Genomic DNA, 57,408 nt, shown 5'->3' with positions numbered 1-57,408 from the left:
CTGCCGTTGAAAAATTAAATCACAAACACGATGACCAAGTCGGTCGCCGCGTTGTTCAAAACGAGTGAATGGACGTGATGCGGGACGTGGCGCAAATTGACCTGCGCCAGCAGTGTTTAAGAATTGCGCAGACTTTTCGAGAATTTCTAGCATTTCAATCGCGTAAGATTCCCAATCCGTTGCGGCATGAAATACTCCGCCGGAATGAATGACTTGTGCCAGCATTTCAATTAACGCTGCATTCAAAATGCGACGTTTATGATGACGGCGTTTCGGCCAAGGATCAGGAAAGAATAGTTGCACGGCGGCGAGACTGGCTGGCGGAATGCCTTGGGTGAGTATTTCAATCGCGTCGTGTCGAATAATCCGCACATTATTTAATTGACGGCGTTCAATTTCCAAGAGCAAATGGCCGACGCCGGGGCGATGCACTTCAATTCCTAGCCAATTGCGTTCCGGTTCGCGCTCGGCCATGGTTGCTAATGAATCACCATTGCCAAAACCAATTTCCAAGGTAACTGGATTGGTATTGCCAAATAATGCCGTGAAATTAAGCGCAGCAGCGGGTGTCCATTCCACGCCAAAACGCGACCACAATTCCGCAAATGCCCGCTGCTGCGCCAGCGTTAAGCGTCCTTGGCGCAATACGAAACTGCGCACCGGACGCAGCGGGCGTCGCGTTAATTCAATTAAATAATCCGATGAATTCACGAAAGAAATTGCTCAGAAAAATAGCCCTTCAATCGGCGAAGAAGCAGAAGCAAAACGTTTAGCAGGCATTCGTCCAGCCAGAAACGCATCGCGTCCGGCTTCAATTGCTTTACGCATTGCCCGCGCCATCAATACCGGATTTTTTGCTGCGGCAATTGCGGTATTCATTAATACACCGTCGCAGCCCAATTCCATTGCTATTGCTGCATCTGATGCAGTGCCCACGCCAGCATCAACTAATACTGGAACCTTTGCATTTTCAACAATGGTGCGGATATTAAGCGGATTGCGAATACCTAAACCAGAACCAATTGGCGCAGCCAGCGGCATAATTACCACGCAACCAATTGCTTCTAATTCTCGCGCCACAATTGGATCGTCATTGGTATAAACCATCACATCAAAGCCGTCATTGACCAGCACTTCGGCAGCTTTTAATGTCGCAATCACGTCTGGAAACAACGTTTTTTCATCGCCGAGCACTTCCAATTTGACCAGTTTGTGCCCGTCGAGCAGTTCCCGCGCCAGCCGACAGGTGCGGATCGCAGTTTCGGCGTCATAACAGCCAGCGGTGTTGGGCAAAATGGTGTAACGCGACGGCGGCAGCACGTCGAGAATGTTCGGCTCGCCGGGGTTTTGACCGATATTGGCGCGGCGCACGGCGATGGTGACGATTTCCGCGCCGCTTTCGGCAATTGCCGCTGCGGTTTCGTCCATATCCTTATATTTGCCAGTTCCGACCAACAGCCGCGAGTGATATTCACGTCCGGCGATGATGAGAGAATCAATTGCAGGTGTTTCAATAGCCATGAGGGTTTAGTTCTAAATGTCTGAATGGTAAACTGAAAATCAGCGGAGCATTAACCGCCACCGACGGCGTGGATGATTTCAACCCGATCATCTGGCGCGAGCAGATGATCGGTGAAGGTGCTGCGCGGAACCAATTCCGCGTTGACTTCAATCGCCAGCCGCTGCCCGGTAAGCGCCAGCTGCGCTACGAGATCAGCGAGGGTGCTGTGATCGGAAATTTCAGTGGAGGTTCCGTTGAGGACGATGTGCATCGGTGTAAACGATCTAACTGGTTGAATGAAAATGGAGAACTTTTAGCGAACGTGATTGGCGTCTTGCCCCAGCATTTCCGGCGTGACCAGCGTGATGCCGCCTTCACTGACATGAAAACCCGCCTTGCGATCGTCATCAGGATCAAGCCCAATTTTGGTGCCTTCGGCGATGCGGCAATAGCGATCAATCACGGCGTTGCGAATGATGCAATAGCGCCCGACGACAACATCAGGAAGAATCACTGAATCGGAGACGCAGGCGTAAGAATTCACGCGGACGTTAGAAAATAGCAGCGAATGGCGCACCGTTGCGCCGGAAATCACGCAGCCACCAGACACCATCGAATCGACCGCCATGCCGCGTCGATCTGCGTCATCAAACACGAATTTAGCGGGCGGTAATTGCTCTTGATAGGTCCAAATCGGCCATTTTTTATCGTATAAATTGAGCGGCGGCGTGACGCCAATTAGCTCTAAATTGGCTTCCCAAAACGCATCGACCGTGCCGACATCGCGCCAATACGCTTGTTCGCCGCTGCGCAGATCGCGGAAGGTATAGGCCATGATGCGATGCTCGGCGAGCACACGAGGAATGATGTCTTTACCAAAATCGTGACTGGATTCAGACATTTCAGCATCTTTAAGTAATTGATCAAACAGAAAATCACGATTGAAAACGTAAATGCCCATTGATGCGAGACAACGATCCGGTTGATCAGCCAGCGTTTCGGGATCTGCCGGTTTTTCAGCAAAACGCAGGACGCGCTGCTGCTCATCTACAGCCATCACGCCAAATTCGCTAGCGCGTTCCACTGGCACTTGTAAACAACCAACCGTCATTTCCGCTTTACGATCAACGTGATAAGCAATCATCGCGCCGTAATCCATTTTATAAACGTGATCACCAGCCAGAATTAAAATGTATTCAGGATTGTGGTCGCGGATGATGTCGAGATTTTGATACACCGCATCCGCAGTTCCGGCATACCACGCAGTTTCAGTAACGCGCTGTTGTGCCGGCCATAATTCGACAAATTCGCCAAATTCTCCGCGCAAAAAGCCCCAACCTTTTTGAATGTGTAAAATCAATGAATGCGCTTTGTATTGCGTTAACACACCAATACGCCGAATACCAGAATTGATACAGTTTGAAAGTGGGAAATCAACGATCCGAAACTTGCCACCAAAAGGCACGGCCGGTTTAGAACGCCACGCGGTGAGATGTTTCAGTCGCGACCCGCGTCCTCCTGCCAAGATGAGTGCCAAGGTGTCACGGGTGAGACGACTGATGAATCGAGGATGGGATTGCGGCATAACGTCAACTCCTATCATTTAAGGGCGGACTTACCGCTACTAAAAACCGATGAAAATCTCAAAGGTCTGTAATACGCCGTCGCTGCCATTGCCTTGAAAGGATTTCAAGGTCTGATATGACTCTTGCGTATGGATTAACGTCTAGCCGTAGCGGGTCTGGACGGAGCAAAAAGCACGGAAGATAGCGTATCGACACGCTTAAAGCCGTGTCAAGTTACCATAAAAAGATAGGTTTTCTGAGAAAAGGACAGATTTTAGTCAACAGTGACGAGCCCAGAGGATCGGCTTGTCTGACTTCCCTATGTTAACATCAAGACCACTTGCAACCCTTCGATCTTCAAATCAGGGTTCGCGTCTAAATCGCACAGGAGCTACCAATTATGGCATCCGCACAGGGCTTTACCTCGAAACTTCCCGAACCTTTATTACGTATTATTGAAGCGCGTCATTATGATCCATTTGAAGTATTGGGTCGTCATCTTGACGGAACCAAAGCCATTGTGCGGGCATTTTTACCGATGGCGGAAACAGCAACTTTGGTTGAAGCAAAAGAGCCATTTAATCGCATTGAAGGCACTGACTTTTTTATTTGGGAAGGTAACGCAGCCAAAGTCCCTGAACGTTATCAAATTGAATGGCAAGATGGCGCTGGCGTCACCCACTGCGCCCACGATCCCTATTGTTTTCCATTGCAATTAGAAGACTTCGATTTACATTTATTTGGTGAAGGTCGTCATTGGCACGCGTATCGTTTTCTGGGTTCGCATTTACGCACCGTTGAAGGTGTTATTGGTGTGCAATTCGGGGTCTGGGCACCAAATGCAGAACGTGTCAGTGTGGTTGGCGATTTCAATGGCTGGGATGGACGTGCACATCCTATGCGCGTGCGCAGCGGCAGTGGCGTATGGGAATTATTTATTCCCGGTTTAGAACCCGGTGGTTTTTATAAATACGAATTACGCGACCGCGCCACCAATATCCACATTAAAATTGATCCTTATGCGCAGGCATTTCAAGAACGCCCGCAAACTGCTGGGTTAATTTGTCCGCCGAGTCATTTTGAATGGACAGATGCTGATTGGATAAAAGCGCGAGCAGAATCGAATTGGCAACATCAAGCATTTTCGGTTTATGAAGTCCATCTTGGTTCATGGATGCGCGATGACGATGGCAACTTTTTGAATTATCGAATACTGGCAAAACAGCTCGGCGATTATGTCACTGAATTGGGTTTTACCCATATTGAATTGCTGCCAATTACAGAGCATCCACTGGACGCATCTTGGGGCTACCAATGCACTGGTTATTTCGCACCGAGCGCCCGTTTCGGAACACCAGATGATTTCCGATTTTTCGTTGATTATCTGCATCAGCAAGGAATTGGCATATTATTGGATTGGGTTCCGGCACATTTCCCTAAAGACGCCTACGCGCTGGCGCGATTTGATGGTACTGCATTGTATGAACATGCTGATCCGCGCATGGGTGAACATAAAGATTGGGGCACACTCATTTTTAACTTTGGACGCAATGAAGTTAAGAACTTTTTATTATCCAGTGCGCTCTATTGGTTAGATGAATTTCATTTGGATGGTTTGCGCGTTGACGCAGTGGCATCAATGCTCTATCTCGATTATTCGCGTAATGCTGGCGAATGGATTCCGAATAAATACGGCGGCAATGAGAATTTGGAAGCAGTTGATTTTGTGCGCCAATTAAATATGGTCACGCACGAACAGCATCCCGGAACTTTGATGATTGCTGAAGAATCCACCGCATGGCCAGCGGTATCACGTCCAACTTATTTGGGCGGGCTTGGTTTCAGTATGAAATGGAATATGGGTTGGATGCACGATACGCTGTCTTATATGCAGAAAGACCCGATTTATCGCCATTTTCATCACGATTTATTGACCTTCGGTTTGCTCTACGCTTTTACCGAAAACTTTGTGCTGCCGTTTTCACACGATGAAGTGGTTCATGGCAAAAAATCAATGCTGGATAAAATGCCCGGCGATGGTTGGCAGAAGTTCGCCAGTTTGCGCTTGCTTTACACCTTTATGTTCAGTTATCCCGGTAAAAAGCTATTGTTTCAAGGCTGCGAATTTGGGCAGGGTGAAGAATGGAATTTTGCAGGATCACTCGATTGGGAATTATTAGAACGTCCGCAGCATTTGGGATTAAAAACCCTAGTGTCTGATTTGAATCATCTGCATCGTCAATTGCCAGCATTGCATGAAGTTGATTTTGAACCGGCTGGCTTTGAGTGGATTGATTGCCATGACAGTTCGCAATCCGTATTAAGTTATGTGCGCAAAAGCAAATCCGGTGATGAAATTGTCGCCTGTGCATTCAATTTTACGCCAGTGCCGCGCAATAACTATCGTATTGGCGTCCCGGAAGCAGGATTTTACCGCGAGGCAATGAATTCTGATTCAGAAGTATATGGCGGTAGCAATGTTGGTAATCAGGGCGGAGTAGCGTCAGAGCCAGTGAGTTGGATGGGACGCCCGTATTCAATTCCAATTGCACTGCCACCGCTCGGTGGATTGATTATGGTGTATACGCCAAAAAAACCGGCGTCCGCACAATTATCAATTAAAGCTGCGGCAAATGATGAAGATGCAGCGCAAAGTGAGGAAGTCGCAACGGATGCGTTGTCCGATGACACTGCCTGACGAATTGCCAACGGACGCTTTGTCCGTTGATTTTGATGAAGAAACCGAGTTGCGCCAGACGCTAAATCAGCAAACGGCGCAATTGGCGTGGCGGGAATTGCAACGCTTTTTTGCGCAGGGGCGCGTGATTTGGGTACGCAGTGGACTTGATTTAATTGAGATTGCCCTACTGATTGCCCGCGATGACGCTGACCGTATTGCTTCAGTAATGACCGCGCAGCAGGTGCTGCCCGTTCCCGATGAACAGGCGCAACACTGGTTTACAAGCGATGCTCAATTGTGGGCAGTGGTGGTGAAACCTTGGGTATTGGTGCAAGACGTTGATGATTAGATTTTAGGAATTGATCCATGACACTATTAATTCTTGGTTTACTGCTTTTTCTTGGTACTCATGCAATGCCGATGATTGCGCCAAATGTGCGCCCAGCAGTCGTGGCAAACATTGGCATCATGGGATGGCAAGCGATATACAGCCTACTGGCACTAATAGGATTTGTATTGATCGTATTTGGTTACAGCGCCGCGCATCCAACTGCGCTGGTGCTTTATAATTCGCCATTATGGTTCAAACACCTTGATTTGCTGTTAATGCTGCCGGTATTTCCACTGCTATTTGCCGCTTATTTGCCGGGACGTATTCAACAAATCACGAAACATCCCATGTTATTGGCGGTCAAAATTTGGGCATTTGCGCACTTGCTGGTGAATGGCGCATTGACTGATTTGTTATTATTTGGCGGCTTTCTCATTTGGGCCGTCGCAGCGCGGATTTCATTGAAACACCGCAGCGGTGTACCGGTTCAAGGAGCGCCAGCACATTCAGCAAATGACGCTATCGCAGTGATTAGCGGATTAGTGGTTTATCTGTTGTTTTTATTCTGGCTGCATCGCGCACTCATTGGCGTTTCACCATTCGGTTAAAGCAATGCGCCGAGTACAGATTCAAGCTGAACCCATTGCGCTCATTGCCGAACAGGAAGCGTTGTGGCGTGGCGATGCTGGTGCTGGCGCAGTCGTCACTTTTATTGGACTGATGCGCGATTTTAATGCCGGAGTCGCAGTGTCGCAGATGACGCTAGAACACTATGCGGGCATGACTGAACGGGTATTGACTGAATTAGCGAATACTGCTGTTAACCGCTGGGCGCTGCGGCGGCTCACGTTAATTCACCGCGTGGGCGTTATTATCATTCAAGAGCCAATCGTTTTTATTGGCGTGACCGCTGCGCATCGGCGCGAGGCTTTTGATGCCTGTGAATTTCTCATTGATGAATTAAAAACTCGCGCACCCTTGTGGAAAAAAGAGCAAACCACTCAGGGTGCTCGCTGGGTGACGACGCATACTTGATTGGAGTTAAGAACATGTTTCAATACGATGTCGCCGACTCGGATGATTTTGAGCAAATTATCGTTCAAGCGGTGCAACGCATTCTCGAAGTGCCTGATCCTAATGACTTTCTAAATTGGGCACGCGAGACTATTCCGCCGCTTTTGACTTTGCCCAATTATATGGATGCGCTTGAACGCGGGCGTTTTGCCACGTTGCTGGGCGTGACTATTTGGAATGCGACGCCATTGCCACAACACGGATTTACCATTCGTCCTATTCCCACGCCAATGCCAAATGCCCGCTGTTACTGCGGCTCTGGATTACGTTACCGCGATTGCTGTAGCAAATTGGAAGATGCGCCCGAATTGTCGAGTGAAGTCATTTGGATGGTGCTCATCAACGCACTCTCAGATGCAGAATTAAAACGGGCGCTTCAACTTAACGCAGTGCCGAAGCATTTGCTGGCAATCATTGCGGATCAATGGCTGGATGAAAATCGTCCGCGTCGGGTGCTGGCGCTGTTGGAACCACTATTTGCGGAATCGCTCGCCGAATTGAGCGGGGATTTCGAGCCAGCATTCGATATTCTCTGCAATGCTTATGATCTGCTTGATTATTCACGCAAAAAAGCTGCTTTTTTGGATCGGGTGTGCGCCGAAGGCAATGGTCAACTGCAAGCCGCCGCATGGCAACGCCGCAGCACCATGCACCTTGATGCCGGTGAGTTTACGCAGGCTGAAGAAGCCTTTACCGCCGCTTTACGCAGTCATCCCAATAATCCCAGCACGGCATTGTTGGAAATTACCTTGTTGGTGACGCAGAAAAAGCTCGCGCTGGCGCGGCAACGGGCGCAGTTCTGGTTGCATCAATTTCAGCGACTGGAGAATTTTGACGACGATCTATTTCTCAGTTTCTTAGAACGCGCTGTGACCGATCCGCAAGGCGCATTGATGGATGCAGATGAAAACGGCATTCATCCTGTATTGATCGAATTGCGAGAGTGGATTACGCAGCATTGTCAACGACCGCTTCCGGTTTACACCATTGCGCCGTTTCAGCCGACGCCCGGGCGCAAACAGCGTGTCAGCAGATTGCTGCCGAACACCATCAAAACTCGCTCCACTAAAGCGTTGGAAAAACAGGAAAAATTTGAATTTTTGCCACCGCCGTCTATCAGAAAAACTGAGCGGGTTTGGCAATCGCTGTTTCCGATTGGCAAACCGTTGTCTACGCAGCTCACGTTGTCGGATGACGAGGACGAGGAAATCTGGGGCAATCCTGAATGGATACAGGGTTTGCTGGAATATCCTGAGCTGGCGGACAGTTTGGATGTGCTGGACGATATTGCGACTGCGCTCGGCGCGTATCCAGAAACTGAACTGCCGTGGATTTCGCAACTGCTGTTATGGCCGCTGTTAGAACGGGCGTGGTCAATCATCATTGCGGCAACGCCAACAGACGATATTCACTATTTGCCGTGGGAAGTGCCGAGCAATCAACCGGCGCTGCGTCTGTTATTTCGCCGTTATTACTATCAGCTTGATGACGCGAAAGATTTGCAGGGCGCAATCGCCACACTGGAAACCATGTTGCGCATCAATCCACATGACAATCATGGCGTGCGGGCGGAGTTGATGAATCTTTATCTGCGCGATGGCGACAATGAACGCGCCGTGGCGCTGGCGCAGCAGTTTCCCAATGACATGCTGACGGAATTGGTTTATGGCGAAGTGCTGGCGCTGTATCGACTCGGGCAGAAAGAACAGGCGCGAATTGTGTTGACGAAAGCGGCGCAGCGAATGCCGCATGTTTCTAACTACCTGACGCGTAAGCGGATTAAACAACCGGGGTTTAATCCGCGAGGGATCACGGTCGGCGGTGAAGATCAAGCATGGTTTTACCGCGAAGAAATGCGCGATGTTTGGGCAGCAGAACCGGGCATCCTTGATTGGTTGAAACGCCAAACCGCTTGATTGATTTCTTGTTTTCTGCCAAAAACCCCGGTCTATACCGGGGTTTTGGCGTCGAGCCCGGCGGCACAACGTGCCGTCCACTCTGCCAGCCACAGCGGTAAATCTGCCGCTGGCATCGCTTTGGCGACAAAATAACCCTGCGCCAAATCGCAATCCTGCTGGCGCAGAAACTCCCAATCAGCGCGGTCTTCCACTCCTTCGGCTACGGTTTTCATTGCGAACTGCCGGGCAATCCCAAGGCTGGCGGTGAAAATGGCGTATTTGGTTTTATCTTGGCTGGCGTTATGGACGAAACCCCGGTCGATTTTGAGTTCATTGAAGGCAATGTCGCGCAGTTGCGACAGCGACGAATGGCCAGTCCCAAAATCGTCGATGGACAGACTGATGTGTTTGAGTCGCAAGCGGGTGAGGATGTCCAGCGGCGTTCGTAAATCGGTCATCAAGCGCGATTCCGTCACTTCCAAAATTAAATCTTGCGCCGCCACTCCAGACTGAAGCAGTTGATCTAAAACAAAATCTGCAAAATCTAGCTGAATAAGATTGCTCATCGACACATTGACCGCCACCCGCAGCGCCAGTCCGCTATCGTGCCAGCGTCGCGCTTGCGCCAGCGCCTCGACCAGCACGACGCGGGTTAAATCGTCGATCAGTCCGTGGTTTTCGGCCACGCCAATAAATTGATCTGGAAACACCAAGCCATCATTGGGATGACGCCAGCGCACCAAAGTTTCCACGCCGTGCCACGCGCCAGTCACCACATCCACCTTAGGTTGGTAATAATTCACTAACTCGCCATTGGCAATGGCGCGACACACTGCCACGGGGCTGTAAGTTCGCGGCGTCTCGTGCACGGCTCTAAAATCTGGCTCGACCACCGCGTCAGCAACACCTGCAACACTTCGGGCTGAATCGGTTTGTTGAGATGTCCCAGCACCGTCAAGTGGTGCGCTCGTCCCAGCCGCACCGCCATTTCTAAAATGCGTTCATCTTCACCGCTGACCAGCACCAGTGCGCCGCAATACGCCCGCGCCACCAGTTGGCGGATCAATTCCACTCCGTCCATCTCTGGCATATTAAGATCGAGAAAAATCAACCAATTGCTGGCAGGATGCGTATCCAGCACACTGAGTGCTTCTCGACCAGACGTGCAGGTAGCGACGGAATGTTGCCCGAGGTTGACGAGTTGTCGGGCGAGCAGCTTGAGCTGAAAGGGTTCATCGTCAATGAGCAAAATGCGTGGGTAAGTAACAGCTTGCAATAATCTATACATATCTATTAAAATCTATACTATGGAAAAAATTAGGTGAAAGTGTGTTACGCTTTAACCAAGAAGGTGAAGTGATCAAACCGTCGAGCGAAAACCAAGCTCAAGATTGTAAAACTTCATTTTCGTATCGAAAGACATGGTCTGGACACGCTTACAGCCAGACCTTAAATGCACACCAGAGCAAAGTTAGACCATAGTTTCATCATGGCTTTTGCGTTGACGGTGTGAATATATCAAAGCTAGATTTGTACGCTTTTGTATAGATTTTGTTAGATATTTAGTAGCGGATCACAGCGGCAAGTTCCTAATTCTGAATTAAGGGCGGCTAACACTGCCGCGAGATCACGATCAAATTCCACGACGAAAGATCGAATAGTAATGATATCAAGTGTCTTGCTCGCCTGTTCGAGCTGGGCGCAAATTTCACCCAATGCCAGTGCGCCCACCGAACGCGACGATGATTTCAGTTTATGAGCAGCATCACCGACCCCTTTCCAATTGCACTGCGCAGCCGCAGCGTGGATGTCCGCTGCCGCCTGCTGCGCCGAAAATCGGTAATCGTGCAAAAACTCTTCAATCAATGCTGGGTCAGCGCCCACTAGCGTTGGCAGAACCGTTCGATCCAATACAGCGAGCGGATGTGTTGCTGATATGACTGGCGTCGGTAGCCACTTCTCCAGCATCGCTTGCAGCCGGTCAAGCAGCACGGGTTTAGACAGATAATCGTCCATCCCAGCTTCCTTGCAGCGCATTTCCTCGCTTTTCAAAGCGTTAGCCGTCAGAGCGATAATCGGCAGCCGCCGCCCCGCCCCTTCAGCGTGGCGAATCGCAGCAGTGAGTTCATAACCGTCCATTTCTGGCATGTTGAGATCAGTCAACAGCAGTGCGTGTTGCCCTGCTTGCCACCGCGCCAGCGCTGCTCGTCCATTATCAGCTAAATCAGCGACATAACCGAGCAAAGCTAACTGATGCAGGATCACCTTCTGGTTAATGTCGTTGTCTTCAGCGACCAAAATCAGGCTACCGCGCTGCGGCGTCGTTTCGCAGGACAACGGCGTCACCGCTGCATAAATCTCGTTCTCGTTAAGTAGCTGTTCTGGGTCTGGCGCTTTGGCGCGACCGGCAGCAATGGCCACTGCGTTGAGCAGCGCCCGGCGCGTCAACACGTTGCCGTTGAGCAGCACCAGATTGACATCTTCAATGCAAGGCTCGCGCCCGATCACGACAAAATGGGTGTCACTGTCAGGATAAGCACGAGCAGCAGCGCGAAGATCATCCAGTGGAAAATTGGCGTTGCGGGCGTCGATGACCACGATGGAACGTCCGGCAGCACGATTGGCGATCCACTGCCGCGCCGTCGTGAGATCGGCAGCGCGGTCAACCATCGCTTGATCGTAGGTTAAGTAGGTGATGAGATCATCGGCAGTGCCATCCGCGCCGTCCATCACCAGACACGGCAGTCCGGCGACCAAATGCGGATCGGGAGTTGCGGCAGTCGGTATGGATTGCGCCGGATCACTGCTGGCGCTCGGTGACATGGGCAAGTCAAACGGGATGCGCACGCTAAACAGCGAGCCTTGATTGGGTTTGCTGTGTACCGCAATTTCACCATCCATCAAGCTGGCGAGCTGGCGCGAAATCGCCAATCCCAAGCCAGTGCCGCCGAAATGCCGCGTGGTGGATGTATCTGCTTGAATAAACGGCGTAAACAGCCGCGCCAGCGTGAGGTCATCAATCCGATGCCGTTGTCGGCAATGTGAAATTCCAGTATCACCCGTTCGGGTTGACGTTCAACCAAAACGACGCGCACCGACACCCGCCCTGGCCGCTCTTTACCGCTGGAGAATTTGATCGCGTTGTTGGCGAGATTAATCAAGATTTGCCGCAATCGCCCCGGATCACCAATCACCGTGGCGGGAATCGCTGGATCGGTGAACAGCGTTAATTCCACGCCTTTTTTCAGCGCCATCCGATCCATGACTTCGCAGATTTGCTCCACCACATCCGCGACGCACATCGTCACACAGTCGAGTTGCAGTTTGCCGGCTTCAATTTTAGAAAAATCAAGAATGTCGTTAATCACCGCCAGCAGCGCAAATGCGGAATCGCGGATGATATTTGCCATTGCCATTTGTGATTTATTGAGGCTGCTTTGCTGCAACACATCGATCATGCCAATCACGCCATTCATCGGCGTGCGGATTTCATGGCTCATCGCGGCTAGAAATTCGGATTTAGCAAGATTCGCTTTTTCCGCCGCGATCTTGGCGCTTTCCAATTCGACGTTCTTTTGTTTCAACGCTTGATCGAGCATTTCCCGCTCAATTTCGACCTGACGGCGAGCGGTGTTGTCAGTGCCAATCAGCAGATAACCAATGATCGCGTTTTGCGCATCGCGCAGCGCCGTCACCGAAACCACTGCCGGAAACCGGCTGCCGTCTTTGCGGATATAAGTCAGTTCGTAAATGTCTTCGATGCCGCGAGATGCCTTGAAAATCAACGCTTCAAACCCCGGCGTGATCGGCGTTGACAGTTCGGCGCTCAATTCTTTGGCGCGAGCGATGACTTCCTGCGGATCGGAAATGTCAGCGGGCGTGATTTTGTTAATCACATCAGCGGAGGTGTAGCCGAGCATCCGTTCTGCGCCGACGTTGAAAATCTGAATCACGCCCTTGGCGTCAGTAGCGATGCTGGAAAAGTTGGCGCTATTGAAAATCGCATTTTGTAGGGCTTTCGAGGTGTTACGCGCACTAATGTCGCGGATAGTGGCTTGAATCCACCACGCTCCGCGTACCTCAATGCGCGTTAACAGCACATCAGCCGGAAAGGTCTCGCCGTTGACGCGCCGATATTCCCACTCAAAAAACAGGAAGCCGTCCGCCAGCACGGTTTGAATGATGTCTTGCAGCTTTTCAGTGGAGAAGCGCCCGTCAGGCTGGCGTTCTGGTGAAATGTCCGCGAGTTTGAATGTGGCAAAATCTGCACTACTGGCAGCGCCAAATAATTGCGCAGCGGCTTGATTAGTATCGCCAAACTCCCACAACGGCGGAATGAGAACGATCATGGCGTCATGTGAACTTTTGAACATTTGCCGAAAACCGTCCTCTGCTTCAGGCAGCGCCCGCGTCACCTGCGTGATTGGCGAGCGCGTGGTTAATTTGTGCATCGTCCTCGCATTAGTCGCCTAATAACAATCGTTTCAGAATCTCGTTCACTTGCGCCGGATTCGCTTTACCGCCGCTTTGTTTCATCGCCTGCCCGACAAAAAAGCCGAACACCTTGTCTTTCCCAGCGCGATATTGCGCCACTTGCTCAGGATTCGCTGCGACAATGTTCGCCAGCAGCGTTTCAATCGCACCAGAATCAGTGATTTGCGTCAGTCCTTTCGCCGCGATGATCTGATCGGCATCGCCTTCGCCATTCCACATCGCTTCAAATACCTGCTTGGCCAATTTGCCCGACAGCGTGTTGTCCTGAATGCGCCGAATTAACCCAGCGAGCAACGGCGCAGAAACCGGACTGTGTGTGATGTCGCCCTCGGTTTTATTGAGTGCCGCCATCAGCTCGCCACCAATCCAATTTGCTGCCAATTTAGCGTCGCCAGTCGCGCCAGCGACGGTTTCAAAATAATCCGCCAGCTCGCGGGTTGCCGTCAGCAAATTGGCGTCATCCGCTGCCAGCCCGTAATCAGCATGAAACCGCGCCCGTTTCGCATCGGGTAATTCCGGCAAATCGGCAGTTGCAGTCGCCAAAAACGCAGCGTCGATTTCCAACGGCAGCAAATCGGGATCAGGGAAATAACGGTAATCGTTGGCTTCTTCCTTGCTCCGCATTGAGCGCGTTTCATCTTTCGCCGCGTCATACAACCGCGTTTCCTGAATCACGCGCCCACCGCTTTCGAGCAATTCAATCTGCCGTTCGACTTCAAACCGAATTGCCTTTTCCAGAAAGCGGAACGAGTTGACGTTTTTGATCTCGGCGCGAGTGCCCAATTCCGCTTGTCCGACCGGACGCACCGAGACATTGGCATCTACGCGGAATGAACCTTCCTGCATGTTGCCGTCGCTGATGCCGATGTAGCGGACTAACTGATGGATTTTCTTGGCATAAGCGACTGCTTCCTGCGCCGAGCGCAAATCCGGTTCCGAGACAATTTCGAGCAGCGGCGTTCCGGCGCGATTCAGGTCGATGCCGGTGTAGCCGTGAAAATCCTCGTGCAACGACTTCCCCGCGTCTTCTTCTAAATGGGCGCGAGTGACGCCGATAGTTTTCACCGTGCCGTCGTCGAGAATGACTTCAACCGCGCCTTTGCCGACGACCGGCAGCTCGAACTGACTGATTTGATAGCCTTTTGGCAAATCGGGATAAAAATAGTTTTTCCGCGCAAACACTGAACGCGGCGCGATTTCGGCGTTGATCGCCGTGCCAAAACGCACCGCCAGCCGCACTGCTTCGGCGTTGAGCACCGGCAACACGCCCGGCAAACCCAAATCAATCGCGCAGGCTTGCGTATTGGGCGCTGCGCCGAATGCGGTCGGCGCACCGGAAAAGATTTTCGATTGCGTTGCCAATTGGGTGTGGATTTCAAGACCGATGACGGTTTCCCATGCCATGATGTTATTGACCTAAATTGAGAAATTGACGTTTCAGAATACGCGAATTTTGGAAAAACAAATGCCCGCCCGCAATGCTTTTGCTGTGATTCAACATCCATGACAAATTCAGACACTTCCATTCATCGCCGTTTCCCGCAGCAACCCATCGGAGTTTTTGATTCAGGTGTCGGTGGATTGTCGGTATTGCGCGATATTCGCCGCGAATTGCCGCATGAACATCTGCTGTATGTCGCCGATTCCGGTCATGCGCCCTACGGCGACAAATCCCCGGCGTTCATTGCTGCGCGGTCGATTGCCATTACCGAATTTCTCTTAACTCAAGGCGTTAAAGCGATGGTGATCGCCTGCAACACGGCGACCGGCGCAGCCGCACGATTGCTGCGGCAGCGTTATGCCGTGCCGATTATTGGTTTAGAACCGGCGATTAAACCGGCGCTCACTTGCACCCGTTCCGGCGTGGTTGGCGTGATGGCCACGCGGCAAACGCTCGCCAGTGCCAAGTTCGCGGCGTTGCTGACCGAATGTGCGCAGCAACCGGTGCGAATCGTGCCGCAACCCTGTCCGGGGCTGGTGGAACAGATCGAAGCGGGCAATCTCAACGGCGCAGTGACGCGCAGTTTGGTTGCCGAATTGGTCGCGCCATTGCTGGATGCGGGCGCAGATACGCTCGTGCTCGGCTGCACGCATTACCCGCATTTGCGCCCGCTGATTGCGGAATTGGTCGGACCAACGGTGACGATTTTGGATTCCGGCGCAGCAGTAGCGCGGCAAGTGCGGCGACGCTTAAATGAAGCAGCCTTGCTCGCGCCGTCATCGCAATACGGTCAAGAATGGTTTTGGACGACTGGCGAATTGGTGCAAACGCAAATGTTATTGACTCAACTGTGGAATACCGAAGCGCAATTATTGCCATTAACTGCGCAAGGTTAATCAATACTTTAAGGAATTTTTAGCAATGATTGAAATCCAAAACTATTGGCGCGAATTGAATAATTTGCGGGCGATTGCTGGCGCAGAAAATGAAGGCGCATTGCGCTCGGCATTTCAAAATTTGCTGCGTGATTTGGGTGAACAACAGCAATTGATTCTCTACGCTGAATATCCATTCAAAGCGCCCAATGGTGCAAATTTACGCGCCGATGGCGTGTTAATGGATCGCTTGCGTTTGGTGCATGGCTGGTGGGAAGCGAAAGATGAAAAAGATGATTTAGATAAAGAAATTACGGTCAAACTTGCCAAAGGTTATCCAAACGATAACATCATTTTTGAAGATACGCGGACTGCCGTTTTATTGCAGCAAGGCGCAGAAGTGATGCGCTGTCCGGTGAGCGACGGAAAAGCCTTAACGCGCTTATTGGATGGATTTTTTAATTATGAATTGCCTGAAGTGCAGGATTTTCGCGCAGCGCGTGACAAATTCGTGATTGAATTGCCGGGCGTCGCCCGCGCTTTGAAAGAATTATTGGTTGCTGCGCATCGCAATCATGCAGCATTTCAATTACAAGCGCATGATTTTTTGGCATTGTGCCAACGGGCAATTGGCGACCGCGTGACGACCGATCATGTAGATGAAATGCTGATTCAGCATATTCTCACCGATCAAATTTTTCGGGCGATTTTTTCGGATGTCAATTTTCATCAGGAAAATCATTTAGCGCGGGCAATTGGTGAATTAGAAAGTACGTTTTTGCACGGCAGCACGCGCAAAGAATTATTGAAGCGTTTAGAACCCTATTTTGCTGCAATTCGGCGCACGGCAGCGAATGCGATTACTTCCGCAGAAAAACAGGATTTTTTGAAACAAGTTTATGAAGATTTTTACAGCGCCTATAATCCCAAAGATGCAGATCGTTTAGGCATTGTTTATACGCCCAGTGAAGCAGTGCGTTTTATTATTGCGGGTTGCGATTGGCTGGCGCAGCAACATTTTAATAAACGGCTGGCTGATGCAGGTTTAGATATTCTTGATCCGTGTACAGGAACCGGTACCTTTATCGTCGATTTCATTGATTATTTGCGCGGTGATAAACAGGCGCTGATTCGTAAATTCGCTGGCGAAATTCACGCGAATGAGATTTCGATTTTACCCTATTACATTTCCTGCCTGAACATTGAACAAGCCTATTATGAAGCAACGCAGGAATGGTGCGAATTTAACGGCGCATGTTTTGTGAATACGCTGGAAAATTGGGGTTTTGGTTTAGCCCATGAAGGTTCAAGTGGTAATTTATTTGGCAGTCTGACTGATGAGAATCAAACGCGCATTCACAATCAAAATCAGTGCGCAATTCCAGTGATTTTGGGCAATCCGCCATATAACGCGAATCAGAAAAACGAGAATGATAATAATAAGAATGATCCCGCGCTGTTAGCCGATAAACGGATTAAAGAAACCTATTTGGCAGCGAGCACTGCGCAAAAGACCAAGTTATATGATCCCTATGTACGGTTTTTACGTTGGGCATCAGATCGTATTGGTGAACGCGGAATTGTCGCATTTATCAGTAATTCTTCTTTTATTGAAGCAAAAGGATTTGATGGGTTTCGTAAAGTTGTCGCGCAGGAGTTTCAGGAAATTTGGATTATCAATATAAAAGGCAATTCGCGCACCAGTGGCGACCGTCGTCGCCGCGAAGGTGGTAATGTTTTTGACGATAAAATTCGGGTTGGTGTGGCGCTGTATTTTCTTGTCCGTAATCCGGCATTAACTGATGGTTGCAACATTCGTTATTTTGAATTGGCAGATTTTCTCGTCGCAAAAGAAAAACGCGCATGGTTGGCGCATCATCAATTGCGTGTTTTGGCAAAAGCGGGTGATTTTAATCGCATTCAGCCAAATGCGGATGGCAATTGGTTGAATCAACCACAGGAAGATTGGAGCGAATGGTTGGCAGTAGCTAGTAAAGAAGGCAAGGCGGGAAAATCAGAAGATGTTATTTTTAAGCTGTATTCGTTAGGCGTGGTAACTGCTCGTGATGAATGGGTTTATGGATTCACACATGAAGATGTTGCTAAAAAGGTTCAGTATTTTATTGAACACTATGAAACGTTACGCCGTCTTAAAGCCAGCTTTGATGAAAAAATTAAGTGGTCTCGCGCAGTTAAAAACGATTTTATAAATAATCGTCCTTATGTTTATAACAGCAAAATTTTAATCAATTCGATTTATCGACCATTTGTTGTTTTAACGCTTTATTTTTGTGGCAGCCTGAACGAAATGCAATACAGGCAGCGAGAAATTTTTGGATTAAAGTATAAAAATTTGGCGATTGGAATTTCAGGAATACCAATCACGAAGTCTTTCCAGACTTTGGCAGTAGCAATTCTGCCAGACCTTCATTTACTTGAACAACCCAATTTTTTACCGCTGTGGGTTTATGCTGCTGATGGTTCTCGCCATGACAACATCACCAATTGGGCATTAACGCAATTTCAACAGCATTATGCCAATACAGACATCACCAAACGCGATCTTTTCAATTACGTTTACGCGGTGCTGCATGATCCGCGTTATCGAGAGAAATTCGCGTTGAATCTCAAAGCAGAATTTCCGCGCATTCCGTTTCATCCTGATTTCACGCAGTGGGCGAAAATTGGGGCAACGTTGATTCAATCTCATGCGTATTTTGAGCAAGTCAAACCCTTTGGATTGCAGCGCATTGATCGACCGGAAATCACGCCAAAATGTCGCTTAAAAGCCGATCAAACAGCGGGAACCATTGAGATTGATAATGTGACCACGTTGGCAAATATCCCGCCGCAAGCATGGCAATATCAACTCGGCAATCGCTCCGCGTTGGAATGGGTCTTGGATCAATACAAAGAGAAAACGCCGAAGGATTTAACGATTCGTGAGCATTTTAATACGTATCGTTTCGCCGAGCATAAAGAAGCAGTGATTGAATTATTAGATCGCGTATGTCAAGTGAGCGTGGACACCATGACGGCAATTGAACAAATTGAGCAACTGCCGTGGGAATAGAATTTAAAACAGCACGGCATGAACGTTAGGCTGGCGTTGAACGGTCATAAAGTGTCTCTGGCGCAATATCCAAATCGTTAGGCCAACACACCGTATCTAATGATATAAATGCTTGTTTGAACAAAGCCACATTTTTTAACTGGGTAAATACGCCACATTCTAAATAAGGTCGGGCATCAAATAAACGATGTTCTCCAGTGTTAAACCATAATTCTAAAAAATAATCTTCTCGTGGAATAACACAAGTGACAGTTTCCATAATCAACCTCTAGCGTAATGGTTCAATCTTAAATGGTGTTTGCCCGCTAATTGCAAGCTCCCAATTCGCTAACAAAGATTCGCGGTGAATTTCAATCCACGCTTGAACTAAACGGGTTTTATTTATTGGCAATTCACCACTTAATACTGCCGTCAATAATTGAAAATGCAGATTCTTGTCCTTGGTACTTCGCATGAATATATGGGAATTGATGCCGTTCGTTATCATAGAAATATAAACAAATGATAATCCCATAAAACATGCTAATTGCTGGCATTGCTTATTCGTCCGTTTATTACAATAAATTTGATTTCAAATAACCCAAACACCAACCTTATTTGCCAGTGAAAAACCCTTTTAGCAAATAAGGTTTTGGATTTAATGCTGTTCTAATCAGCAGCACTTGAGTCCAGTCGCCAATGTTGTCGGCAAACGACGCGGGCGCAGTGAGATTGCATCGACGCAGGCAACATTAGTCACGCCTCGGCAACACAGTATTCCATCTGCATCGCGGCGAACGTCTTGTGTAAACGTCAGACTTGCGCCGCCTAAATGCGTTAAATGAGTCCGCACCATCAATAAATCATTGAAACGCGCTGGAGAGAGATAATCTAAATTGATACGCCGCGCTGTAAATAACATTCCTTCAACTTGACGCAGAGCATCTTGTTCATAACCGAGCGCACGCAACCATTCAGTGCGCCCACGCTCCATAAAACGCAGATAATTGGCATAAAAAACCACCCCCGCTGCATCAGTATCTTCATAATAAATACGCACTGGCCAATCAAGTGTAGAATTGAAATCAGAATTTGACATTGCAGATCGTCATCTCGGTTTGCGGAAAAGGTGAAGAGTTTAACTGAAATTCACAAATAAACCATTGGTGCTCCAAAATGGTGAGACAAACGGGATTGACGCAGTGACCGCACAAATTACGCAAGTCATAATGGCAATTTGGTATTTATACACCATTATAATGCGTCGCCATTAACCAGCAAAAATAGGTAAAGTTTGCAACTTTATCTTACTGATTATGGCACTACCTATACTTAATTTAGTCATATCGTATTTCTTCCTCACAATTTGGATAAAAATCATCATCCAACAGTTGCGTTAAATTGTATAGGCAGTTTTGCGGAAATGTGGTGATGGGCAAGCGCGTTTCTTTCTGCGCTAAATCAATTGCATCAGGATAAACCTCAGCGATGACTTCGTTGACAACTGCTTTCAAGCCGGGGGATTTACGCAACCGCAGCGCCAAACGTTTGCGTTGTTCAATAATGGTGCGTTGCCAACTGCGCCCATCAAAATCACGCCAGCGTTCAGCTAACGTTTGATATTGATATTCCCATTTTAGCAAATGAGCAATCAGAATGAGTAAGCGGCTTGCCAATTCGTCACGTTCGCTTTTGCTCATATCGCTGAGTTCGGTTAATAAATGTTCAATATCAAGTTCCGTAAAACGACCGGCACGAATTAACTCTGCGGTTTGCAATGTCCACGCGCTGTAATCTGTTTCGTATAACGTGCTTAATTCAGTCATGTTGTGTGCCTTTCAAATAAAAGTTTCTTTTTGATATTAACAAACCGTTTATGGACTGCATTATCTGCTGGAAAATATGTGGAAATGACTCGGCGCAGAAAGCGGCAATTCTCAGTTAAACAATGCGGCGCTGCCTAGAATTTTTCTCGCATATTGAAAAAACTCAAAAGGCTGATCTCTTTGAAAAAGATTGGAAGATTTAATCAAGATACGGCGCAGCATCTATCAACGCCAATGCCTGTTCTCGACATGCGCCAGCAGTATCTTTATCCAATGCCGTCAGCCAGCGTTTGGGAATGGCATCTAAACCATAAAACGCGCCAGCAATCATGCCCAAAATCGCGCCAGTGGTATCGGCATCGCCGCCGCGATTCACTACATCAATCAACGCTGTTTCAAAATCGTCGGTGGCAAATAACGCCTGAAATACTGCTCGCAGCGTTTCGACGATGTAACCGCCGGGATTTTCCATCCGCCGCCGATCAAAACGATACCGCTCATCGGCAGCCACCAGCGCCTCGGCGATGACCTGTAAATCCGCTTGTGTCCCGCCGCGCAGCCCAATTTGCACCATTTGAATCACTGCCAGCGTTCCGGCATCTGAGACCAAATTGTGATGGGTCACATGGGCTTGGGTGCAATGCGCGGCAGTGATCGTCGCTAAATCCGCGCCCAGCGTGTAGAGCGCAATCGGCAGCGTGCGCATACACGCGCCGTTGCCCGCGTCGTATTCATGCAGCGGCACTTCCGCCACTCCGGTTTGGCGAAAATGGCTGATGCCGCGCCGAACGGTGTTGCCAATGTCCACGGGTTTGGTGCGCATCCAATCGCTAAAAGCCTGCGCTGCTGCAATGGCGTTGACGCCGCCACTGCTCAAAATGCTACGACCGAGCGCCAAACTCATTTCAGTGTCATCGGTGACGCGCCCTTTGCGCAGCCGCAGCCAGCCGCCACCAACGATGTCGCGGTGTTCGCCATGCTGTTCGACAATTTCACGCGGAGTTAAAAATTCGACGGTCGCGCCGAGCGCGTCGCCAATCGCCAAACCTAAATAGGCAGCAATGGCGCGGTCGTGCAGAACATTGGTGGTAGGGGAATCAACCGCTGGCGCGTCAGTCTTCAACGCCAAAGCAAAGCGAATAGTCAATGCAGACCTCGCAGGACGGGGCGCGGCAGACATTCACCGCTGCCGTCTCACACAACTGTTTGTAAAGAAAGCGTTTCCATTTCATATCGTGGACATTGCCTGCTGCCAGCGCCGGAAAATTGCGCTGCATCAGCGCCGTCAATTCGTCACGATTCCACAGCCCCAAATCATGCCAGAGATGATCGTTGGCCATGCAGCCAGCGGCGACAATCTGCGCCATCCATATTTCCGAGGGCGAAATGTCAGCGCGGTACGCCAGCAGCAACGCGATTAAATCTTGGCGTTCCTCGTGACGCGCCAGCGCCAGCGGCGTTCCACCATCGCTGGCGGTCAGCACATCCGGCGACACGCCCGGAAAGTGATAGCCCATCAACTGCCGAAAACTATCCAACTCCAGCCCCAGCCACGCCGGTAACGCGCCGCCGCCAGTTGCGCGAGTCGCAATCATGCTGGCGAAAGCGCGGTCATTGCCCGCCCCAATTGCTCGCACCATCAGCCGCTCGAAAACGTGGCTGGCGTCATAAGTCTGGTGGCGAGCAGCGGCTGGCATCATTCAATACTCCACTAAAATATCTTCGTCGCGCACAATCATCTGACACGCCAACCGCCATTCACTCGGCAGATCATCAACCATGAGTTGATCAATTTGATCTTTGGACAGTTTGCCGAGCTGGCGCAGCACGGTTTGCTCTTTCTCGGTCAGGTGATAACCCATGCGCTGGGTTTTCTTGTCAATGCTGGTCACGCGCACCACGCAATGCCCGCATTCTCCATCTTGGCAATCGTGATTCACCGGAATCTTGTGCTCTTTCGCCAACTTGAGCAGCGTTTCGGTGTGGCTGCCAGCCACCGCGTAAACCGTTTTATCTTTGTATTCGGGATTAGAAAAGGTCACAAGTGCCATCGTATAAAGCCTCCGTTAGGCTGGTTGAATACTGCAATCGCCGAGAATCTGCGCTTGACACGCGAGCCGGTCGTGACGCCCCGCCATGTTTTCGCGCAATACTTTTTCTCTAAAACAGATGGTTCGGTGAGGTTATGCCAGCCCTCTTCGACGTGCATCATGCAGGTGCCGCAGTCACCTTCGCGGCAGCCGTAAATAATCCCCGCACCGATTTTTTCTGAAATTTCAATGATCCGCGTTCCTGCGGGAACGTTGACCGTTTGACCGATGTCCGTAAAGGTGATTTTGGCTTGCGCCATAATTTCAAGCTCCTGTTGTAAAAAGAAATCCCCCCTGCCCCCCTTTTGCAAAGGGGGAAAGAACAGCCCTTTTGCAAAAAAAGCCCCTTTGCAAAAAGAAAGAACAAAAGCCCCCTTTGCAAAAGGGGGTTGGGGGGATTCAACCTAAATCCGCAAAATCAATCACGCGCCCGCGTTCACCGTTGACCAACGCAGCCGCCAGCGCCCGCCCGAATTCCTGACACGCCAGCAATTCCGCCTCGGTCGGCGTTAATTTGATGCGCAGCCCAGCGACCGGAACCCGCAGTTTTAAGCCGCGCAGCCGATCTCAATCATCCGCACTGCTTCGCCCGTCCAGCCGTAAGAACCAAACGCCGCGCCGAGTTTGCCTTTCAAATCAATCACCGCCAGCGACGACAGCAAATCCCAAATTGGTTTGACTGCATCGCCGTTGATCGTCGGCGAGCCGAACACCAGCGCATCCGCCGTTTCAATCAGATTGACGAACGGCGCAATTTCGCCGCCTTCCAAGTCGTACAGCGACACGCGCACGTTGGACGCTGCTTCTGCGCCAGCCTGAATCGCTGCCGCCATTTGCGCGTGTTGCCGTAGCAGCTCATGTAAAAAATAATCAACGTGGGCGCGGTGTTACCAATTGATCGCTCAGGCTGGCGCTGGACAATTCGCGGTAACGCGCCAGCGCCCGACGCGGACGGTCGCGCAAAATCGGCCCGTGCGTCGGCGCAATCAGCTTAGCGGCAGCGGTTCAATCAGCGCCAGCGCCGTCATCACGTGCGTTTTGAACGGGCGCATGATGTGCGCGTAGTAATAATCAAACGCAAACCGAAAATCGCTGCATTGGTCATTGAAAGCGACGGTCACAATGATGACAACCGAACACATCGCCGGAAAAAAGAATTGCATCTTCAACCAGATAGGTGCATTGCGTGTCCGGCCAATGCAGAAATGGCGTGTGCAAAAAGCGCAGCGTCCGCTCACCGAGCGACACCGTGTCACCAGTGCCAACCGTTTGATATTCCAGCGGTTGCGCGTCGTCGAATTTGAGCAACGCTTTGAGCATTGCCGGAGCGCGTTGGGAAATGTACAGCTGGGCTTGCGGCGCTCGGCGCATCAATCCGGCAACGCGCCGCTGTGATCCGGTTCCAGATGATTGAGCACAATCACGCGAATCTCGGCGTAATCGGCGACCGATCCAGCCGCGCAAAAAATTCATCGGCAAACCCAGCTTTCACCGTGTCAATCACGGCGACACCATCGCTGCCGCGCACCAAATAAGCGTTATAAGTCGTGCCGTTAGCGGTGCGCAGAATGATGTCAAAACTGCGCAGCGTCGGATCAAACGCGCCGATCCAATGCACGCCGGGCAGGATTTCTACTGCATCGCTGGCGGCGTCATACGGCTGGTGACTCGGTGACGACCAGCGCCGGACGCGGAGGCGCGATGCCGGTTAATGATCCGGGCGGATTCAGCGGCACACCGTCGCAGTCGAGAATTGCGCCTTCAACGGGACAAATGCTGGCGCATTGCGGATCGGCAAAATCGCCCACGCATTCGGTGCACGACTCGCGTTGATGAGAAAATGCGGTTTCGCTGCGACAATTGCTTGACTGGGACACAGTGGTTCACAGGCGCAGCAATTCACGCAACTTTCAATAATTTGTAATGCCATTGCTTTCGGCTTCCGAATTCACGCGGTTAATCGTTGCGTTTCAATACGAGATTGCTTGAAATAATCCGCAGCAATCAATTCACGATAAACCGCTGCCACTGCGTCTTCAATTCGTTCCAGCGCGTGTTCGCTATTCGGCATGATTCCGGCAGCTTCCAATTGTCCACGGTTCAAAACCAATTTTGGTACAAGCACTACTTCGCAGCCATTTAATACGCGAATCGTTTTATGCAAACGGTTTTCGCCTGCTTCGCACTGTTCGCTGCCGTGACAATAACGTCCGGTGGTGCGCGCTCCGACCAAACGCACACCGCGCACCGATGCCTCGTAAATCAGGAATTCATTGGCTTCGCCGAAATGCTGATTGACCAAACCACCGCCACCGCTCGCCACCGCCATTAAACCGGACGCGCTGGCGCAATCGGCGTTTTAGTTCCTTTGCTCATCAACGGCAGCGACACCAGCATTTCCGCAGCGTGGGGCGCTGGCGCGGGAATTGGCGCGCGCGTTTGGCTCAATTGCCGCGTGAACTTCGGCGCGATGCACCATCGCAGCGGCGTAATCCACTTCAAGATGTTCAATTTTATCAAGGGTGAATTCTTGTCCGCGATCTTCGCCGAGCATTCCGACTGCATCGGCGCGACATTGCCGACAGTGGCGCATCATCCGCATGTCACCGGCGCAGGCATCTTGCAGCGTTTGCAATTCTTCCGAGGTTGGGCCGCGCTGCCCGTTGAGACCGTAAAACGTGCCGTGTTCCGCTTCAGCAATCAGCGGCATCACATTGTGCAAAAACGCGCCCTTGGCTTTCACAATCCGACTGACTTCCTGCAAATGTTCGTCGTTGATGCCGGGAATCAATACCGAATTGACTTTGACCAACACGCCCCGCGCCACCAGCATTTCCAAGCCTTTTTGCTGCTGTTCAATCAGAATTTCCGCTGCGCGTCGCCCTTTGATGCGGCGGTTATTCCAGAAAATCCACGGGTAAATTTTCGCGCCGATGTCGGGATCAACGCAGTTAATGGTGATGGTGACGTGTTCGATGTTGTGCTGGCACAACTCATCAATGACTGCGGGCAGCGCCAATCCGTTGGTGGACACGCAGAGTTTGATGTCCGGTGCTTGCGCGGTGAGTTGGCGAAAAGTCTCAAACGTGCGAGCGGGATTGGCCAGCGGATCGCCGGGACCGGCAATGCCGAGCACGGTCATCTGTGGAATGGCAGCTGCGACTGCCAGCACTTTTTTAACCGCTTGATTGGGCGTTAAAACTTCGGAAACCACGCCGGGACGCGATTCGTTGGAACAGTCATATTTGCGGTTGCAGTAATGACATTGAATGTTGCAGGCGGGCGCAACGGCGACGTGCATCCGCGCATAGTGATGATGCGCATCTTCGGAAAAGCACGGGTGATTATTGACTTTTGCCCGAATTGCGTCTGGAAGCTGCGCGACCGTACTGGAGTGCTGCCGCAACTGCTCGCCGCACAGCCACTGCGCTGCGCATGTCGCCTTGGTTCAATGCCGTTACTGTCATCACCGCCTCCACCAATGCAAAGCCGCTGCTTTGCGGAATCTGAAAATCTTGAGGTGGATTAAGCAAACGCGTGCCTACTGGAAACGGCAGTTAAACGTCTTGTTTAACTTGCGTATTTGCGATTGATCAGCAGCGAGATTGTGAGGATCGTGACAGGTGCGCTTGTGTGAATCGACACAGCGTTTCAGTTGGCAGTTGACAACGACCGGAATGGTTTTTGCTGCCAACTGTTCACTAAATCAAACGTTTAGGTGTTTAACTGCGTTGTTCTCGCAACAACGCTGCTGTTATTGACCAACTGCGGCGATGATTTGCGCGGCCGCCGCTGGGTTGCCAGCTTGAAGCAAATGGCGGGCAATAAACACAAAAGTTTCAGTACGTTCCGTCGCATCCGCCAGCGCCCCTGCCTGCGCAATTGCCGCATTAAAATCGCGTTGCGCCAAGACCGAATCACCCTGTTTAGCGCGGCTGTGCGCAATCACCGTAAGCGCCGTCACGCGCCGCGCCGATGGTGCCGGATCGGGAGTTGCAGCCAGCAGCGCGACAGCCTTTTGAATCTCGCCGGTTTCGGCAAATTGTTGTGCCAGCACTGCCCGCGCTGCTGCTTGCGTCTTATTGTCTTGAATACGATTTACCGCAGCAGTCGCTTTATTAAATAAATTTAAACCAGCTTCGTTTTGTGCTGCTCGCGTCAATTCCTGCGCCACGCCACCCAATAATTCAACCTGCGCTAATGGACTGCTCGTTGTTCGATTCGCAGCAGCAGTAGCCAATTTGAAATAATCCTTTTGCGCAGACAAGACCGAATTGTCATGTGCAGCCCGCCCTAAACTGGCATAAGCCATGGCTTGATCATTCGTAGCAGAGATAGAATCCGCAATACGATTGGCGCGTTTCCATTGCGTTTGGGCGCTATCAATTTCATTGCGCTGGGCATACTGAACCGCCAGCGCAGCGCGTAACGCAACTGCATCACGCAATAATTGATCGTTGGGCAATGAAGTCGGCGCTGCGGTTTTATCATTAAGACGCAGCGTCACGCGATCTAATAGTTTAGCTGCGGTATTCAAATCGCCATTATCAAAGCGATAAAACGCTAAACCGGTTAATACGCGAGGATCGTCGTTAATTGCGGGATCATTTGCTTCTGTATTGCCGCGCATCGCTGATGCAGTTGGAATGACGGCAAGCGTCGAAGTTTGAGCGCCTGCTGAAGCGGGTAAATTGCCGAATTCATCGGGCAATGCTGCGCCACCGCCAGCACCGCCCATTGCGTCTAACGACATTGCTGCGCCAGTCGCACCACCCGGTGCACCGATATTTACCGATAGCCCCGGCGGTGGAGTGATGGTGATTTGTGTTTTACCGCCACCACCTGCGCCCGCAGCTCCGGCGGAACCTGCTGCCGATCCGGGTTGAGCATTCGCCGCAGTTCCATTCGCAGCTGCTATTTCTGGGCTGGCGCTCTGCTGATTCCACAGCATCCAGCCGGTCGTGCCGCCAGCAATCAACAGCAGCGTCACCACTGGAATCGAAACTTTGGGCGCGAGAAACGGGCGCATTTTGCTATAAAAATCAATGCCTAATTCCGCTTCAACCTTGCGTCGCGCAATTTTCCTTAATTTTTCAGTACGTTTGCGTTCAGCCTCGCGGGTTTCCTTGTCATCAGCAACTTTGAATTGTGCTGCCAACGCCTGCCGTTCGCGTTCAATCGCATCGCGCAATTCCTGATTGGGGCGCGGCGGCGGTGCGACATACGCATCGGCAACCACGCCGCACTGTTCGCAAGTGTCTGGTTTTCCATCACTATTATGTTCCTGCTCGTGACCGCAGGCGGGACAACGGTAAGTTTTCGCCACCAAACTCAAGGTTGCTGTCATCGGTTCAAGTTGACACATCAACCCCACGGCAATCAGGCGAGCGAGCAATTCCTGCGCTCGGGTTTCAGCAAGTCCTTTTACCAGCACTACCGACTGTCCCTGAACAATGCGTTGAAAGGTATTTTCAAAGGTCGCTGAATCACCGCGCATCAGCTTTTGCAAACCTTCGCGTACTGCTTCTTCTTGGATTTCCGGTGCAATTCCGGTGGCTGAAATCTTATAGGATGTTTCCATTAGTCCATTCTGCCATTAAACAAAGTGGGCAAAAATGCGCAAGTTACCATTCACGCCTAAAACAACAATTACTGAGCAGCTTGCGCGTTACATTTGTCAGTGCTGCATTTTGCAAAAAACCGCCGTAATTTTGTCATAACTTTAGTAAAAGTATGCAGCAACAACATCAATACATTTTGTTCAGGAGCCGTTTGTGCTATTGGACGCAAATTCCAGTTCAATAAATTTGTTGCGTGATTTAGCGTTATTTTTAAAAATTTACTGGAGTATGCGGGAATAACTAAATCAAAATATAAAGGCTGTTGCCAATAGTTAATTCGGTCGCTGGCATTGTAAAAATTTGCAGTTAAAAAAATAGCACTTTCCGTCGTTTCGGAATCAATTAAAAAATACTTATTTCTGGCGCTGGTCATCCAGTTAACAAATTCTAGTTCTACGCTCACTGAAGAATAAAACGATAAATCCAGCCGACTGATAATAGGGAGTTGATTATCTTGATTGTAAATCGTGCTCCAAAGTGAATACGAGTTCGGCGCACTTATTAGATCAATCTTCTCGTATCCGCTACAGATGCAAGTGAAGAAAATGCACTGAAGATAATTACTAATGTTAATGGGAATACCAGAGTTTTAAAAATACTCATTGGTTAATTTCTTTACCGCATGAACAATCTATTTTTTAATAAAAACCCCGATATAAACCGGGGTTTTTATTTCAATTCACTAACGCGGCAAATCCGAGTGCCCCATCAGCCATTCATCGACAGCGCGGGCACATTGGCGACCTTCGCGGATTGCCCACACGACGAGCGATTGACCGCGCCGCATATCGCCAGCGGCAAATACGCCGTCAACTGAGGTGTGATAAGCACTCGCGCCTTCGGTGACGCCCTTCACGTTGCCCCGCGCATCCAGTTCCAAACCGGCGTTATCGCGCAGCGCGGCGAGCATTCCGTTGTGTACCGGATGGACAAAACCCATCGCCAGCAACACCAGATCAGCTTTCAATTCACCGGCGCTGTCGGGCACATCGCGCATCTGCCAGCGCCCAGTCGCGTCCTGCTCCCATTCAACGAGGTGATAAGACACGCCCGTCAAATTGCCAGCGGCATCGCAGTTGAAGCGGTCGGTGGCGATATTCCACATCCGCTGACAGCCTTCCTCTTGCGAGCTGGAAGTGCGGAAACGATTCGGCCAGTTTGGCCACGTCAAGCCTTTATTTTCCTGCTCCGGCGGACGCGGCAAGATTTCAATCTGCGTGACCGACGCCGCGCCGTGCCGCTTCGAGGTGCCGATGCAGTCCGAGCCGGTATCGCCGCCGCCGATGACGACACGTGCTTGCCCTCGGCGCTGATAAATTCAAATCCCCCCAACCCCCCTTTTTCTAAGGGGGCTCAACATCTCCCCCCTTTGGAAAAGGGGGGGCGGGGGGGATTGGTGAGATCGGCGGTACACCCTGCACCCGTTTGCTGTTGCCGCGCAAAAAATCCATCGCAAAATGCACGCCGTTTGATGCGCGTCCCGGCACCGGCAAATCACGCGGTTGCTCAGAACCGCCCGCCAGCACCAGCGCGTCATATTCCGCCTGCAATTGACTGACCGGAATGGTGACGCCGATGTGGGCATTGGTATGAAATTCAACGCCTTCGGTGCGCATCTGCGCCATGCGCCGATCAATCAAACGCTTGTCCAATTTGAAATCGGGGATGCCGTAACGCAGCAGCCCGCCGATCCGATCCGCCTTTTCAAACAGCGACACCTGATGCCCGGCACGAGCGAGCTGCTGCGCGGTCGCCAAACCAGCCGGGCCAGAACCGACCACTGCAACCCGTTTGCCGCTGCGACGTTCCGGCACCTGCGGCGTGATCCAACCCGCTTCCCAAGCGCGGTCGATGATGGCGCATTCGATGGTTTTGATCGTCACCGGCTGCTCGTCGATATTCAACGTGCAGGACGCCTCGCACGGCGCGGGGCAGATGCGACCGGTGAATTCGGGAAAATTGTTGGTTGAATGCAGCACGTCAACCGCTTGCCGCCACTCGCCGCGATAAATCAGATCATTCCAATCGGGAATGATGTTGTTGACCGGACAGCCGCGATGACAAAACGGAATGCCACAATCCATGCAGCGCGACCCTTGCGCTTGCAACTCCGCCTCGGTCAGCGGAATGACAAATTCTTGGTAAGTGCTGATGCGATCCGCGACGGGTTCGTAACGCCGGTCGCTGCGTCCGAGTTCGAGAAATCCAGTGGGCTTACCCATGCGCAACCTCCTGATCTTGCAACGCTTTGAGAGCTTTTTTGTAGTCAATCGGCATGATCTTGATGAACTTGGGCACCATCGCCTCCCACTCGGCCAGAATGCGCTGCGCGACCTCAGATTGGGTGTAGTGAAAATGCTGTTCAATCAACAGCTTGAGTCGATTCACATCATCAACTGGCTCCAGCTCCACCATCGCCAAATTGCAGCGGCTGGCAAAATCCCCAGCTTCATCAAACACATAAGCGATGCCGCCCGACATCCCCGCTGCGAAGTTGCGCCCGGTCATGCCGAGCACCACCGCGATGCCGCCGGTCATATATTCACAGCCGTGATCGCCGACGCCTTCCACGATTGCGGTCGCGCCCGAATTGCGGACGCAAAAGCGTTCACCAGCGACGCCCCGGAAATAGCACTCGCCGCTGATCGCGCCATATAAAACGGTATTGCCAACGATGATGTTGTCCTCCGCCTTGCCAATCGCCGAATTGGCGGGCGGATAAATCACGATGCGCCCACCAGATAAACCCTTCCCAACGTAATCATTGCCTTCGCCGGAGAGTTCAATCGTCACGCCTTGCGCAAGCCACGCGCCCAGCGATTGCCCGGCGGTGCCGGTCGCGTTGATATGAATCGTGTCATCGGGCAGCCCCGCGTGACCGTAACGCTCCGCAATGCGCCCCGACAGCAACGTCCCAAAAGTGCGGTTGTGATTGCGCAGCGCGATGTCAATCACCACCCGCTCCATCTCCCCCCTTTGGAAAAGGGGGGCTGGGGGGATTGGAGCACCGCCGCAGCTTGCGCAAGCAACGTGTGATCGAGCGCGTGTTCAATCCCGTGCTCCTGCTGCTCGCAGTGCGAGAGCGCGCCGCCAGCCGCTACCACCGGTTGATGCAGCAGGCGCGAGAAATCCAGCCCTTCTGCCTTCCAATGGTCAATCGCTCGCCGCATTTCCAGCCGCTGCGATTGGCCGACCATCTCGTTGACGGTGCGGAAACCCAGCCGCGCCATCAGTCGCCGCACGTCCTCGGCGATGAAGAAGAAATAGTTAATGAGATGTTCGGGCTGGCCGGTGAAGCGTTTACGCAATTCGGGGTCTTGCGTCGCCACGCCAACCGGACAGGTATTGAGATGACATTTGCGCATCATCACGCAGCCCTGCGTGATCAACGGCGCAGTCGCAAAGCCGAATTCATCTGCGCCCAATAACGCGCCAATCACCACATCGCGCCCGGTGCGCATCCCGCCATCCACCTGCACTGCGATCCGTCCGCGCAGATTGTTGAGCACCAGCGTTTGCTGTGTTTCCGCCAGCCCGATTTCCCACGGCGAGCCAGCATGTTTGATCGACGTGAGCGGACTCGCGCCGGTGCCGCCGTCATAACCGGAAATCGTCACATGATCCGCGTGCGCTTTGGACACGCCCGCTGCGACCGTGCCAACGCCAATTTCCGACACCAATTTGACCGAAATCCGTGCCGTCGGATTCACGTTTTTGAGATCGTGAATGAGCTGCGCCAAGTCTTCAATCGAATAAATATCGTGATGCGGCGGCGGCGAAATCAACCCCACGCCGGGCGTGGAATGGCGCACCCGCGCAATCTGGACGCTGACTTTATGACCGGGCAATTGCCCACCTTCGCCGGGCTTCGCGCCCTGCGCGATCTTGATCTGAATGTCGTCGGCGTTGACCAGATATTCGGTGGTGACACCAAACCGACCGGATGCAACCTGCTTGATCGCCGAGCGTTCAGGATTGCGCGAGCCATCCGGCAGCGGCGCAAACCGCGCTGGCTCTTCACCACCTTCGCCGGTGTTGGATTTACCGCCGATGGCGTTCATGGCACGAGCGAGATTGGCGTGAACTTCGGGCGAAATCGAACCAAACGACATCGCGCCAGTGGCGAAGCGTTTGACGATCTCGGCTGCCGGTTCGACCTGCGCGAGCGGAATCGGCGCAGCGGCGAATTTGAACTCCATCAAGCCGCGCAGCGTCAGCAACCGCTCGGATTGCTCATCAATCAGGCGCGAGAACTCGGCAAAGGTGCTGGCGTTATTGGCGCGGGTGGCGTGTTGCAGCGCGGCGATGGTTTCGGGCGTCCAGATGTGATCCTCGCCGCGAATCCGATAGGCGTAATCGCCGCCAACGTCCAGATGCTGTTGATAAATCTGCTCAGTGCCGTAGCCCTGCGCGTGCCAACGCACCGCTTCGGCAGCGACTTCCGCCAGCCCGATGCCTTCGATGGTGGTCGGGGTGCCGGTGAAATACTGTTTGAGGAAATCGCTGTTTAAGCCAATCGCATCAAAAATCTGCGCTCCGCAATACGATTGAAACGTCGAAATGCCCATTTTGGACATAACCTTTTTCAAGCCTTTGCCAACAGCCTTGATATAACGATATTGCGCGGCTTCAAATCCCCCCAACCCACATAAGGCTTGAATGGTGTCAAAGGCGAGATACGGATTGATCGCTTCTGCGCCGTAGCCAGCGAGCGCAGCAAAATGATGGACTTCGAGCGCCGCGCCGGTTTCGACCACCAAGCCGGCGCTGGTGCGCAGTCCTTGCCGAATCAAATGATGATGGACGGCGGAGGTCGCCAACAGCGACGGAATCGGAATGGCATCGCGGTTGGTGTTGCGATCCGAGAGAATCAAGATGTTGAAACCGTCGCGCACCGCCTGCTCTGCGGCCTGACACAACCGCGCCAGCGCCGCTTGCATCCCGTCAGCGCCGTCCACTGCCGCATAGACCATGTGCAGCGTGGTGGTGCGAAAGGCGGCGCTGGTGTTGTCTTGAATGTGGCGGATGCGCTCTAAATCGGCATTGGTCAACACCGGCTGATTGACCTCCAGCCGCCAATGCTTGCCCGCTTCGTTAATGCCCAGCAGATTCGGGCGCGGCCCAATCAGCGACACCAGCGACATCACCAGCTCCTCGCGGATCGGATCAATCGGCGGATTCGTCACCTGCGCGAAGTTCTGCTGGAAATAGCTCGACAGATGTTTAGCGCGGCGCGACAGCACCGCTGGCGGATTGTCTGCGCCCATCGACCCAATCGCTTCCTCACCGGTCAGCAGCATCGGTTGCAGCAGGAATTTGATGTCTTCCTGTGTATAACCAAAGGCTTGCTGCGCCTTGAGTAAGGTCGCTGCATCAGGTGCCATCGGTGCGACATCGGTCGGCAGCGCGTCCAGATGAATCTGCGTGGCGGTGAGCCAGTCGCGGTATGGCTGGGCGGCAGCGAGCGCGGCTTTGATTTCCGCGTCGTCAATGATCCGACCCTGCTCCAAATCAATCAGCAACATCTTGCCGGGCTGCAAGCGCCATTTTTTGACGATGCGCTCCTCGGCGATGTCCAACACGCCCATTTCCGAGGCCATGATGACCATGTCGTCATTGGTGACGAGATACCGCGCCGGGCGCAGTCCGTTGCGATCCAGCGTCGCGCCGATCTGCCGTCCATCAGTGAACGCCAGCGCGGCGGGGCCGTCCCAAGGTTCCATCAGCGCGGCGTGATATTCATAAAACGCGCGCCGCTCGGCATCCATTTGTTGATTGCCCGACCACGCCTCCGGCACCAGCAGCATCATCGCGTGCGCCAGTGCATAACCGCCCATCACCAATAATTCCAAAGCGTTATCGAGACAGGCGGAATCGGATTGCCCTTCGGGAATCAGCGGCCAGATGCGATCCAATTCTGCGCCCAGCAGCTCGGAGCGCATCGTGTGCCGCCGTGCTGCCATCCAATTGACGTTGCCGCGCAGCGTGTTGATTTCGCCGTTGTGACACAGCATCCGAAACGGTTGCGCCAGATTCCACGTCGGAAAGGTGTTGGTGGAAAAGCGTTGATGCACCAGCGCCAGCGCGGAGCTGAATTGGTCGTGACTCAGATCGCGGTAATAGCGCCCGACCTGATGCGCCAGCAACATGCCTTTGTAATTGACGGTGCGCGATGACAACGAGACGACGTAATAGGCACTTTGATTCGCGCCAGCTTCGCGGATTTCGTTATCCATCCGTTTGCGGGTGACAAATAAAGCGCGTTCAAACGCCGCTTGATCGGCGCAATTGTCGCCTTTGGCAACGAAAACTTGCCGCACGACTGGCTCGGACGGCAGGACGCTGTAGCCGAGATCGCTGTTATCGACCGGCACATCGCGCCAGCCCAGCACGGTTTGCCCGCCTTCCTGCAAACGTCGATTGACGATTTCCTCCATGCGCTGGCGGGCGGCAGCGTCCTGCGGCAGAAACACCATGCCAACGCCGTAGTCGCCGACCGCTGGCAGATTGAACTCCAGCACGGCGCGGAAAAACGCATCGGGAATCTGCACCAGAATTCCAGCGCCATCACCCGCTTTGGGATCAGCGCCGACCGCGCCGCGATGGTGCAAACGTTCAAGGATTTCAAGCCCTTGCCGCACGATGGCGTGGCTTTTGACATTCTTGATATTGCAGACAAAACCGACGCCGCAGGCGTCGTGCTCGTTAGCCGGGTCATAGAGACCTTGGGCGGGAGGGAAGGCACGCAGGTGCATCTCTGACCTCATTGGAACGTGAATGAATGCGTGAAATAGCGATTTAGGGCAACCAGATCGCGTGATTCCTAATCATAACCGACTCACAAGCTGCAACACATGTACTCGCAGCGCAGAAGATGTCGGTGGTCAGGGCAAACCCGCGCTTCGAGTGCTGGCGCGTTGGGCTTGCTAACGCGGTTGGTTGATTGATGTTAATGAATACGCGACACAACTCAAAATATAAGCAGGAACAGACCATGCTATTTAGCTACACCGCCAGATATACGCGCTTAAATAATGGTTATATGGGGCAACTCGTTGAGTGGCCAGAAGTCGTGACGGAGGGAATTGATCTTGATGATTGTCGCTCGCTGCTCCGCGACGCGCTGAATGAAATGATTTTAGCTTATCAAGCACTCGGTCAGGAGATTCCATTGAGTAATGCTTTGATTGAGCAAATTCCGGTGGAGGTTACGCTTGTCAGTCAATCGGCGTGATTTAAACGGCATAGTTTTTAAGTTTTGCGCTATCGTCTTGTTTATCTATACCACCTTGGAGAATGACAATGCTTGATTGTATAAGGTCTTTTCAATTGCTGGCGCTTAAACAGTTTACTGACGCTTTTAGCTAAATAACGGAAAAGCAACCATGCTGCGCCTAATTTACCACTTGCAGGTTAAACCATGCTGACAGAAAAATCACTCCGTGAAGCTGCTTTAAGAATTGCTGCCGCTGCTAATCAACCACTAAAAGTGATTGTTTTTGGTTCTTACGCTCGCGGTGATGCAACTGCTGAATCTGATCTCGATTTATTGGTGATTGAACAAGAAATACCCGATTATACCCAAGAATATCTACGTTTGTGCAACACTCTCGATCAAATCGGTATTGGTGTTGATCTGCTGTTAATTACTGCAAATGAGTTTGAACAAAAACGCGAGTGGTGGACGACGCCGCTATATTGGGCAAGCCGTGAAGGACGGGTGTTATATGAGCAATCATAATGCACAAGCACAAGCACTGATGATAGCAGGGCAACGTGATGATCTTACATTTCACTTGCTGCGTGAATCCGGTAAAGCACCTTTAGAAAGTATGGGTTTTCATGCCCAGCAAGCGTCTGAAAAGTTTATTAAAGCTGTGTTGGTCATTCATGGCATCATTTTTGAGCGTACTCACGATCTTACTGTACTTGCTGCGTTATGTCTTGCGCACGATATTAGAGTTCCTATCGGTAAAAACGCGCTGCGTATTCTCAATTATTTTGCAGTTCAGTTTCGTTATGAAACCTGTTCAGTTAAAATGATCGAGCAGTCTGAAATGGCAGCCATTGTTGAAACGCTCAAATCATGGGCAGAACAGGAAATCGCCTGTTTTATCAAAAAATAATATCGGTACTTAAATCAAACCACTTCACCACTTTGGAGAATGACAATTCTTGATCGTATACGACCTTTTCAATTACTGGCGCGTTGGGCTGGAATTGCTGCCCTGCTCGTTTTTACAGTTCCCGCATCCGCTGCCGGTTTGAATGATACCGGCATCACCACTTGCTCAAATGCAACCGAAAACAGCTTGCTGTGTACGGCTGAAGGGTTTCCCGGACAAAATGCCGAATTCGGTAGCAACGGTTTTGATTTCACTAAATTGGATGCGGCGGGAAATGAATTGCTGGCATTTCTCAATTCAGATGATTTTTCGGTTGCATTCTTGTAACGTTATTTGTGCTTGATAAATTAATGTGGTGGTGATAACTTTTGCGCGTCTTTGATGCAATACAATCGAAAGGCGCAAACAGGTAAATTCCACAGGCAACGATTTTTCATGCTTTGTGCAGTTTATTCTTATTATCAAAAGTAAGCAAAGGACGCAAGTGATGAAGAACATGGTCACAATACTGCTGCTCGGCGTATTGATGATTGGCGGCGCAGTATCAGCAGATGTTGATACGGGATTGGTCGCTTATTATTGTTTCGATGATGCCAGCAATTTGGGAAAGGATTGCTCGACAAATGGCAATAACGGCACAGTAGAAGGCTCGGTCACAGCATCGACTGGATTTGCTGGCGGTGCAGCGAGTTTTGGTGGTTATTATAATTCTGGCGCGATTCATGTCCCTAACAGTTCATCGTTGCAGTTTACAGGCGATTTTTCTGTGGCTCATGCAGTCAAACTATCTGGATTAGACGGCATGGATGGATGGGGTAATTATAAAAGCCCACTAAATTATGATGCTGCTTCGCCTTTTTTTGAAGTATTTATGAAAGGTGAAGGTGCGCTTAGTACAATGCTTACAACAGATATCCGAAACGAGTCGATTTACTACTATTCTTCTTTTAATCCTAGTCCTAGTTTGATCGAGGGTTATAGCATTAACGAATGGGCTAATATCGTTTACGTTTACTCGAATAGCGAACATACCGCAAAAGTGTTTATTAACGGCAGACTTGTAAGTACACATGATGTTAGCATCAACATTACTGATGTAAACAGCGAAGATATTTATATTGGCCGTAATCATAGTTACTGGCATCCAATGAATGGCGCAATAGATGAAATGCGCATTTACAACCGCGCCCTGACAGACGCAGAGGTATTGCAACTGGCTGCTCCTAATAATTCTGCTGATTCCGGCAGCATCAATGTCAGCGATGTGCTGTCATCGCATGGCATTACCGACGTCCTGTTTAATGGTAGTGATGTTTTTGTTCTCGCAACAGTTAAATCACCAGATGGCGTTTACCGTGTCGATCCTGATGGAACTCGCGCCTACAAAAGCTCGCTAAAAATTGTGCGTTTCAACAAAGATTCAAACTCATATCAGTCTGTCGTTATCGGCGAAGTATGGCCAAATGGCGACCCAACATCAGGACATGGCGCTTTATATCTTTCAGGCGATTATCTCTACGCATTTAAGAACAGTAAGGACGATGGCAATGGTTATGCGCAGTCTGGCTCTATCTACAAAATCAATGTCAGCGATCCCGCAATGATTTCACTGGAGAGTGAGAGCAAATTATTCTCAGCTTCAAATTGGGGCTGGTGGCCAGTATTTAAGTCTTCTAGTGTACTAAGTCACTTTAGCTTTGCTGGATATTACAGGTATGAAAATACCTCCAATCTTGGAAGCGTGCTTCCGAGTGTGATGCAACAGGAATATGCTGATGCAGTCGCAGCGCATTCTCAAGGATTAGTGTTAGCAAATGAGGCTGACACGATGGGATCATCGTCGAGACCAAATGTCATCTCGCGTATTCAGGCATTGATGGGCGAACAACAAACCACCTTTTCACTTGCAATCAAAAAATCCGGCACGGGCAGCGGTAGCGTCACCAGCAAAGACGGGAAAATCAATTGCGGCACAATCTGCGCAGCGGATTTTGACAACGGTAGCAGTGTTATTCTCACTGCCACACCTGATACCAACTCCGGTTCGACGTTCAGCGGTTGGAGCGGTGCGTGTACCAATAAAACTGGCGATTGCACGGTCAAAATGTCTGAAGCGCAAACCATCACTGCTAATTTCAATTTATTGCCCAGCTATAAATTGTCAATTAACAAAAGTGGCAAAGGCACTGTCACCAGCGAACCAGTAGGAATCAATTGCGGTACGGCTTGCAGCAAAACATTCACCAGCGGCACTGCCGTCACACTGACTGCCAAAGCGGATACTGGCGCGACCTTCACGAAATGGACGGGCTGTACTCCAGTTGCCAACAAGCCGCTGCAATGCACTGTGACGTTGACGAGTAATAATAGCGTCACTGCAACCTTCACAACCACGTCAACCACCTACAGCCTCGCAATTATCAAAGTCGGTAATGGCACTGTGACTAGCGCCCCGGCGGGCATTAACTGCGGCAGCGTTTGCAATAAAAGCTTTACTAACGGGATACCGGTCACGCTGACCGCCAAACCAGCCACTGGCTCCACATTCACTGGCTGGAGCGGCGCGGGCTGTACCGGCAACGGTGCTTGTGTCGTCATGATGAGTGCCACCAAACAAGTCACCGCTAACTTTGCGGCAATAACATCAACATTAACGATTACCAATGTGTCACCAAAAACCACCGTAGTTGGTTCACCGACCATCTTTACCGTAACAGGTTCAAATTTAGTCGCAGGCATGGGATTTACAGTTGGCGACTGTGCTTTATCAAATAAAGAACTGGGTGGCGGCACTAAAACAAAACGCCAATTTGTTTGCACTCAGTACGGTGACGCTGGCACTAAACGAGGTTTAGTAAAAACTGCGCCAGGAGGTACGATCTTATATAACTTCTCCATACAAGCAGGTGTTGATAATATCCCTGAAATTTATGTTGCGACTGACAAGCAGAAATTAATCAGCACTGATGAAAACCTCGCTGTGTTGTTAAGCGTCGTTGCGCAAGATAATATAGACACCTCTCTGCAATATGATCTATTCGTTAAATTTACGTTGCCAAACGGAGATGTTTTATATGATGACGGAAAAAAAATAACTAGCACTAAAAAACCTTTTTTGGGCGCATCGCTTCAACAGCGCGATTGGTCGGAGCTATTACAATATTCATTGCTTGCCAGTGCTGAATCTGGATCATATATTGCGAGTGCCGAGTTAAAGCTAAAAAGTGGTCAGGTGTTGCTTTCAACTTCAGATGCTGTTTTTAGTTATACTCCATCTGCCACAACTTTTAGTTATGCTCAATCTGCTACTGAATCAAAATTCGTTGATTTATCACAAAAAACGGAATTGCCAATCGTACGCAGAAACCTTTCTGGAAACGCGCATTCCGAAGAAGAAGTATTTACAGAAAGATCGGTGGGGAACACAAATGTAAACCCAGCAGTGGTCTTAAAATACCAAAAAAGCATGTGCGCACTAGCCACTAAAAACCCATCCCGCTATCAAGATAAATGCCAAAGTGCAACAAGATCACTACTCGCGCTGCAATTCGGAACCAAATACTTTGAAAAATTGGGAGGAGTAAATGAAGTAAAAGGCGCTTACAGCATTTTCAAAAAAGGCGAAGCAATCTATAATAATATAGATAAATTCAAGACTATACTAGAAGGTTATCAGAATCATATTGATGACGGTCTCGCCAGCGATCAAGCTATCCTTTTAGTCGGCGTAGATATTGTTAAAAATATAATTGAATTGGCGCCAGGCAATATCGGCGAATCGCTAGCTTCGATATATGGCGTTGCGCTTGCAGATCTCAATGACAGCCTCAATGGCTATTTCAAGGCACTGAATCAGCATGATGAAGCTATAGCGTGGTGGAGTGGCGATGGCGACCACCCTATCGCAAACAGATCCAAAATCAGTTTTAATGTAACGGATCACTGCAGCTACATCTTCGCAGGGGATTGTAGAACAATAACAGAATTAAAACTGACACCTATCTTTTGGTTGGAGAAGAACACAGACGGATCAATTGGTCACGAGTATGCTACTGCAGAAGGTCAACCATCCATTACTAACAATGCGATAAACTGTCACCCACCCGGTGGGAATTCTTCGACTGAAGAATCATCTTGGGGATGGATTGACTACTACCCTGATGAAGATGTGAATTATGGTTTTTATTGGGCTACCGTCAAATATAAAGACGGCAGTATTTATCGTCAAATCGTATCAATTGATAGCGCGTCTGGCACTATTAAAATTACGACTGGGAAAGGAGAATAATCAACATTGCTCTAGCTCCCACGCTCTAGCGTGGGAGCAAGTCGTGATGCTCCAGCGTCACTTCATCTTTCGGATTATAGTTGTCCGCAAAACTAGCTAGTATAAAAGCAGGAGGATCAGCCACTGCAACCGCTGGCGCGATCTTCAGCGATTGGTCGGGTTGTACATCGCTTGTGACTAACCCATTGCAATGTAAGGTTATTTTGAACGGCAAAAAGTCGGTAACGGCTGCGTTTGGCACGATAGATATGATCATCACTGCAATAGATTTAATACCAGTTTCACCGGTCGCCAACAGCGCCTTTACTGCCAAGATTACTGTTAAAAATCAAGGTACTGTGACCGTAAATGGCGGTTATTTGGATGTGTGGGCAAATCAACCGACGGTGCAAAAATGCGGCGCGTTTGGTGAACAATGGATTGAGATTAGTTCATTGGCTGCAGGAGCGACTAAAACCTTGACGGTCAATTTGCGGTTAAGTGGCGCTGGTGCGAAAACCTTGCGGGCATTTGCTGATAGCTGGTGTCAAACGCCAGAATCGAATGAAGCCAACAATCAACTGACCAAAACCTATATGGTCAAATAATCTCACTTCAAGATGCAATTAAAAAGCCGCCACACTTTATGATCAAAGTGTGGCGGTTTTTTCTGAATACACAAAACAACAGAAGAAGGCACACAACATGACTGAATTAAGCACCTTATACGATACCGATTATAACGCGTGGACATTACAAACAGCGGCATTGATTCGTGCTGGTCGTTTTGCGGAACTTGATATTGAACATTTATTAAAATGGGAATATCAGCATCACATTTTATCTGAACACTGAGCTGATTTTGATGGGCGCAGTTGGCAGCGTACTATTATTGAACAACGCAAGCGGTTGGGCGGTGAGGGTGTCAACTGGCAGCAACTGGATGTCGGTTTAATCAAAGCATCCAAAGCAAATCACGGTCATCTGTTACACTTTCAACGATTCTCAGGCTCCATCTCACCTCCACTTTCCTCAATTTAGGTCGCGCATGTCCTATCAGGTGCTCGCCCGTAAATGGCGCCCCAAAACGTTTGATGATCTCGTCGGACAACAACATGTGGTGCAGGCGCTTTCTAACGCGCTTGATCGCAATCAACTCATCATGCTTATCTGTTCACCGGCACACGGGGCGTCGGTAAAACCACGCTGGCGCGGATTTTGTCGAAGGCGCTCAACTGCGAACAGGGCATCAGTTCTAAACCGTGCGGCGTGTGCTCGGCGTGTCGAGAAATCGACAGCGGGCGTTTTGTCGATTTGTTGGAAGTGGACGCTGCATCACGCACCAAAGTCGATCAAACCCGCGAGCTGCTTGATAACGTACCCTACGCGCCAGCCCGCGCTCGGTTCAAGGTGTACCTGATTGACGAGGTGCACATGTTTTCCACGGCAGTTTCAATGCCTTATTGAAAACGTTGGAAGAACCGCCGTCACACGTCAAATTTCTGCTGGCAACCACCGATCCGCAAAAAGTGCCGGTGACAGTGCTCTCGCGTTGTTTGCAATTCAATCTGCGCCGCCTGTTGCCCAGCGAAATTGCCGAGCAACTGCGTCATGTGTTGACGACCGAGGGCGTGGAATTTGCGCCAGCGGCATTACCACTGCTCGCTCGCGCCGCAGATGGCAGTATGCGCGACGGATTAAGTCTGCTCGATCAAGCGATTGCGTTCGGCGGCGGGCGCGTGATGGACGATGCAGTGCGGACGATGCTCGGCACGGTGAGCGGCGATCTCGTGCTCAATCTGCTTGATGCGCTGGCGGCAGCGGATGGAGCGCAACTTCTCGCTGAAGTCGATCGCGTCGCCGCACTGACGCCAGATTTTGATGAGTTGCTGCGCGAGTTGATTGCGCTGCTGCATCGGCTGGCGCTGATCCAACAAATTCCCACGTTGTTGGCGGCTGATGATCCCGATCAAGCACGATTATCGGCACTGGCAGCGGCAATGCCAGCGGAAGATGTTCAGCTTTATTATCAAATTGCTTTAACCGGGCAGCGCGATTTGCCGTTAGCGCCCGATCCGCGAGCTGGGTTGGAAATGGTGCTGCTGCGGGCGTTGGCATTTCGTCCGGCAGCGGCAATGACGGGAACAGCGCAGTCGATGCCAACTGCTCGCGCCGTTGCGCCCAAGCCAGCGATGAGCACTTCACCAGCGGCTGCGCCGTCCGCTGTCATTCCTGCGTCGGGTGCGAGTGCTGTGCACCAGCCGAATGCGCCAATGCCGCCGGTGACGCAGTTGGTATCTGCCGAAGATTGGCAGCAACTGGTGATGCAGTTGCCAGTGAAAGGACTGGCAGAGCAAGTCGCTCGCAACTGTGGATTCGTGAGCTGGGCAGATGGGCAGTTGACGCTGGCGCTGGATGCAGAATTTTTCCGCACTCCATCAAGCGTGACGCAGGTACAAGATGCGGTGGCGCAAATTTTGGGTACGCCGGTCAAGCTCGTGTTGCAAAATGCGCAAGCGCAGCATGATACGCCTGCCCAACGTCAAGTACGCGAAGCGGATTTGCGCCAGCAGTACGCAGCGGAACTGATGGACAATGATTCCGTGGCGCAGCAGCTGCGTGAGACGTTTGATGCGCATGGGCACCGGGCGGTATTCATGCAACGGATTAAATGCGCCTGTAGCGATGCAATTAAAAACAACATTTTAATTAGGTAGATTAATTTATGAAGGCTCTTGGCGGTTTACTGAAACAAGCGCAGAAGATGCAGGAAGAAATGCAGCAGACGCAGGCGCGGCTGGCTGCGGAAGAAGTGATTGGTGAGGCTGGCGGCGGCATGGTGCGCGTGACGATGACCGGTCAACATCTTATTAAGCGGTGGAAATTGATCCGTCATTGATGACGACAGATGACAAGGAAATGTTGGAGGATTTAATCACCGCTGCGGTCAATGCCGCAGTGCAGCGCGTGTCGGAAAAAGTGAAGGAAAACATGGCGGAATTGACCGCCGGAATGCCGTTGCCGCCGGGTTTCAAAGCTTCCATTTTGAGAGGCAGTGCGAATGTCGAGCACGCTGTTTAGCAAGATCGCGTCCGGCGAAATCCCGGCGGACATTCTGTATCAAGATGCAGAAGTCGTCGCTTTTCGAGATGTCAGCCCGCAAGCGCCAGTGCATTTTTTGGTGATTCCGCGCCAGCCAATTCCAACGCTCAATGCAGTGCAGCCTGAAGAAGCCACTTTGCTTGGCAAATTGTTTTTAGTGGCAGCGCAGGTCGCAGCGCAGGAAGGAATTGCGGAAAGCGGTTATCGCACTGTAGTCAATTGCAACGCTGCTGCCGGACAAACAGTATTTCATTTGCATCTGCATGTGCTCGGTGGTCGTCCATTGAATTGGCCGCCGGGCTAATTGGTATGACGTTCAATTGTTGCATGTCGGCATTTGTGCCGAGTTTTTCGCGGAGGAATTTTAATGAGTCACACGCCTGTTGAGATTGCGGAAGATTCGGCGTTGTCATCCTCTGAAACAACTGTGATTCGCGCTACACCAATCGCCGATAGCATCAAAGGTTTTGAGCTGAAAGCAGCGGGTTTTACCCTTCCGGTCATTCGTGTGTTCGATCACAACATCGAAGCGATTGCGGCACGATTAACCGCCAAGGTCGAACAATCGCCGGATTTTTTTCATAACATGCCGGTGGTGATTGATTTAAGTCGGTTTCCAATGGGCGCGAGCGCCGCTGGCGGATTGCCGCTGTTGATTGGTTTGTTGCGCGGTTACGGCATGATTCCCTTCGGTGTGCGCGGCGGAACCCCGAGCAAAATGAAGCCGCAGAAGCACTGGGGCTGGCGCTGTTGCGGGATTCTTACGTCCGAGCGAACAAGACCACGACCACCACCACAGAAACCGAAATTGATGCCGACGAGTTGCAATGGCAAACCGCTGGCGGGACGCGTTCCGCAGTGTCAGCGCCGCGCAAACCCGTAAATCATCCGGGTTCAATGTTGATTAAACGTCCAGTGCGTTCTGGGCAGCGCGTGTATGCCGCTGGCGGTGATTTGTCGATTGTTGCTGCGGTCAGTTCAGGTGCGGAATTGATGGCTGACGGCAACATTCATGTTTACGGCGCATTGCGTGGACGGGCGCTGGCGGGAATGAATGGCAATCTGGAAGCGCGGATTTTTTGTCAAGATTTGCAGGCAGAATTGGTTTCCATTGCTGGGCATTACCGCGTCAGTGAGAACATCCCTTCCGAAATGCAGGGATTTCCGGTACAGATTTTTCTCGATCAAAAGATTCTGCGCATCGAGCGTTTGTAAATAAAGCTCTATTGTTTATTTATTGAATTAAACCATGAATATAGACCCGGTAAGGAGGGCGCGACCTTGGCGAAAATTATCGTGATCACCTCAGGCAAGGGCGGAGTCGGTAAAACCACGACTTCTGCATCACTTGCGATGGGGCTGGCGCAAAAAGGCAAGCGCACGGTGGTGATTGATTTTGATGTGGGACTGCGCAATCTCGATTTGATTATGGGTTGCGAACGGCGCGTTGTTTATGATTTCGTTAATGTTATCAATAATGAAGCGAGTTTAAGTCAGGCACTCATCCGCGATAAACGCTGCGATTTGCTGTATGTGTGCCCGCGTCGCAAACCCGCGATAAGGATGCGTTAACGAAAGAAGGCGTGGCGCGGGTGCTGGAAGAATTATCCGCCAATTACGATTTCGTCATTTGCGATTCCCCTGCGGGCATTGACACGGCGCAACAATGGCGATGTATTTTGCGGATGATGCAGTCGTCGTTACCAATCCCGAAGTGTCATCGGTGCGCGATTCCGACCGAATGCTCGGCATTCTGTCGAGTAAATCGCGGCGAGCGGAAATGAATGAGGAGCCGATTCGGGAGTTTTTGCTGTTGACGCGCTACGACCCAGCGCGAGTGCAAAACGGCGAAATGTTGAGTGTTGATGACGTGCAGGAAATTTTGGCGTTAAAACTGCTGGGGATTATTCCCGAATCAAAAGCAGTGCTGACTGCTTCTAATTCTGGAACGCCGGTGATTTTGGATCGAGAAAGTGATGCAGGACAAGCGTATAGCGATATGGTGGCACGCTATCTTGGCGACGAAGTGCCGCACCGGTTCCTTCATACGGAAAAGAAGGGTTTCCTCAGCCGCTTATTCGGAGGATGACCCTATGGGCTTGCTTGATTATTTCCGTGCGACGCAACCAATTCCTGGTTCGGCAACTGTTGCCAAGGAACGGTTACAAATTTTGGTGGCGCATGACCGCGCAGCACGCGGTTGTCCGTCTTATCTGCCGCAGTTACAAACTGAAATTCTCGCAGTGATTCGTAAATACATCGACATCGACATGAATGCGGTGACGGTGAGTTACGAACAGAGTGACGCGCACGAAGTGCTTGAACTCAATATCATTTTGCCCGACAGCCCAAATCCTTTGCGTTGATGGCGCATTGCCATCACGACTGCGTGAGCAGGCGCTGCATCACTCCCTGATAAATCTCCGCAAGCTGATCGAGTTCAGCAACGCCGACGCATTCGTCAATTTGATGAATGGTCGCGTTGAGTGGACCAAGTTCGACCACCTGCGCACCAGTTGGCGCGATAAACCGTCCATCGGAAGTGCCGCCACTGGTGGACAGTTGCGTCTCAACACCAGTGACGGCGTGAATTGCTGCCCGCGCTGCGTCCACCAATTCACCGGCGGGCGTTAAAAACGGATGCCCCGATAAGCGCCAGCGCAGGTCATAACGAAAACCGCCAGCGTCAAGAATTTCCGCCACTCGCGCTTGAATCCGTTCTGGCGTTTGCTCGGTGGAAAAGCGCAGATTGAATTGCGCTTCCAAGTGACCAGGAATCACGTTGTCTGCGCCAGTGCCCATGTGCAGATTGGCGATCTGCAAACTGGTTGGCGGAAAGTGTTCGTTGCCGTGATCCCAGACTTCCGCGCACAACGCCGCCAGCGCCGAGGCACTGGCATGAAACGGATTGAGTGCTAAATGCGGATAAGCGACATGTCCTTGTTTACCGTGAATTTTTAGCGTTCCCGTCAGACTGCCGCGTCGCCCGTTTTTAATCGTATCGCCCAACTGCTCGCGGCTCGACGGTTCGCCCACCAGCGCGTAATCAATCCGCTCGCCGCGCTGCATCAGCCGTTCTACGACCTTCACCGTGCCGTCAATCGACGGTCCTTCTTCATCACTGGTAATCAAAAAAGCGAGGGAGCCGCGATGATCGGGCTGCGCGGCGACGAAAGTTTCGGCGGCAGTGATCATCGCTGCGATGGAGCCTTTCATATCCGCTGCGCCGCGCCCGAACAGCAATCCGTCACGAATCGTTGGCACAAATGGATCGGAGATCCACTGCGCCAACGGACCGGTGGGCACAACATCGGTATGACCCGCAAAACACAGCAACGGCGCGGCATCACCGCGTCGCGCCCACAAATTCGTCACTTCACCACACGGCATGAATTCAATTTGAAAACCGCTGGCAGTTAAATGCTCGGCGATGAGTTTTTGACAACCCTGATCGTCTGGCGTGACCGAAGGGCGACGAATTAATTCACTAGCCAATGCAAGTGTTGGTGACATTGAAATGATTTCCTCGTGAGAGTTATTGATTAAAAGGCAATTAAAAAAGCCCAGCGGAAAATGAGAAACAAAAGCCCCCTTTGAAAAAGGGGGGTTGGGGGGATTTAAAGCGGCAAGGATTGTGGATTGATATACGCATCCAATCGCGCTAATAACTCAGGAAAACGCTCCACGAAAAACAGCGGCTGCGTCTCGCGGGGATTATTCGGACTGGTTTCATTGCGCCCGTATTTCAAACCCTCCTCGGTCAAACTCCAGAACCATTTAATCTTGTTGCCGGTGCTCTTGCGGGAAAGATGTTCCAGAATGCCCATTGCTTCTAATGCGGGATTCACAGTCTTGGCAACGTGCTGCGCGAGTGGATGTCCGATCCCTTTCAATAGCGGAGTGATCGCTCTGACCAGTGGTTCATCGACATAATCAGGAAGAAAATCAGGATTGATTCCTTCTGATTCACTGAGTTTAGCCAGCATCCGAATCTTGCTGGTTTCTGATACGCGCAATGTCCGCATTGCTAATTCAAAAATCTGAATCTTCATTGCTGGCTGATAGGGTAAATCTGAGTTGATGGATTCATTTTGTCCGACATGATAGCTGCCAGTCTTACGAATAGAAGGCAGAACTTCATTCGTGACCCACTTGCGAAATCGGTGAGGGATAGTGCCGTGCTTAACGGCGTCGCGGCAGCGCAGGATTAAAGTGTACAAACCAGACTCGTTGATGATGCTGAGTTCTTGCCGCCCACCAAGGGTGTAAATCGGACTTACACCCTTTTCGTCATCATCAAGTGATTGAATTGACATGCGAGAATTCGTAAGACCAAGTGCTGTACATACATCTGTAGCAACAAACCAAGGATCGTTATCAATGAGGATCATGCGGATGTCAAAGCTGGAGTCTTCACAAGGTGAAAACGTAAAAATGGAGGGGGTTACTGCATTAGAAATGGTTTTAGCCATGATGAGCACCTTGCTGATTTTATGAAGAAAGAACCACGAATGGTTCGTTGAGGGGCTTCATACCGCAGCAAGACGGCGAGATTATTCGTAGGATTATCTCCCCTTATTTCTCCGCACCCCCAGCGAAAAAGGAAACTGGGGACATAAAAATCACATGACTATCGAGTGTGCGTGCCGCTTACTGAGGTGTTATGAAGCACCTGTCAATAGCAAAACACGCCAACAAACCAATGTCAACTACTAAATCAATTCGCTTTTTTCCGCGCTAGATTCAACGCCAATAACCGCTGCAAAATCTCTGCTTCATTCAATTCCGCTGCGTCATTTTCCCAGCCATAAGCTGCGACGACCGCTTGATCTAATTTGACATGCGCATTCACCAGCCACGCCGGTTTTTTATTATACAAATTGGTCAGAGTGCGTTGTTTTAGTTGCGCAGCAAATGCGGGTTTAGCAATGATTCGATCAGGATAGCCAGCGACAATTTCCGGCTGGTGTTCAATCCATTCTGGCGGATTTAACCAATTCTCACGCAATTGATTGAGTTGAAATGCTGCCTCCGCAATGGCTTTGCGTGAGATTGATATTCTGCTGCAACTGTCGGAATGATTGCGCCACTATTCAACGTTTCAATTGCGCCGCCAGTATTTGCTGGCGTTAAACCGATTGGAAAAGGAAACGTCTCAAATGTGGTGCTCGGCGTATAACGCGGCGTCGCGCCTAAACTGGTTCCCATTCGTAACGACCATATTTCATGGAAACGCGAATGTAAAATACCGAATGTGGTGTCATCAGCGCGAGTAATAGCAACTGTTGCGCTATCCGGCACAATAGTCGTCGAAAACCAAACAAATAGTCGATATTTGGAAACTCGCGGAGTGCAAATATAGCGCGTAAATTTAGCTAATGAAGCCCTCAAACTAGGTCGCGTTTCACCATAACGCCACCAAAATTTTCGGTATCCATCTCGATTATTATCTTCTCTTTTCGGCTTGACGTATTTTACAACATGCTGAAACGGTTTTTCATAAAAAGATGATTCTGTTACATTAAATTCAATGCCAAAATCAATAATCCATGTATCAGATGGACGGCGCGTGATGTCCATTCCATTTACCCAAGGACGCACAACATCACTATTTGGTTTACCGTGTGAATTTGGTTCTTTTAACCATTGCCGCGCTAATTCACCGCAATATCAAAGCTGCCGCTTTTCTGCGTACCAATAAAACAGGTTCCACAATTACTTTTTAATGGTTTTGCTCGCGTCACATCCGATGCAGAATCAATTGAACCAGACGTTAAATCTGCATAAATTGCTGCAACTATTTCGCCATTCAAAACTGGCTTTAGTTCTGTTTTACCGAAACAAATTAAACTGACGCGCACTGCTGCGCCGCTGTTAATCCAAGGTTCATCTGACCATGCGTTAAAAATCGTCGTCGTCTCACAAATACGACTTAATACTTGACGATTTGCGCCGCCACGAATCGAATTGGTTGCCACCAAACCAACGGCTGTTGCTTTACCGAATTCAATTTGCGCTCGCGCTTTTTCAAACCAATACGTCACTAAATCTGCACCGCCGGGAATGCGCCCCTGATAACAACTGCGCAAGCGTTTAACGTATTCATCACCCATTGTACCCAGCATTCGTTTATCGCCCAGAAACGGCGGATTACCGACAATCACATCAGCGGCTGGCCAATTCGGTTCAGAACCATCCGCATTGACCACTGCATCACGTTGGTCAATAATATGAATTGTTTTCAAAATTGGATTTTTTGCCAATGAAAAACCGTGATTCAGCATCCATTGAATTTCACCAATCCACACCGTCACTCGCGCCAATTCCGCTGCATAAATGTTTAATTCAATTCCCAGCACATTTTCTGGACCAACCTTCGGAAAACTAGCGGGCAAACCCAATCGCTCTGCATCTAAAATAACCTCGTGTTCTAAATCCTTCAAACCGCGCAATGCCAATAATAAAAAGTTCCCTGAACCACAGGCAGGATCAAGCACTCGAAACTTTTGCAACCGAATGAGAAAATCACGACAGTGTTTTTCGATTTTCTTTTTGCTGCTGTCTCGGCGTTTCTAGCCTTTTCTCTTACAATTCTAATTCCTTCTGCCGATTCAGTAGTTAATGTCGTTGTACTCGCCACTGCAATTGCCTTATTAACTTTGCTTTTTAACGCAGCAATTTTATCAACCAATTTTGCAATCGCTAGCTGTTGAACACGCCACTCTTCGCGTAATGGATCGAGCACCACTGGATTGACCAAACGCATAATAGATGCAGCGTCCGTATAATGCGCACCGAGTTGTTCACGTTGATTTGGATCCAATCCGCGCTCAAATAACGTACCGAAAATACTGGGTTCAATGTCTGACCAATTCAACTGCGCCAATTTCCGCAATGTTTGCACATCAGTTCCGGTTAATGGCAACGGCGCAGCGGCATCAAATAATCCGCCATTAAACCAATCAATTTCTTCAGTGCCGAATAAACCACCAGTTGCCATCGTATTAAATAAACTGGTGAATGTTTGCGGCAAATTATCCGGGCGTTTTTGCCCAGCATCCAATAATTGACTGAATAAATGATTGGTTAATAATCCAATATCATCAGCGAAAAAACAAAACAGAATTTGCTGGCAAAAATGCGCAACCTGTTGGGTATCGTGACCACGTTCACATAGAGTGTGCGCCAATTCACCAAATTGACGCGCTGCCGTTTCCGTTAATGCCGCAGTGGTGAGCGTGGGGCGCAACCGTTCTGGTTCACTAAATGCCCATTTTAATAACCGCAAATTGTCGGGATTGCGTAAATCATCCAACTGCAACACATATTCTTTAGAAACCGTCCCATTAAATGCGGTGTGAATAATAATCTGTTCCATATCGGAAACAATTAACAATGGCGGATTTTCTAATGCTGGGGCGTAGCGATGCAGTTGGACAAAGGCTTCATTCAAGTTTTTGCGTTTGCCTTTGTATTCCCAACCAAAGCAATTGCGTTTCCACACATCCGCCCAGCCATCGCTGCCGGTGGTTTTTTTCGCTCCGCGTTCAAAGCAATAACACGCGCCAACCGGATCAATTTCCGCTGGCGTTGGCTCATTTAATAATCGACACAAATCAATAAAATGCTCCTGTGAACCAGAGCGTTCTTTCAGGGTGGAGATTTGCCATTTGGCAATGAATTGTTCTGGCGTCATAGAGATAATGCGCTGTTGGTTATTAAGAACTTAGAAAACGCTAACTCATTTTGACACATTAAATTGATAAACAGCATAATGTTTAAAAAATCAGTGGTTTATTTGATTAGCCCATTCCAGATATGATTCGTTGACATCCACAATTTTCAGGCTATAAATTGCCGGTATTTCGTAGGGATGAGATGCAGTAATCTGTGCTTTTAGTTCGTGCCAGCGTGTCGAGGTCGTTTTGAAAGTGATGCGAATTTCTTTGGTATTTTCAATCTGACCTTTCCAAGAATAAATGCTACTAATTTCTTCAATCTGTGCACATGCTGCAAGTCTTGATTTAATAGCAGCAGTGGCGATGTTTTGCGCATCATCCATATTATCAACAGTGGTAATCACAGCGATCAGTTTCATGTGCGATTCTCTTTTCCCTTTACCTTTTCTTAAAAAATCTGCTACGCTACGCGAGTCACCCTCACTTCAATAGCGGTGTTCTCTATCGGTTCAATATTGCATTGAACTGACAAGGCAGTTTACCATTTAGGAAGTTTGATTTGCTGTAACGCAGTTCTTGTGAAAGCAAGTAAGATATTAACCGTAATACGCAGTATTATCAATCGCCCTGAACATGCTTTGAAATTAGCGCATTTGCTATGTGATAATAATGCGTTATTGACTTTGGAGTGAAAAGAGCAAATCTAAATCATTTTGCTCTATGCAATACAAATAATCTACTTGGCGCAAGTCCTGATTCAACAGAACCTGATCTCGAACAAGCCGAGGCAATTGATGCAGTTGTTTATTGGAGTGAGCTGTGGTTACGGTCTCGCTTAAATGGCGCATTTGCGAACTAACTTAGTATGAAATAACAGCGGTAATGGATCGCTGTTTATTAAATAAACCCAGCGACTAAGAGGTTAATAATGAACAAAGAAGATATTTCAGATGAATTCCGTATTGCAGGTGATTTGTATTCGGCATTGGTAGCGCGTGGTTTGGGTCAAACACCGGAAGCATTACAGGCTTTTGCGCGAATGATTGATGCTGCTCCGCAATCTTTTCTGGATATGATGCACAATAAAGTGGTGGAAATGGGATTGATTCCTGATAAACCAGACGGGTATACCTCCGATGGAGAACCAGTTTATCGTTTAGATGCAGTGGCAACACGTTTAGGTATATCTCAAGCAGAAGCTGAAGAATCCTTACGCGATTTTCAGAATGAAACTGGGGCGCAATTTCTTAAAGGAGATGATGTACATTCAGTGCAATAAAGCACAATTGGTAGTGCCATGATCAGCAATAAATAGCTGAAAAAACTATTTATTCTTAATTGATCTTGGCATTACCGTAGCGGCAGTACTAACAGTAAAACACAACTTGTTTCTTCACCGGTTTTAGCAGAAACGCACAAGATCGACCGCACCGATCTTTGGCTGTGGAAACAACCCAATGTGCATTGTTGTCTCGCGTTTTTCATTCGTTATCGCGTTGTTCAGCACTTCAATTTGTCTCGCGCAAATCACCACCGACGGCACCGTCGGGCCGCGTCAAACGCTCACCGGCTTGGATATGCAAATCGGCGCAGAACTCGGCAGCACTCGCGGCAATAATCTGTTTCACAGCTTCCAAACCTTTGAGATTCCAACCGGGCGCAGCGCCACTTTTACCGGCCCCGATAAAATTCAGAACGTCATCAGCCGCGTCACCGGCGGCAAAATATCCAACATTGACGGGCAGTTACGCTCGAAAGTCGGCACAGCCGATGTCTATCTCATCAATCCGTCCGGCGTGGTCATGGGCGCAAATGCCAGCGTTGATGTGCCCGCCGCGCTCCATCTCAGCACTGCCGACGAGGTGCGCTTTTCTGACGGCAGCCGTTACAGCGCCCGCGCTCCGGCAAGCAGTTCTCTCACTGTTGCTGCGCCCGAATCATTCGGTTTTCTGTCGCCGCAACCGGCGACTTTGAGCGTGAACGGTAGCCAATTGAGCGTTAAAGCTGGCAAGCACATGACGTTGAGCGGCGGCGATGTCACGATCACCGGCAGCATTGATAAACCGGCGAAGTTCATTGCGCCGGGCGGGACGATCCGCGTTGAAGCAGTGGGTAAAACCGGTAAAGCAGTTGCAATTAACAAACCTTCAGCGCTGCCGGGTAACGGACAATTGATAATGAAAAATGCGCGAATTGAAACGAGCGGCGATGGTGGCGGTTTGATTGCAATACGGGCGGGTTCAGCAGCATTAGAAAATGCACAATTGATTACTGAAAATCAGAGCAAAACAGATGCGATTGGTGGAATTGATGTTGCCATTGCCGGAGCGTTGCAGCTCAATCAAAGTTGGCTTTTTGCCGATACCATCGCGCCCGGCAAGGGCGGCAGCGTCAAGGTTCGGGCGGGAGAGATGCGGATGAACGCCGCGCTCATTTTCAGTGATAGCTATCGCCATGCTGCGCTGCCGTCTGCGGATGCCATCGGCAATGCTGGTGGCGTGGCGGTCGCGGTGACGGGATCACTGAATCTCGACAATGGTTCGGTGATTCAAAGCGTGGCGTGGGCTGAAGGCAATGCCGGAGCCATCACTCTGACCGTTGACGGGTTATTGGCGCTGCGTCAGGGGGCGCAGATTTCTGGCATCACTTGGGCAACCGGCGCGTCTGGATAATGAAGGCAGCGCGGAGCAATTCACCGGCATCTGGAGCGTGTCAGGAACCGTATGATTATATTCCGCAACGCAGCTACCCACTATTTTTAGCACGAGAGGCTTTGCAAGCCGTCATCACGGACATTCACCACCGCGCCCTACATCGCTAATCGGTTGGGCACTCAGAGGAGAATTGATGCTATGAACTTGAATTTACACCAAAATGCCCGCACAACTCCCGCGATCCGGCGTGAACTGCAACATTCCACTAAATCTGAGCGTGAACTCGCCCGCGAATATCATCTGAATCGGGCGACGGTGCGCAAATGGCGTCACCGCGAGACCACTGACGATGCGTCTCATTGTCCGCATTATCTACATACCACTTTGAAACCATTGGAAGAATTGATCGCCGTGGAGTTGCGCACGACGTTGTTGCTACCCATCGATGACTTGCTGGTCGTGCTGCGCACCTGTTTTAACCCTGAGGTGTCGCGCTCAGGGTTGCAGCGTTGCTTACGTCGCCACCACGTCTCTAACCTTAAGAAATTGATTCCAAAAGAAGAAGGTGCGAAAAAACCGCCTAAACAGTTCAAAGATTACGCGCCCGGTTTTATCCACATTGATGTGAAATACCTCCCCAAAATGCCGGATGAACAAGCCCATCGCTACCTCTTTGTCGCCATTGATCGGGCAACGCGTTGGGTCTATGCCAAAGTTTTTGCTCAGAAAACTGCCGCCAACGTCAGCGCGTTTCTCCAGCAAGTGATTGCTGCTGCCGCGTTTAAGATTGAAAAGGTGTTGACCGATAACGGCAAGGAATTCACGGATCGTTTCTGCGCTACCGGCGAACGCGAACCGACTGGTCGCCATCGCTTTGATTTAGTTTGTAAAGAACACCAGATTGAGCATCGCCTAATTCCGCCCTCGCATCCGCAAACGAACGGAATGGTCGAGCGATTTAACGGACGGATTGCCGAGGTGGTGGCGACGACACGCTTTGATTCTGCACAAAATTTAGAAAAAACGCTGCACCATTATGTGCAGATGTATAACCATCAGATACCCCAAAAAGCCCTTGGGCATGTGTCACCGGTGCAAGCGTTGAAAAACTGGCAACAGAAGGAACCTGAACGCTTCAAAAAACAGGTCTACAATCTCTCGGGTCTTGACACCTAGATTAACCCAACAGGCATCCTCGCCCCATCCCAGCCCACGAGATGCAACCATGATCCTTCTTCTCGGTGGTGAGAAAGGCGGTACAGGTAAAAGCACCATTGCCGTTAATCTCAGCGTCTGGCTTGCCAATGCGGGAATTGACGTATTATTGATTGATGCCGACATGCAGCGCACCGCCAGCCACTTCATTGAACGCCGCAATCAACTCGGTGCTTTACCCACAGTTCATTGCACGGAAAAGCACGGCAACGTCTTTGATAGTGTGCGTGATCTATCAACCCGTTATGAGCAAATCATTATTGATGCAGGCGGACGTGATTCTGAGGAATTGCGCACTGCGATGGTCGCAAGTCATCTGCTCTATTGCCCACTCAAAGCCAGTCAACCCGACATTGAAACCAGTGTGCACATGAACGCATTAACCCAACTCGCACGCAGTCTCAATCCGCAATTGCAAGCGCGACTATTGTTATCCATGGCTCCCACCAATCCTGTCATTCACGAAGCCGAGCAAGCGCAGAGTGTTTTGACTGAACTTCCGCAATTCACGTTATCCAATACCATCATTCGGGAGCGCAAAGTGTATCGGGATGCCATGAGTGATGGACGCGGCGTGGTCGAAATGAATAACGATAAAGCCACTGCCGAGATCACTGCGCTTGCCCTTGAAATCTACGGAGATCATCCATGAGTTTTCATCTTCCACCCGTTGATCCCAATGCGCTGCGTCAATTCGCAGATGGAGCCAAAGCGCATCGTACTCAACAAGAACCTGCGCCTTGGTCACCATTTGCACCGGATGATCTGCCGCGTTATTCGATTTCAATCCGGCTGAATGAATATCAACTCACCATGTTGCGGTTTATTGCCGAGCAGAATGATGTGAGCCAGCAAAAGATATTGAATCGGATCGTCATACCGGAGCTGGTGAAACAAGCGGAGGAATTGTTTGAGGGATAACACAGCACAACGTTAGATCGGCACATCAACACACCAGTTTTCAATAACGAGACCGGGATATTTCACAAAATCCTTCACGTTATTGGTTACCAGTATCACGTTGAGCGCGACTGCATGAGCTGCAATCAACTTATCAAGATGATCTTGTTTGCGCTCACGGGTTACGAAACGAATTGCACCATAGGCAACACCAGCCGCTGCATTAAAAGGCAGTACCGGAATATCTTGAATCAAAGCCGCGAGATGTTCACTGTCCCGCTGCGGATTGGTTGATACCGCCACGCCATACATCAATTCAGCATAGGTAATTGCCGACATCACCACATCACCGACCCGACATTGTGCAAAGCGCCGTGCAATGACTTCTGGTTGATTCTTCATCAAATAAATGCACATATTGGTATCAAGCATATAGCGCGGCATTACCAAACATCCCGCTCAACTTGTTCCTGAGTGCCGCGCCCTTCAATCAAAAAATCAGGAGAGAATTGGGCAAATTTATTCAAGACCCCAGACAATGACCGACGTGCGGGGCGTATTCTGAGTTCATCGCCTTCACGTTCAATCTCCAGTTCAATATCGGTGTGTTCATACGCTAGTGCTGCCGGAATCCGCACCGCTTGCGAATTGCCATTCTTAAAAACCCGTGTCGTGTGCATGGTGATACCCGTAAGGATGTATGATGGATGTACATTAAACTGTAGCACGTTATGAGGAGACCAAATCATGCCACTTAACGGACTGACCACTTTGGAATAACACCATGAACGAGCCATCTCACCCTGAAGCAAGGAATCACTGGCAGCTTCAAGACGCCAAAGCACGATTCAGTGAACTGGTACGGCGAGCGCGTGACTGTCCTCAGCATGTCACCGTCAACGGTTTGGAACGTGCTGTCTTGCTATCTGCCGAGGAATACATGCGCCTGCGGGGACAACCGACTGGGCGTGACTTGGTAGAGTTGATGGCGGGAACGGCGCTTACCGACCTCGTGCT

General features: G+C 50.3%; 57 protein-coding genes and 8 pseudogenes (2 of these 65 cut by a window edge). 27 read left to right on the top strand and 38 right to left on the bottom strand.

Annotated features, from left to right (window positions below; genetic code table 11):
- The 4 genes in view from trmB to glgC are tightly spaced (at most 50 nt apart) and all read right to left on the bottom strand, a layout consistent with a single transcriptional unit that may run on beyond the window.
- Positions 1-711: the 5' portion of a tRNA (guanosine(46)-N7)-methyltransferase TrmB gene (gene trmB / locus CXB77_RS16925; RefSeq protein WP_242445804.1), read on the bottom strand. The gene continues 3 nt to the left of window position 1, outside the view; the window shows 711 of its 714 coding nt (coding positions 1-711); the start codon lies at positions 709-711; its stop codon lies off the left edge, out of view.
- A gap of 12 nt (positions 712-723) precedes the next feature.
- Positions 724-1,521: a thiazole synthase gene (locus tag CXB77_RS16920; protein WP_105074734.1), complete on the bottom strand. Its 798-nt coding sequence runs from the start codon at positions 1,519-1,521 to the stop codon at positions 724-726.
- Positions 1,522-1,571: 50 nt separating this feature from the next.
- Positions 1,572-1,772 carry a sulfur carrier protein ThiS gene (gene thiS / locus CXB77_RS16915; protein WP_105074733.1) on the bottom strand — a complete coding sequence of 67 codons (201 nt, stop codon included), beginning with the start codon at positions 1,770-1,772 and terminating at the stop codon, positions 1,572-1,574.
- A gap of 42 nt (positions 1,773-1,814) precedes the next feature.
- Complete coding sequence (gene glgC / locus CXB77_RS16910) at positions 1,815-3,086, bottom strand: glucose-1-phosphate adenylyltransferase (protein ID WP_105074732.1); 1,272 nt, start codon at positions 3,084-3,086, stop codon at positions 1,815-1,817.
- A 380-nt stretch (positions 3,087-3,466) separates the two neighbouring features.
- On the opposite strand from glgC, the gene glgB reads away from it, so the two are divergent.
- Genes glgB through CXB77_RS16885 form a run of 5 tightly spaced genes read left to right on the top strand, consistent with a single transcriptional unit; the run spans position 3,467 to position 9,067 of the window.
- The gene (gene glgB / locus CXB77_RS16905) at positions 3,467-5,764 is read left to right on the top strand and encodes a 1,4-alpha-glucan branching protein GlgB (protein WP_105074731.1); all 2,298 of its coding nucleotides are present in this window, start codon (positions 3,467-3,469) and stop codon (positions 5,762-5,764) included.
- A complete protein-coding gene (locus CXB77_RS16900) occupies positions 5,751-6,095 on the top strand; it encodes a DUF2288 domain-containing protein (protein WP_105072315.1) in 345 nt (114 codons plus the stop codon). Before glgB ends, CXB77_RS16900 begins: the two co-directional genes overlap by 14 nt.
- Before the next feature lie 17 nt (positions 6,096-6,112).
- On the top strand, positions 6,113-6,685 hold the full coding sequence (locus tag CXB77_RS16895) for an NnrU family protein (RefSeq protein ID WP_105072316.1): 573 nt from the start codon (positions 6,113-6,115) through the stop codon (positions 6,683-6,685).
- A 4-nt stretch (positions 6,686-6,689) separates the two neighbouring features.
- Entirely contained in the window at positions 6,690-7,112 is a 423-nt protein-coding gene (locus tag CXB77_RS16890) for a molybdenum cofactor biosynthesis protein MoaE (RefSeq protein ID WP_105072328.1), read from the top strand.
- A gap of 14 nt (positions 7,113-7,126) precedes the next feature.
- Positions 7,127-9,067: an SEC-C domain-containing protein gene (locus CXB77_RS16885; protein ID WP_105072317.1), complete on the top strand. Its 1,941-nt coding sequence runs from the start codon at positions 7,127-7,129 to the stop codon at positions 9,065-9,067.
- A 32-nt stretch (positions 9,068-9,099) separates the two neighbouring features.
- Here the strand turns inward: CXB77_RS16885 and CXB77_RS16880 are convergent, their stop codons facing one another.
- The 5 genes and pseudogenes from CXB77_RS16880 to gatB all read right to left on the bottom strand — a co-directional run bounded on the left by CXB77_RS16880 (position 9,100) and on the right by gatB (position 14,947).
- Positions 9,100-9,918 (bottom strand): EAL domain-containing protein, encoded by an 819-nt coding sequence (locus CXB77_RS16880; RefSeq protein WP_197711092.1) that lies wholly within the window; start codon positions 9,916-9,918, stop codon positions 9,100-9,102.
- Positions 9,852-10,337 (bottom strand): response regulator, encoded by a 486-nt coding sequence (locus CXB77_RS20505; RefSeq protein WP_197711091.1) that lies wholly within the window; start codon positions 10,335-10,337, stop codon positions 9,852-9,854. Before CXB77_RS20505 ends, CXB77_RS16880 begins: the two co-directional genes overlap by 67 nt.
- 269 nt (positions 10,338-10,606) lie before the next feature.
- Positions 10,607-12,613, bottom strand: a pseudogene (locus tag CXB77_RS23370) (sensor histidine kinase); the annotation flags it as partial.
- Between the two features lie 77 nt (positions 12,614-12,690).
- Positions 12,691-13,398 (bottom strand): annotated as a pseudogene (locus CXB77_RS24130) (PAS domain-containing protein); the annotation flags it as partial.
- A 112-nt stretch (positions 13,399-13,510) separates the two neighbouring features.
- Entirely contained in the window at positions 13,511-14,947 is a 1,437-nt protein-coding gene (gatB, locus tag CXB77_RS16865) for an Asp-tRNA(Asn)/Glu-tRNA(Gln) amidotransferase subunit GatB (protein ID WP_105074728.1), read from the bottom strand.
- A gap of 99 nt (positions 14,948-15,046) precedes the next feature.
- On the opposite strand from gatB, the gene murI reads away from it, so the two are divergent.
- Together murI and CXB77_RS16855 are read left to right on the top strand one after the other, a co-directional pair.
- Positions 15,047-15,880, top strand: a complete 834-nt coding sequence (gene murI, locus CXB77_RS16860) for a glutamate racemase (protein ID WP_105072322.1) — start codon at positions 15,047-15,049, stop codon at positions 15,878-15,880.
- A 25-nt stretch (positions 15,881-15,905) separates the two neighbouring features.
- A complete protein-coding gene (locus CXB77_RS16855) occupies positions 15,906-18,932 on the top strand; it encodes a type ISP restriction/modification enzyme (RefSeq protein ID WP_105074727.1) in 3,027 nt (1,008 codons plus the stop codon).
- Positions 18,933-18,957: 25 nt separating this feature from the next.
- Here the strand turns inward: CXB77_RS16855 and CXB77_RS16850 are convergent, their stop codons facing one another.
- The 20 genes and pseudogenes from CXB77_RS16850 to gltB all read right to left on the bottom strand — a co-directional run bounded on the left by CXB77_RS16850 (position 18,958) and on the right by gltB (position 35,203).
- Positions 18,958-19,191 carry a DUF2442 domain-containing protein gene (locus tag CXB77_RS16850; RefSeq protein WP_105074726.1) on the bottom strand — a complete coding sequence of 78 codons (234 nt, stop codon included), beginning with the start codon at positions 19,189-19,191 and terminating at the stop codon, positions 18,958-18,960.
- A 9-nt stretch (positions 19,192-19,200) separates the two neighbouring features.
- On the bottom strand, positions 19,201-19,386 hold the full coding sequence (locus tag CXB77_RS16845; protein WP_242445803.1) for a DUF4160 domain-containing protein: 186 nt from the start codon (positions 19,384-19,386) through the stop codon (positions 19,201-19,203).
- Complete coding sequence (locus tag CXB77_RS22550) at positions 19,325-19,453, bottom strand: DUF4160 domain-containing protein (RefSeq protein WP_242445825.1); 129 nt, start codon at positions 19,451-19,453, stop codon at positions 19,325-19,327. Before CXB77_RS22550 ends, CXB77_RS16845 begins: the two co-directional genes overlap by 62 nt.
- Before the next feature lie 131 nt (positions 19,454-19,584).
- Positions 19,585-20,010 carry a tol-pal system-associated acyl-CoA thioesterase gene (gene ybgC, locus CXB77_RS16840; RefSeq protein ID WP_105074725.1) on the bottom strand — a complete coding sequence of 142 codons (426 nt, stop codon included), beginning with the start codon at positions 20,008-20,010 and terminating at the stop codon, positions 19,585-19,587.
- Positions 20,011-20,248: 238 nt separating this feature from the next.
- A complete protein-coding gene (locus CXB77_RS16835) occupies positions 20,249-20,737 on the bottom strand; it encodes a DUF29 domain-containing protein (RefSeq protein ID WP_105074724.1) in 489 nt (162 codons plus the stop codon).
- 199 nt (positions 20,738-20,936) lie between these two features.
- Entirely contained in the window at positions 20,937-21,860 is a 924-nt protein-coding gene (gene draG / locus CXB77_RS16830) for an ADP-ribosyl-[dinitrogen reductase] hydrolase (protein ID WP_242445824.1), read from the bottom strand.
- Positions 21,850-22,437: a nitrogen fixation protein NifQ gene (locus CXB77_RS16825; protein ID WP_347338170.1), complete on the bottom strand. Its 588-nt coding sequence runs from the start codon at positions 22,435-22,437 to the stop codon at positions 21,850-21,852. Before CXB77_RS16825 ends, draG begins: the two co-directional genes overlap by 11 nt.
- On the bottom strand, positions 22,438-22,788 hold the full coding sequence (locus CXB77_RS16820) for a 2Fe-2S iron-sulfur cluster-binding protein (protein ID WP_105074722.1): 351 nt from the start codon (positions 22,786-22,788) through the stop codon (positions 22,438-22,440).
- Positions 22,776-23,087 carry a 2Fe-2S iron-sulfur cluster-binding protein gene (locus CXB77_RS16815; protein WP_277949427.1) on the bottom strand — a complete coding sequence of 104 codons (312 nt, stop codon included), beginning with the start codon at positions 23,085-23,087 and terminating at the stop codon, positions 22,776-22,778. The genes CXB77_RS16820 and CXB77_RS16815 overlap by 13 nt, the downstream gene beginning before the upstream one ends.
- Positions 23,088-23,375: 288 nt before the next feature.
- Positions 23,376-23,660: a hypothetical protein gene (locus tag CXB77_RS22545; protein WP_242445802.1), complete on the bottom strand. Its 285-nt coding sequence runs from the start codon at positions 23,658-23,660 to the stop codon at positions 23,376-23,378.
- A gap of 153 nt (positions 23,661-23,813) precedes the next feature.
- Positions 23,814-23,948, bottom strand: a complete 135-nt coding sequence (locus CXB77_RS23365) for a hypothetical protein (RefSeq protein WP_277949426.1) — start codon at positions 23,946-23,948, stop codon at positions 23,814-23,816.
- Complete coding sequence (locus tag CXB77_RS22540; protein WP_347338186.1) at positions 23,929-24,198, bottom strand: hypothetical protein; 270 nt, start codon at positions 24,196-24,198, stop codon at positions 23,929-23,931. Before CXB77_RS22540 ends, CXB77_RS23365 begins: the two co-directional genes overlap by 20 nt.
- Before the next feature lie 49 nt (positions 24,199-24,247).
- Entirely contained in the window at positions 24,248-24,445 is a 198-nt protein-coding gene (locus tag CXB77_RS22535; protein ID WP_242445800.1) for a hypothetical protein, read from the bottom strand.
- Between the two features lie 108 nt (positions 24,446-24,553).
- Positions 24,554-24,757, bottom strand: coding sequence for a hypothetical protein (locus CXB77_RS16805; protein WP_431520748.1), 204 nt, complete (start codon positions 24,755-24,757; stop codon positions 24,554-24,556).
- Positions 24,758-24,775: 18 nt separating this feature from the next.
- Positions 24,776-25,156 (bottom strand): NifB/NifX family molybdenum-iron cluster-binding protein, encoded by a 381-nt coding sequence (locus tag CXB77_RS24810; RefSeq protein WP_431520747.1) that lies wholly within the window; start codon positions 25,154-25,156, stop codon positions 24,776-24,778.
- Positions 25,157-25,186: 30 nt separating this feature from the next.
- Positions 25,187-26,233 (bottom strand): nitrogenase cofactor biosynthesis protein NifB, encoded by a 1,047-nt coding sequence (gene nifB, locus CXB77_RS16800; RefSeq protein WP_431520746.1) that lies wholly within the window; start codon positions 26,231-26,233, stop codon positions 25,187-25,189.
- A 348-nt stretch (positions 26,234-26,581) separates the two neighbouring features.
- Positions 26,582-28,408 carry a zinc ribbon domain-containing protein gene (locus CXB77_RS16795; RefSeq protein ID WP_105074721.1) on the bottom strand — a complete coding sequence of 609 codons (1,827 nt, stop codon included), beginning with the start codon at positions 28,406-28,408 and terminating at the stop codon, positions 26,582-26,584.
- Between the two features lie 68 nt (positions 28,409-28,476).
- A complete protein-coding gene (locus tag CXB77_RS16790; RefSeq protein ID WP_146108856.1) occupies positions 28,477-28,851 on the bottom strand; it encodes a hypothetical protein in 375 nt (124 codons plus the stop codon).
- A 279-nt stretch (positions 28,852-29,130) separates the two neighbouring features.
- A pseudogene (locus tag CXB77_RS19395) lies at positions 29,131-30,670 on the bottom strand (glutamate synthase subunit beta).
- Positions 30,663-35,203: pseudogene (gene gltB / locus CXB77_RS16775) on the bottom strand (glutamate synthase large subunit). The pseudogenes CXB77_RS19395 and gltB overlap by 8 nt, the downstream one beginning before the upstream one ends.
- Before the next feature lie 239 nt (positions 35,204-35,442).
- On the opposite strand from gltB, the gene CXB77_RS16770 reads away from it, so the two are divergent.
- From CXB77_RS16770 to minE, 13 genes and pseudogenes are all read left to right on the top strand, one after another.
- Complete coding sequence (locus CXB77_RS16770; RefSeq protein ID WP_105074815.1) at positions 35,443-35,682, top strand: type II toxin-antitoxin system HicB family antitoxin; 240 nt, start codon at positions 35,443-35,445, stop codon at positions 35,680-35,682.
- Positions 35,683-35,868: 186 nt separating this feature from the next.
- Positions 35,869-36,189: a nucleotidyltransferase domain-containing protein gene (locus tag CXB77_RS16765; protein ID WP_105074719.1), complete on the top strand. Its 321-nt coding sequence runs from the start codon at positions 35,869-35,871 to the stop codon at positions 36,187-36,189.
- Entirely contained in the window at positions 36,176-36,574 is a 399-nt protein-coding gene (locus tag CXB77_RS16760; RefSeq protein ID WP_172452721.1) for a HEPN domain-containing protein, read from the top strand. Before CXB77_RS16765 ends, CXB77_RS16760 begins: the two co-directional genes overlap by 14 nt.
- A gap of 39 nt (positions 36,575-36,613) precedes the next feature.
- Entirely contained in the window at positions 36,614-36,901 is a 288-nt protein-coding gene (locus CXB77_RS16755; protein WP_105074717.1) for a hypothetical protein, read from the top strand.
- Between the two features lie 160 nt (positions 36,902-37,061).
- Complete coding sequence (locus CXB77_RS19980) at positions 37,062-40,862, top strand: LamG domain-containing protein (protein ID WP_172452720.1); 3,801 nt, start codon at positions 37,062-37,064, stop codon at positions 40,860-40,862.
- 248 nt (positions 40,863-41,110) lie between these two features.
- Complete coding sequence (locus CXB77_RS16720) at positions 41,111-41,449, top strand: CARDB domain-containing protein (protein WP_105074713.1); 339 nt, start codon at positions 41,111-41,113, stop codon at positions 41,447-41,449.
- A 97-nt stretch (positions 41,450-41,546) separates the two neighbouring features.
- Positions 41,547-41,696: a DUF29 family protein gene (locus CXB77_RS16715; protein WP_105074812.1), complete on the top strand. Its 150-nt coding sequence runs from the start codon at positions 41,547-41,549 to the stop codon at positions 41,694-41,696.
- Positions 41,697-41,889: 193 nt separating this feature from the next.
- A pseudogene (gene dnaX, locus CXB77_RS16710) lies at positions 41,890-43,558 on the top strand (DNA polymerase III subunit gamma/tau).
- 8 nt (positions 43,559-43,566) lie between these two features.
- Positions 43,567-43,922 (top strand): annotated as a pseudogene (locus CXB77_RS16705) (YbaB/EbfC family nucleoid-associated protein).
- Entirely contained in the window at positions 43,903-44,247 is a 345-nt protein-coding gene (locus CXB77_RS16700; protein WP_105074712.1) for a histidine triad nucleotide-binding protein, read from the top strand. The pseudogene CXB77_RS16705 and the gene CXB77_RS16700 overlap by 20 nt, the downstream one beginning before the upstream one ends.
- A gap of 141 nt (positions 44,248-44,388) precedes the next feature.
- Positions 44,389-45,158 (top strand): annotated as a pseudogene (gene minC / locus CXB77_RS16695) (septum site-determining protein MinC).
- A gap of 66 nt (positions 45,159-45,224) precedes the next feature.
- Positions 45,225-46,032, top strand: a pseudogene (minD, locus tag CXB77_RS16690) (septum site-determining protein MinD).
- A gap of 4 nt (positions 46,033-46,036) precedes the next feature.
- Positions 46,037-46,309 carry a cell division topological specificity factor MinE gene (minE, locus tag CXB77_RS16685; RefSeq protein WP_105074711.1) on the top strand — a complete coding sequence of 91 codons (273 nt, stop codon included), beginning with the start codon at positions 46,037-46,039 and terminating at the stop codon, positions 46,307-46,309.
- Positions 46,310-46,322: 13 nt separating this feature from the next.
- Here the strand turns inward: minE and dapE are convergent, their stop codons facing one another.
- The 7 genes from dapE to cutA form a co-directional block, all read right to left on the bottom strand.
- Positions 46,323-47,456 (bottom strand): succinyl-diaminopimelate desuccinylase, encoded by a 1,134-nt coding sequence (gene dapE, locus CXB77_RS16680; protein ID WP_105074710.1) that lies wholly within the window; start codon positions 47,454-47,456, stop codon positions 46,323-46,325.
- A 104-nt stretch (positions 47,457-47,560) separates the two neighbouring features.
- Positions 47,561-48,415: a BRO-N domain-containing protein gene (locus CXB77_RS16675; RefSeq protein WP_197711090.1), complete on the bottom strand. Its 855-nt coding sequence runs from the start codon at positions 48,413-48,415 to the stop codon at positions 47,561-47,563.
- Between the two features lie 245 nt (positions 48,416-48,660).
- A complete protein-coding gene (locus CXB77_RS20500) occupies positions 48,661-48,951 on the bottom strand; it encodes an adenine methyltransferase (protein ID WP_197711089.1) in 291 nt (96 codons plus the stop codon).
- On the bottom strand, positions 48,933-49,544 hold the full coding sequence (locus CXB77_RS20495) for a class I SAM-dependent DNA methyltransferase (protein WP_197711088.1): 612 nt from the start codon (positions 49,542-49,544) through the stop codon (positions 48,933-48,935). The genes CXB77_RS20500 and CXB77_RS20495 overlap by 19 nt, the downstream gene beginning before the upstream one ends.
- 53 nt (positions 49,545-49,597) lie before the next feature.
- Positions 49,598-50,440 (bottom strand): class I SAM-dependent DNA methyltransferase, encoded by an 843-nt coding sequence (locus CXB77_RS20490; protein WP_197711087.1) that lies wholly within the window; start codon positions 50,438-50,440, stop codon positions 49,598-49,600.
- The gene (locus CXB77_RS19385; RefSeq protein ID WP_146108855.1) at positions 50,383-51,639 is read right to left on the bottom strand and encodes a type IIL restriction-modification enzyme MmeI; all 1,257 of its coding nucleotides are present in this window, start codon (positions 51,637-51,639) and stop codon (positions 50,383-50,385) included. The genes CXB77_RS20490 and CXB77_RS19385 overlap by 58 nt, the downstream gene beginning before the upstream one ends.
- Positions 51,640-51,729: 90 nt before the next feature.
- Entirely contained in the window at positions 51,730-52,041 is a 312-nt protein-coding gene (gene cutA / locus CXB77_RS16665) for a divalent-cation tolerance protein CutA (protein ID WP_105074708.1), read from the bottom strand.
- Between the two features lie 509 nt (positions 52,042-52,550).
- Between cutA and CXB77_RS16660 the strand changes: the two genes are divergently transcribed.
- The 6 genes from CXB77_RS16660 (at position 52,551) to CXB77_RS16640 (ending at position 56,412) form a co-directional block, all read left to right on the top strand.
- The gene (locus CXB77_RS16660; RefSeq protein WP_172452719.1) at positions 52,551-52,901 is read left to right on the top strand and encodes a hypothetical protein; all 351 of its coding nucleotides are present in this window, start codon (positions 52,551-52,553) and stop codon (positions 52,899-52,901) included.
- Positions 52,902-53,079: 178 nt separating this feature from the next.
- Positions 53,080-54,294, top strand: a complete 1,215-nt coding sequence (locus CXB77_RS16655; protein WP_105074707.1) for a filamentous hemagglutinin N-terminal domain-containing protein — start codon at positions 53,080-53,082, stop codon at positions 54,292-54,294.
- Positions 54,294-54,443 carry a hypothetical protein gene (locus CXB77_RS19975; protein ID WP_172452718.1) on the top strand — a complete coding sequence of 50 codons (150 nt, stop codon included), beginning with the start codon at positions 54,294-54,296 and terminating at the stop codon, positions 54,441-54,443. The genes CXB77_RS16655 and CXB77_RS19975 overlap by 1 nt, the downstream gene beginning before the upstream one ends.
- A 31-nt stretch (positions 54,444-54,474) precedes the next feature.
- A complete protein-coding gene (locus CXB77_RS16650) occupies positions 54,475-55,452 on the top strand; it encodes an IS481 family transposase (RefSeq protein WP_105074706.1) in 978 nt (325 codons plus the stop codon).
- Between the two features lie 49 nt (positions 55,453-55,501).
- The gene (locus CXB77_RS16645) at positions 55,502-56,143 is read left to right on the top strand and encodes a division plane positioning ATPase MipZ (protein WP_105074705.1); all 642 of its coding nucleotides are present in this window, start codon (positions 55,502-55,504) and stop codon (positions 56,141-56,143) included.
- Positions 56,140-56,412, top strand: coding sequence for a hypothetical protein (locus CXB77_RS16640; protein WP_105074704.1), 273 nt, complete (start codon positions 56,140-56,142; stop codon positions 56,410-56,412). The genes CXB77_RS16645 and CXB77_RS16640 overlap by 4 nt, the downstream gene beginning before the upstream one ends.
- Before the next feature lie 12 nt (positions 56,413-56,424).
- Here CXB77_RS16640 and CXB77_RS16635 read toward each other — a convergent pair whose 3' ends face one another.
- Positions 56,425-56,835, bottom strand: a complete 411-nt coding sequence (locus CXB77_RS16635) for a type II toxin-antitoxin system VapC family toxin (RefSeq protein WP_105074703.1) — start codon at positions 56,833-56,835, stop codon at positions 56,425-56,427.
- Positions 56,835-57,071 carry an antitoxin gene (locus tag CXB77_RS16630; protein ID WP_105074471.1) on the bottom strand — a complete coding sequence of 79 codons (237 nt, stop codon included), beginning with the start codon at positions 57,069-57,071 and terminating at the stop codon, positions 56,835-56,837. Before CXB77_RS16630 ends, CXB77_RS16635 begins: the two co-directional genes overlap by 1 nt.
- Positions 57,072-57,175: 104 nt before the next feature.
- On the opposite strand from CXB77_RS16630, the gene CXB77_RS16625 reads away from it, so the two are divergent.
- Positions 57,176-57,408, top strand: the 5' portion of a protein-coding gene (locus tag CXB77_RS16625; RefSeq protein WP_105074702.1) for a type II toxin-antitoxin system Phd/YefM family antitoxin. Its footprint extends 43 nt past the window's final position; the window shows 233 of its 276 coding nt (coding positions 1-233); the start codon lies at positions 57,176-57,178; its stop codon lies beyond the right edge, outside the window.

The sequence above is a fragment of the Chromatium okenii genome, from assembly GCF_002958735.1.
Taxonomy (GTDB): Bacteria; Pseudomonadota; Gammaproteobacteria; order Chromatiales; family Chromatiaceae; genus Chromatium; species Chromatium okenii_A.
This window is presented reverse-complemented; position numbering and strand designations above follow the sequence as displayed.

Excerpts from the sequence above, each read along its gene's own strand:
- CXB77_RS16920 (WP_105074734.1), bottom strand. The coding sequence starts at position 1,521 with ATGGCTATTGAAACACCTGCAATTGATTCTCTCATCATCGCCGGACGT.
- thiS (WP_105074733.1), bottom strand. The coding sequence starts at position 1,772 with ATGCACATCGTCCTCAACGGAACCTCCACTGAAATTTCCGATCACAGC.
- glgC (WP_105074732.1), bottom strand. The coding sequence starts at position 3,086 with ATGCCGCAATCCCATCCTCGATTCATCAGTCGTCTCACCCGTGACACC.
- glgB (WP_105074731.1), top strand. The coding sequence starts at position 3,467 with ATGGCATCCGCACAGGGCTTTACCTCGAAACTTCCCGAACCTTTATTA.
- CXB77_RS16900 (WP_105072315.1), top strand. The coding sequence starts at position 5,751 with ATGACACTGCCTGACGAATTGCCAACGGACGCTTTGTCCGTTGATTTT.
- CXB77_RS16895 (WP_105072316.1), top strand. The coding sequence starts at position 6,113 with ATGACACTATTAATTCTTGGTTTACTGCTTTTTCTTGGTACTCATGCA.
- CXB77_RS16890 (WP_105072328.1), top strand. The coding sequence starts at position 6,690 with ATGCGCCGAGTACAGATTCAAGCTGAACCCATTGCGCTCATTGCCGAA.
- CXB77_RS16885 (WP_105072317.1), top strand. The coding sequence starts at position 7,127 with ATGTTTCAATACGATGTCGCCGACTCGGATGATTTTGAGCAAATTATC.
- CXB77_RS20505 (WP_197711091.1), bottom strand. The coding sequence starts at position 10,337 with ATGTATAGATTATTGCAAGCTGTTACTTACCCACGCATTTTGCTCATT.
- gatB (WP_105074728.1), bottom strand. The coding sequence starts at position 14,947 with ATGGCATGGGAAACCGTCATCGGTCTTGAAATCCACACCCAATTGGCA.
- murI (WP_105072322.1), top strand. The coding sequence starts at position 15,047 with ATGACAAATTCAGACACTTCCATTCATCGCCGTTTCCCGCAGCAACCC.
- CXB77_RS16855 (WP_105074727.1), top strand. The coding sequence starts at position 15,906 with ATGATTGAAATCCAAAACTATTGGCGCGAATTGAATAATTTGCGGGCG.
- CXB77_RS16850 (WP_105074726.1), bottom strand. The coding sequence starts at position 19,191 with ATGGAAACTGTCACTTGTGTTATTCCACGAGAAGATTATTTTTTAGAA.
- CXB77_RS16845 (WP_242445803.1), bottom strand. The coding sequence starts at position 19,386 with ATGCGAAGTACCAAGGACAAGAATCTGCATTTTCAATTATTGACGGCA.
- CXB77_RS22550 (WP_242445825.1), bottom strand. The coding sequence starts at position 19,453 with ATGTTTTATGGGATTATCATTTGTTTATATTTCTATGATAACGAACGG.
- ybgC (WP_105074725.1), bottom strand. The coding sequence starts at position 20,010 with ATGTCAAATTCTGATTTCAATTCTACACTTGATTGGCCAGTGCGTATT.
- CXB77_RS16835 (WP_105074724.1), bottom strand. The coding sequence starts at position 20,737 with ATGACTGAATTAAGCACGTTATACGAAACAGATTACAGCGCGTGGACA.
- CXB77_RS16825 (WP_347338170.1), bottom strand. The coding sequence starts at position 22,437 with ATGATGCCAGCCGCTGCTCGCCACCAGACTTATGACGCCAGCCACGTT.
- CXB77_RS16820 (WP_105074722.1), bottom strand. The coding sequence starts at position 22,788 with ATGGCACTTGTGACCTTTTCTAATCCCGAATACAAAGATAAAACGGTT.
- CXB77_RS16815 (WP_277949427.1), bottom strand. The coding sequence starts at position 23,087 with ATGGCGCAAGCCAAAATCACCTTTACGGACATCGGTCAAACGGTCAAC.
- CXB77_RS22545 (WP_242445802.1), bottom strand. The coding sequence starts at position 23,660 with ATGGCGGCAGCGATTCAGGCTGGCGCAGAAGCAGCGTCCAACGTGCGC.
- CXB77_RS22540 (WP_347338186.1), bottom strand. The coding sequence starts at position 24,198 with ATGCGCCGAGCGCCGCAAGCCCAGCTGTACATTTCCCAACGCGCTCCG.
- CXB77_RS16805 (WP_431520748.1), bottom strand. The coding sequence starts at position 24,757 with ATGGCATTACAAATTATTGAAAGTTGCGTGAATTGCTGCGCCTGTGAA.
- CXB77_RS24810 (WP_431520747.1), bottom strand. The coding sequence starts at position 25,156 with ATGGCGGTGGCGAGCGGTGGCGGTGGTTTGGTCAATCAGCATTTCGGC.
- CXB77_RS16795 (WP_105074721.1), bottom strand. The coding sequence starts at position 28,408 with ATGGAAACATCCTATAAGATTTCAGCCACCGGAATTGCACCGGAAATC.
- CXB77_RS16770 (WP_105074815.1), top strand. The coding sequence starts at position 35,443 with ATGCTATTTAGCTACACCGCCAGATATACGCGCTTAAATAATGGTTAT.
- CXB77_RS16765 (WP_105074719.1), top strand. The coding sequence starts at position 35,869 with ATGCTGACAGAAAAATCACTCCGTGAAGCTGCTTTAAGAATTGCTGCC.
- CXB77_RS16760 (WP_172452721.1), top strand. The coding sequence starts at position 36,176 with ATGAGCAATCATAATGCACAAGCACAAGCACTGATGATAGCAGGGCAA.
- CXB77_RS16755 (WP_105074717.1), top strand. The coding sequence starts at position 36,614 with ATGACAATTCTTGATCGTATACGACCTTTTCAATTACTGGCGCGTTGG.
- CXB77_RS19980 (WP_172452720.1), top strand. The coding sequence starts at position 37,062 with ATGAAGAACATGGTCACAATACTGCTGCTCGGCGTATTGATGATTGGC.
- CXB77_RS16720 (WP_105074713.1), top strand. The coding sequence starts at position 41,111 with ATGATCATCACTGCAATAGATTTAATACCAGTTTCACCGGTCGCCAAC.
- CXB77_RS16715 (WP_105074812.1), top strand. The coding sequence starts at position 41,547 with ATGACTGAATTAAGCACCTTATACGATACCGATTATAACGCGTGGACA.
- CXB77_RS16700 (WP_105074712.1), top strand. The coding sequence starts at position 43,903 with ATGTCGAGCACGCTGTTTAGCAAGATCGCGTCCGGCGAAATCCCGGCG.
- minE (WP_105074711.1), top strand. The coding sequence starts at position 46,037 with ATGGGCTTGCTTGATTATTTCCGTGCGACGCAACCAATTCCTGGTTCG.
- dapE (WP_105074710.1), bottom strand. The coding sequence starts at position 47,456 with ATGTCACCAACACTTGCATTGGCTAGTGAATTAATTCGTCGCCCTTCG.
- CXB77_RS16675 (WP_197711090.1), bottom strand. The coding sequence starts at position 48,415 with ATGGCTAAAACCATTTCTAATGCAGTAACCCCCTCCATTTTTACGTTT.
- CXB77_RS19385 (WP_146108855.1), bottom strand. The coding sequence starts at position 51,639 with ATGACGCCAGAACAATTCATTGCCAAATGGCAAATCTCCACCCTGAAA.
- cutA (WP_105074708.1), bottom strand. The coding sequence starts at position 52,041 with ATGAAACTGATCGCTGTGATTACCACTGTTGATAATATGGATGATGCG.
- CXB77_RS16660 (WP_172452719.1), top strand. The coding sequence starts at position 52,551 with ATGAACAAAGAAGATATTTCAGATGAATTCCGTATTGCAGGTGATTTG.
- CXB77_RS16655 (WP_105074707.1), top strand. The coding sequence starts at position 53,080 with ATGTGCATTGTTGTCTCGCGTTTTTCATTCGTTATCGCGTTGTTCAGC.
- CXB77_RS19975 (WP_172452718.1), top strand. The coding sequence starts at position 54,294 with ATGAAGGCAGCGCGGAGCAATTCACCGGCATCTGGAGCGTGTCAGGAA.
- CXB77_RS16650 (WP_105074706.1), top strand. The coding sequence starts at position 54,475 with ATGAACTTGAATTTACACCAAAATGCCCGCACAACTCCCGCGATCCGG.
- CXB77_RS16645 (WP_105074705.1), top strand. The coding sequence starts at position 55,502 with ATGATCCTTCTTCTCGGTGGTGAGAAAGGCGGTACAGGTAAAAGCACC.
- CXB77_RS16640 (WP_105074704.1), top strand. The coding sequence starts at position 56,140 with ATGAGTTTTCATCTTCCACCCGTTGATCCCAATGCGCTGCGTCAATTC.
- CXB77_RS16635 (WP_105074703.1), bottom strand. The coding sequence starts at position 56,835 with ATGCCGCGCTATATGCTTGATACCAATATGTGCATTTATTTGATGAAG.
- CXB77_RS16630 (WP_105074471.1), bottom strand. The coding sequence starts at position 57,071 with ATGCACACGACACGGGTTTTTAAGAATGGCAATTCGCAAGCGGTGCGG.